Here is a 46,553-nt window from a genome sequence, read left to right on the forward strand (position 1 = left end):
CGGCGGCCCCGCCCCCCCCCCCCGCCCGCCCCCGCCCCCCCCCCCCCCCCCCCCCCCCGCCCGGGGGGCCCCCCGCCGAACTCGCCGCGGCCCTCGACGGCTGCGTGCGCCCGGCGTTCGTCGTCGGCCCGGCCGTCGACCACGAAGGGGCCGTGCCGGAACTGGTGGAGCTCGCCGAACGCACCAGGGCCGCGGTGTGGGTGGCCCCGCTGTCGGCGCGCTGCTCGTTCCCGGAGGACCACCCGCGGTTCGCCGGTTTCCTGCAACCGGAACGACGGCTGCTGGCCGCCGAGCTCGCCGCCCACGACCTGGTGGTGGTGTGGGGCGCTCCCGCGTTCACCTACCACGTGTACCGGGGCGAGGCCGTCGACGAGCTGCCCGAGATGTTCCTGGTGCACGACGACCCCGACGTGCTCGCCCGCGCCCGCCGCGGCCGGGGAGTGCTGGGTTCCGTCGCGCACGCGGTGCGCCGCGTCGCCGAACTCGCCGGGGCCGGGCAGTGGCGGCCCGAACCGGAGCCGTGCGCCCGGCCCGCGCGGCCGGAGCCCGCGACCCCGCTACCCCCGGCGTACGTGCTGTCCCGGCTGCGCGCCGCCTGGCCGGCGGACGCGGTGGTGGTGGAGGAGGCGCCGAGCCACCGCAACGACCTGCACGAGCACTTCCCGATCACCTCCCGCGACGGCGGCTTCTTCGCCTGCGCCTCCGGTTCGCTGGGCTACGCGATCGGCGCCGCGGTGGGGGCCGCGATCGCCGACCCGTCCCGGCCCGTGCTGGCGCTGCTCGGTGACGGGTCCAGCATGTACGGCATCCAGGCGGTGTGGTCGGCGGTGCGAGAGCAGGCGCCGGTCACCTTCGTGGTCCTGGACAACGCCCGCTACGCGGCGGTCGCCGTGCTCGGCGCGGCCGGTGGCGGGCGCAAGCTGCCCGGGGTGGAGCTGGGCGGCACCGACTTCGCGGCGCTGGCCCGCAGCCTCGGCTGCCCGGCCGAGACCATCCGCACCCCGCAGGAGCTGGACGCGGCGCTGGCCCGCACCGAGGACGGCCCGCGCCTGCTCCACGTCCACGTGGCCGCCGAGCAGCGCCACCTCTACTGAGGTCGTCGGCCGGGCCGCCGGGGTGGTCAGCCCGCGGCGCGAGCGGTGAAGAAGCCGCCGGGAGCCGCGGCCCGCTGCGCGAAGCGGTCCCCGATGCGCAGGTGCGCGGCGGTGTCCGGGTGCAGCTCGTCCGGCAGCGGCAGCTCCGCGTAGTCCGCGGGACCGTAGAGCTCCTCCCCGTCGAGGTACCGCAGGTTCGGGTCCGATGCCGAGCGCTGCCGCACGATCCGCGCCAGCTCGTCCCGCACCACCCGCAGCGTCAGCTTCCCCTGCGCCCGCTCCGCCGGATCCCCGGTGGCCCGGAACCTCAGCACCCCGGTGCTGAGATCCACCGCGCCCGGCCCCGGCGTGTCCTCGTGGATGGGGCAGTGCAGCGGCGAGATCACCAGCAGCGGCGCGTCCGGGTGCCCCTCCCGGATCGTGTCGAGGAACCCGTGCACCGCGGGGGTGAACGCGCGCAGCCGCATCAGGTCCCCGCCCACCAGGTTGATGCCGAACTTCACGCTGAGCAGGTCCGCCGGGGTGTCGCGCATGGTGCGCGCGGTGAACGGGTCGAGCAGCGCGCTGCCGCCGAACCCCAGGTTGATCAGCTCGACGCCGCCGAGCAGCGCGGCGCGCACCGGCCAGGTCGAGGTGGGTTCGGTGGCGTTGGACCCGTGGCTCAGCGAACTGCCGTGGTGCAGCCACACCGGTCGGCCGCGGTCGGCGGCGGGCGCGACGGGGGCGTCGGTGCGCAGGGCGACGAGCTCGGTCATCTCGTTGTGCGGCAACCAGATCTCGACGTCCTTGTCCCCGGCGGGCAGCCCGGTGAAGCGGGCGGTGCCGCTGGGCCCGGGCTGCACGTCGGCGGTGCCGGTCGCCGGGTCGAGGATCATCCGGTCGCCCTCCGGCACGGTGGTGCGGGCGAGCAGTTCGCCGTCGACGAGCAGGTCGTAGCAGCCGTCCGGGCGGGGCGGGGCGCCCGCCATGCCGCGCTTGGTGGGCGTGGTCTCCAGCTCGATCGCGGTGGCGGCGGTGCGGAAGACCAGCCGCACGCCCGCGGTCTCCGCTTCGACCATGGACAGCTGCGGGTCGGTGTACTGCTCGCGGGCCCAGCGGGGCAGCCGGTGCGGCCGCAGCCCGCGCTCGGTCGGTTCCAGCTCGAGGGCGCCGCGCAGCAGTTCGGCGGTGAGCGGGGTGGTGGTCCAGCCGGTGTTCATCGGGTGTGGTCGCCTGCCTGTGGATCGCTTCGGCGCGCCGGGCCCGCCCCGCGTCCATCTTCCAGTTCCGCGCAGCGCGGTGCCACGCCTTTTCCGGCGCGCCGGCGCCTCGGACCGGTCGGCGGTCAGGGGTGCGCGGCGATCATGGTCCCGGCGTCCAGCGGCCGGTCCAGGAACCCGAAGCGGTGCATCAGGTCGGCGACCCGCTGCACCTGCGCCCCGTCCGGCACGGTGTGGAAGTCGACCAGCTTCGTCTCGGCGGCGACCTCCGGCGAGATCCGGGCGATCTCCGGCAGCAGCGGCTCCACCACCCGCCGGTCCCGGGATTCCAGCGTGGCGCGGGTGAGGCCGCGCTGGAACGCGGCGAGCGTGCGCGGGTTGTCCCGCACGAACCGGGAGGTCGCCCCGTACCCGCTCAGCGGCAGCCGTTCGGCGGGGCCGACCGCGGCGTCGAACAGGGTGCGGGCGCTGCCCTCGCGGGTGGCGACGGTGATGAACGGTTCGGTGAGCAGCGCCGCGTCCAACCGGCCCTGCGCCAGCGCCGCGGGCATGTTCGGGAAGGACATCGGGACGAGCCGCACGTCCCGACCGGCGACACCGCGGGTGCTCAGCCCGGCCTTCACCAGCAGTTCGGAGACGGTGCCGATGGCGCTGACGCCGATGACCTTCCCGGCCAGTTCGGCGGGATCGCGCACCGGGGAGTCCGCCGGGACCACGACGACCGCCGTGCCCGGTGCGGCGGCCCCGGAGTCGGCGACGATCCGCAGGTCGGCGGCGCCGCGGGCGTGCGCGGCCAGCAGCGGGACGTAGCTGCTCAGCGCGACGTCGTAGTCGCCGCCGATGAGGCTGCTCAGCGCGGCGCTGCCGTCGGTGGCCGGGATGATCTGGACCTCGAGGCCCTCGTGCTGGAAGTAGCCGCGCCGCACGGCCAGCGCCAGCGGCGCGTACTCGGTGGTGGGCAGCGTCCCGACCCGGATGGTGGCCTGCTCGACCTTGTCGTTGGCGCCGCTGACCCGGCTGCCGCCGAGCAGTCCGCAGCCGCCGGTGGCGAGCAGCGCGGCCGATCCCGCGGCGGCGAGCAGTCCGCGCCGGGTCGTCGACCGTCCGAGTGGTCGAGCAGCGGACATGGCCGGGCCTCCTCGCCGGGGCGGGGGAACCGGGGCCGGACAGCGATTCGCCGGCGGCCCGCCCCGGCCGCCGGCGATCCGGCTTCAGCTGACTAGCGGCGCGCGATCACGCGCCACCGGTCGGATTTTCCTCGGACGGCGGCGGCTGGACCAGCATCTGCGCCACATCGATGTGCTTGTCGATCTGGCCGAAGCGCTGCATCAGGTCCGCCACGCGCTGCAGCCGGGCGGCGTCCATCGAGGTGGGGATCTTGCCGAGTTCCACGATCGGCGCGAGCTCCGGGCTGATCTTCGCGAACTGCGGCAGCAGCGGCGTGACCTCGGCCCGGTTCTGGCCGGTGACCTGCGCCTTGTGCACGGCCCGCTGGAAGGCCTGCAGCGTGTTCGGGTTCTCCTCGGCGAACTTCGCGGTGGTCATGGCACCGGCCACCGGGAAGTCGGCGGTCCCGCCCGAGAAGGCGTCCATGATGGACACGGCGCCCGCGTTCTTGGCGGCCTGGGTGATGAACGGTTCGGTCATCACCGCGGCGTCGATCTGGCCGTTCTGCAGCGCAGGCAGCATCTCCGGGAAGCCGAAGCGCACGAACTGGTCGTCGGAGACGTTGATGCCCCGGTCCTGCAGCGCGGCCTTGGTGCCGATGTCGGTGATGGCGCCCGGCGCGCTGTAGGCGATCTTGGCGCCGGCGAGGTCCTCCGGCTTCTTGATCTTGGAGCCGGGCAGCACCATGATGTTCATCGTGTTCGGCACCGAGATCATCATCTCGCTGATGATCTTCAGGTCGGCGGCGCCGGTGGCCTGGGCCTTGATCGGAGCCGTGTAGCTGCCGAGGCTCACGTCGTTCTGCCCGGAGATCAGCGAGGTCAGCGCGGCCGGGCCGTCGGACACCGGCTGCACCTTGACGGTCAGGCCCTCCTCGGCGAAGTAGCCCTTCGCCTGCGCCACCGCGACGGGGGCCTGGGACAGCGCGGGCAGCGAGCCCACCACGACGGTGGTCTTCTCCAGGGTGCCGTTGCCGCCGTCGCTCGCCCCGTCGGACCCGCTGAGCAGACCGCAGCCGCTCAGGGCGAACGTCGAGACGCCGATCGTGGCGATGGACAGCAGCGCGCGAACGACGCGCCGCCGGGTTCCACGTGGTGCGGATCCGGTCGGTCTGCTCGGCATGCGGGGGTGCCTCCTCGGGCGAGCGATGTGGAACGGTGAACGAAGCTAGCCGAGCGGGGTGGCGCCGGAAGCCCACGTCAGGCCTGCATAACAGGCTGCAATAGGATTGGAATCGCACTTACCCGAGCGTGTCAAGGTGATCTAGTGCCTGGTGACCAAACGTAATTGCATCGGGTCTCGGCGTAGTACCGTGCCGCTCGATGACGGCTTTTCTCGTATTTGAGGGAAATACGTGAATGTCCGGCCCGGCTGAGGAGAATGGTGATGGAGGCAGCAGACATGCCCACCGTGCGCGACGTCACGCGAGGCCTGATGCGCGAGCTCGGGCTGACGACCGTGTTCGGCAACCCGGGCACGACCGAGGTCCCGTTCCTGGACCGGTGGCCGGACGACTTCCACTACGTGCTGGGCCTGCAGGAGTCCGTCGTGACCTCGATGGCCGACGGCTACGCCCAGCAGACCGGCAACGCGGTGCTGGTGAACCTGCACTCGGCGGGCGGGCTCGGCCACGCGCTCGGCGCGGTGTTCGGCGCCTACCGCAACCGCACCCCGATGATCGTGCTCGCCGGCCAGCAGACCCGCAGGTTGCTGCCGCACGACCCGTTCCTCGGCGCCACCGACGCCGCGCAGTTCCCCAAGCCGTACGTGAAGTGGTCGCTGGAACCGGCCCGGGCCGCTGACGTGCCGTTGGCGCTGGTCCGGGCGTACCAGATGGCGATGCAGGCTCCCCGCGGCCCGGTGTTCCTGTCGGTGCCCGCCGACGACTGGGACGAGCCGGGCGAGCCGGTGGAGGCGCCGCAGCCGATCTCCCCGCCCGCCGCCGACCCGGCCGTCATCGCCGAGCTGGCGGCCGCGCTGCGCGACTGCGAGCGCCCCGCCTTCGTCGTCGGTCCCGCCGTGGTCGAGGCGGGAGCGGTCGCCGAGCTGGTGGAGCTGGCCGAGCGGACCGGGGCCGCGGTGTGGATCTCGCCGATGGTGTCCCGCTCCTCGTTCCCGGAGACCCACCCGCAGTTCGCCGGGTTCCTCCAGCCCGCCGAGCCCGCGGTGGCCGCGGCGCTGCGGGACCACGACCTGGTCACCGTGTTCGGGGCGCCCGCGTTCACCTACCACGTCTACCGCGGCGAACCGGAGCACCCGCACCCGCGCGGCTTCGTGATCAGCGACGACCCGGAGATCCTGGCGCGCGCCCGGCACCTGCGGGGCGTGCACGCGGGCCTGGCCCAGGCGCTGCGGCAGCTGCTGCCGGAGGTGGAGCGCTCGGACCGGCCGGTCGCGCGGGGTTGGTCCCGCCCGGAGCTGCCGCCGCTGAGCACCCCGCCCGCCGCCGACCACGTGATCAGCCTGGTGCGCGAGCTGCTGCCGGAGAACGCGGTGGTGGTCACGGAAGCCCCCACGCACAAGCAGACGATCCAGCGGCACCTGCCGTTCGACTCGCCGGACCAGGACTTCCACGCGGGCGCCAGCGGTGCGCTGGGTTACGGGATCTCCGCGCTGGTGGGCTCGGCGCTGGGCGCCCCGTCCCGGCCGGTGCTGGGCGTCATCGGCGACGGCGCCAGCATGTACGGCATCCAGGCGCTGTGGACCGCGGCGAAGGAGCACGCCTCGCTGACGCTGCTGGTGCTGGACAACGAGGAGTACGCGGCGGTGCGGGTGCTCGGCGAGACGGAGAACGGCGGGAAGCTGCCCGGCGTGGAGCTCGGCGGCATCGACTTCGTCGCCGTCGCCCGCGGCCTGGGCTGCGCGGCGCGCCGGGTCGCCGACCTCGACGAGCTGGAGCGCGAGCTGCCCGCGGCGATGGCGGAGCAGGGTCCGACGGTGCTGCACGTGCCGGTCGCGGCGAGCGCGCGGAAACTGTATTGATCGTTCCCGCTTGATTCGAGGGAAAACCCCCGTGGATATTGGTCGGCGCGAGGCGGAACGGGAAAGTCGGGGATTTTCCCCAGACTTTTCCCGAACCCCTCGCGGCGCCGTATTCGGAGAGTGACCGGCACTGCTGGGTAATTCTGGTTCCACGCATTCGGCCAATGCGGGAACGGGCATGGAATGGTGCCTGAAAGTCCCTCGTTCGAGTGTGGTTCGACCACGTTCCGCAATCAGGTGTGGACCAGAAAGCGCGCGGGGAGTCAACCCTCGTGGGCGGCGATCTCCGCGGTCTCCTGGGCGCCCGGGGAGTGCAGCAACCGGGCCACCTGGCTGCGCAGCCGCACGAACTCCGCCGAGGCGCGGGTGCCGATCTGGTCCCGTCGGGACCCCAGCGGCACGTCCAGCTCCGCCACCACCGTCGCGGGCGACTTGGACAGCACCAGCACCCGGTCGCCCAGGTAGATGCTCTCGTCGATGTCGTGCGTGACCAGCAGGATCGTGCTGCCGTGCTGCTCGCGCACCGACAGCAGCAGGTCCTCCAGCTCGAACCGGGTCTGCGCGTCGACGGAGGCGAACGGCTCGTCCATCAGCAGCAGCGCGGGGCGGGTGGCCAGCGCGCGGGCGATCGCGACGCGCTGCTGCATGCCGCCGGAGAGCTGCCACGGGTACTTCTTCGCCGCGTCGGCCAGCCCGACCTGGGCCAGCGCCTCCTCGGCCCGCTCGCGCCGGTTCACCGACCGGGTGCGCAGCGGGAACTCCACGTTGCCCCGGACGGTCAGCCATGGGAACAGGGAGCGGCCGTAGTCCTGGAACACCACGGCGAGATCGTCCGGGACCCCGTCGATCTCGGTGCCGTGCAGCTCGACCCGCCCCGAGGTGGGGCGCTGCAGCCCGCCGATCAGCCGCAGCAGCGTCGACTTGCCGCAGCCGGACGGGCCGACGATGCAGGCCAGCTCACCGGTGCGGACGGTGAAGCCCAGCTCCTCGATGGCGACGTGCCGCTGCTTGCCGGGGTAGGTGTGCCCGAGCCCGGTCACTTCCAGCATCGTGCTCACGGGTCATCCTTTCGCTTGGGCGGGCTGGTCGGAGCGTTGCTGCCAGCTCAGCGCGCGCCGCTGCACCGCGAGCAGGCCGGTGTTGAGCAGGTATCCCAGCAGCGCCAGCAGCACGATCCCCGCCCACAGGTCGGGGAACTCGAACTGCTGCTGGGCGTAGACCAGCTGGAAGCCGAGCCCGCTGCTGGCGCCCACCATCTCGGAGACGACCATCAGGATCAGCGCCTGCGAGAGGCTGACCCGCAGCCCGGCGAAGATCTTCGGCGCGGCGGCGGGCAGCACGATCCGGGTCCACCAGTCCCACCGGCTGATCCGGAACGCCAGCGCGGTCTGCTCCTTGACGGAGTCGACCGAGGCCGCGCCGTCGGCGGTGTTGAGCACGACGGTGAACACCGTGCCGAAGACGATCGTGGCCAGCTGCATCGGCGTGCCCAGGTTGAACAGCACCAGGAACAGCGGCACCAGGGCCGGGGTGGGCAGCGAGCGGAAGAAGTCCAGCAGCGGCCCGACGTACTCCGCGGCCTTGCGGGAGCGGCCGAGCGCGATGCCGAGGACGACGCCGATCGCCCCGGAGATCAGCCAGCCGCCGAACAGCCTGCCCAGGCTGGGCAGCACGTCGCGGAACACCGCGTCGGTGAGCCACAGCCGGGAGGCGGGGCCGGTCAGCCAGATCTGCCAGGCGTGCGCCACGATCTCGGTCGGCGGCAGGAAGTACACGTTGCCCGCGGCGCGGGTGGCGAGCTCCCACAGCACCAGCAGGACCAGCAGCAGGCCCCACTTGCCCAGGAAGTTCCGCACGCCGGCGACCGGCGCGGCGGTGGGGGCGGTCCGTTGTGCCGTCACAGTTCCTCCCGGCTCGCGGTCCAGCCGAACAGCCTGCGCTGCAGCTGCTGCAGCCCGGAGTTGATCAGATACCCGATGGCGCCGACGATCACGGTCCCGGCCAGCACCAGGTCCATCCGCCCGCCGCCGCTGCTGGCTTCGAGGATGAAGGTGCCGACGCCGCGCGCCCCGCCCGCGATGAGCTCGACGACGACCACCACGACCAGCGCGATCGACGCGGAGATGCGGATGCCGGTGGCGATGAACGGCGCGGCGTGCGGCAGCGCGACGGTGAACATGGTGCGGACCCGGCCGAACCCGAAGGACCGCGCGAGGTCGGTGTAGAGCGGGTCCATCTCGTCCAGCGCGTACATGGTGTTGAACAGGATCGGCCACAGCGCGGCGTACGTGGCCAGCGTGATCTTGGTTTCCGGTCCGGCGCCGAGCAGCAGCATGAACAGCGGCAGCAGCGCCACCGCGGGCAGCGGGCGCAGGAACTCGACCACCGTCAGCCCGGCGACCCGGGCGGGCCGCACGCTGCCGAGCAGCAGGCCCAGCGGGATCGCGATGACCGCGGCCAGCGCGAGCGCGATGAGGAAGGTCAGGACGGTCGCGATGGTGTCGAGGACGAAGTCGGCGTCACCGCCGAGCAGTTCCGCGATGCGCGGACCCACGACGGAGGGCGGCGGCACGAACCGGGCGTCGAGCAGGCCGAATGCGCAGCACAGCTCCCACAGCACCAGCAGGCCGGCCAGTCCGGCCAGGCCGCGAGCGAGTCGGGCCACCGGTCAGCTCCTCTCCGGTGGTGCGCCGGGATCCTGGCGGGGGCCGGTGTCGCGGTCGGCGGCGGTGCGCATCCTGACTGCTTCTCCTCGCGTGGGCGGCGTGCGGTGGCCGGGAGCGGTACGTGCCGGGGAGCCGGTCGGCAGGTGGCCGAACCGCGTGCTGCGAACGGTCCACACCGCCACCGTCGTCGCTGGTGGGAACGATGATGATCACCCAGGCGACGGTGGTGCCGAGCGCGGCTCTAAGGTGCTCCCAGTACTTGTCGGACGGTTGCTCGACGTGGTCGTCGTCGACCAGGACTCGCGGAGCCGCGAAGCCGGTCGTGAGCCTAGGTGATAGCCCGAACGGGTGGTAGGTCGGGCGTTTCGGATTTTCGGCGCGCCCGACGGACACGGTGAGTGACGGGCAAAATCAACAGTGCCGCCGCTCCTCTTTCGAGTGAAAGTGGCACCCGGTTCCGTTACCTTCCGTGTCCTTACCCACTTCCCCGTCGACGGTCGTCGCAAGTACCCTGTGCTGCGCTGGAACGCGAGGCGTCCCGGTACCGTCACAACGGGTGCCAGGCAGCGCCCAGCGTCCAGAATCGGCCCGCTGAACTGCGGGTTCGGTCCGGAGCACGGTGCAAGTGTAGATTTTTCGTGAGCGGTGCGAGCCTCCGCTGCTGTCGGAAGAGGAAGCCTGGAGTGGCCCGAGGAGACACAGGTCGCGAGCGCCTGAGCCGCACGGAGCAGGCGGACGCCGGTATCCACCACATGGGCGAGGCGCTCGGCACCGAAGGTCAGTCGCTCGGCACCGAAAGTCAAAGCGCTTCGCTGAGCATGGGTTCCGCCCAGCTGCGGAGCGGTCAGGACAGCGGTCCTGGCGACTGGCGGCTGAGCAACTGGCGACTGCGCACCAAGCTGTTGGCCGTCCTGCTGATCCCGCTGCTCAGCGCGATCGTGTTCGGCGGCCTGCACATCTACGACGGGGTGAGCGAGGCCCGTCGGCTCGACCAGACCCACCAGCAGGTGAACCTGCAGCGGGCGGCCGACGACCTGACCCACGAGCTGCAGCGCGAGCGGGACCTCTCGGTCTCCTACGTCGCCGGCGGCCGGTCCGGGGACGCGGCACCGCTGGCGGACGTCCGCACCAAGGTCGACGCCGAGCTGGACGAGTTCCGGGGCCTGATCGGTGGCTACGACGATTCGATCGCCTCCGAGTACCGGATCGCCGCCGACAACCTGAACAGCCGGCTCGCCAGCCTGCGCGACTCTGTGGACAACACCCAGTACCCGCCGGAAGGCGTGCTGCGCACCTACAGCCAGAGCATCGACTCGTTGCTCGACCTCGGCCAGCAGGGCGTCAGCAACATCTCCGACTCCAACCTGCTGCGGCTGACGCTGGCCACGAACGCGATCGCCGACGCGCAGGAAGCGGCCTCGCTCCGCGCCGCGCTGCTCAACGACGCGATCCGGGCCGGCCAGTTCCGCACCGACCAGAACCGGGAGCTGCTGGCCGCCGAAGCGCGGATCGAGACCGCGGTCAGCGACTTCAACGCGGTCGCCACCGAGGCCCAGCGGCAGCTCTACCAGGACAGCGTCACCGGCGCCGACGTCGACCGCGCGAACAGCATGTCGCAGAGCGCGCTCGCCTTCGACAGCGGCGGCCAGCCGCTGAACTCGCTGGACGCGCAGGAGTGGGACAAGGTCGCGAACACCAGCGTCGACCTGATCGACCAGGTCGGCGGCAAGCTGCACGACAGCCTCGACGCCGCGGCCGACGACGCTGCGGCGGGCGCCCAGCAGCGCACCATCGCGATCAGCGTGGCGACCCTGCTCGCCCTGGTCGTGGCCCTGGCGGTCGCCCTGGTCGTGGCCCGGTCCCTGCTGGGCTCGCTGCGGACCCTGCGCCGCTCGGCGCTGGACGTGGCCGACCGCGGGCTGCCGGAGGCGGTCCGGGCGATCCTGAACGAGTCCGGTTCGGGCGGCGGCGGCCTCGCGCAGATCGAGCCGATCCCGGTCTACAGCCGGGAGGAGATCGGCAAGGTCGCCCGCTCGTTCGACGCGGTCCACTCGCAGGCGCTGCGGCTGGCGTCCGAGCAGGCGCTGCTGCGGAACAACGTCAACGACCTGTTCGTGAACCTGGCCCGCCGGAGCCAGACCCTGGTGCAGCGGCAGCTGTCCCTGATCGACCGGCTGGAGCAGGACGAGCAGGACCCGGACCAGCTCTCCAGCCTGTTCGAGCTGGACCACCTGGCGACCCGCATGCGCCGGAACAACGAGAACCTCCTGATCCTCGGCGGCACCGACCTGACGCGCCGGATGATGCGCCCGGTCCCGCTGACCGAGGTCGTGGGCGCCGCGGTGTCCGAGGTGGAGCAGTACACCCGCGTCTCGGTCGCCGACTCCCCGGACCTGGCCATCCAGGGCCGCGTGGTCAACGACTTCGTGCACCTGGTGGCGGAGCTGCTGGAGAACGCCACGGTGTTCTCCAACCCGGACACCGAGGTCACCGTCCGCACCGCCTACCGCAGGCAGGAACTGGTGCTGGAGATCCGGGACCGCGGTGTCGGCATCGACGCCGCCGAGCTCGGCGAGATCAACGAGCGCCTCACCCGGCCGCCGGAGATCGACGTCGCGGTGTCCCGCCGGATGGGCCTGTACGTGGTCGGGCAGCTGGCCCGCCGCCACGACATCCGGGTGGACCTGCGCAACAACGGCGACCTGGAAGGCGGCGTGACCGCCAGCGTCCGCGTCTCCGGCGAGTTCGTGGTGCAGCTGACCCCGGACGGCCCGCGGCCGATGCCCGACGTGCAGCGGGTCGCCGCGGACGACCGGGACTCGGCCGACACCGGCACGAACCTGGGCCTGGCCGCCGCGTTCGGCGGTGCCGCCGCGAACGGGCGCGCCGCGGACTCCTCCTCGCAGCTGTCCCCGGTGGACCCGGCGGAGCTGGAGCAGCCCGCCGAGCAGTCCCGCACCTCGCAGGTGCCGGTCAGCGGCAACGGGCACGGCGGGATCGAGAAGACGCACGTCTCCCCGGTGTGGATCACCGAGGACGACGACCCGGTGCCGGACCTCGACTTCGCGGCCCCGGCCGAGGAACCGGAGCGGCCCGAACCGGCCGCGACCCGCGAGCCGGAGGTCGAGCAGCAGGACGTCGAATGGCAGGACGCCGACGAGGAGCAGCAGGCCGCCGAGGAATCGGCGCCCGGCGACTACTCGTTCCGCGTCGCCACCGGCGACTCGTTCGGCGTGACCGACGTGCCGCGCTGGCACACCGCCGAGCAGGCCGCCATCCGCGACGCCGAGCCGCAGGCTCCCCGTCCGGCCGAGCCGCAGGCTCCCCGCCCGGCCGAGCAGACCTCCGAGGTCTGGCCGAACGAGGAGACCCGCGACCCGGACTTCGACGGCCAGTGCGGCGTCCCGCCCGGCCTGGACGCGCCGCAGCTCGGTGAGGACGTGACGACGACGTCGGGCCGGGCCGAGAGCGGACCGCAGGACCTCTTCCACAGCCCGTACGAGGCGGAGAAGACCCAGCAGATCAGCCTTCCCCCGGACGACTTCGACTGGGGCGCAGGCGCCCCGGCGGAACCGGAGCAGGCCGCGGGCACCAACGGTGCCGGGACGACCCCGCCGCCGCTGGGCTACGCGCACCAGGCCCGCCGCGAAGGCGACGACGCTCCGACGGAGCGGCTGCCGATCTACGAGGCGGTGCTGTCGCAGTGGTTCCGGGAGGGCAGCGACGAACCGACCCCGGAGGCCACCGCCCCCAGCGCCGGTTCGATGCCGCTCGACGCCGAGACCGCCGCGGAAGCTCCCGAAGCCCCCGAGTCCCCGGAGGAACCGGCGCCGGCCACCGGCCGTCGCAAGGCCCGCCGGGAAGCGGAGGAGAAGCAGGCCGAGCCGCTGTCCGGTTCGGACCCGCTCGACACGACCGGCTCGTCCGGTGCCGGCGGCGAGAGCCGCGCGGACACCGGCGGGCACATCCTGGCCGGGCCGCACGACCCGGGCTGGGGTTCGGCGGATGTGGGCTGGCAGGCCGCCGAAGCACTGGTGGCGCAAACCCGCCAAACCCAGGAGACCACTGCCGCCGGGCTGCCCAAGCGGGTTCCCAAGTCGAACCTGGTGCCGGGCTCTGCCGCACCTCGTTCGCAGTCTCCAGCACCCGTGAAACCGGCCGCGCCGCGCTCGGCCGACGCCGTCCGCGGACGGATGTCGAACTTCCAGAGCGGCGTCCGGCGTGGTAGGCACGCAAAGGCAGAACCAGTCTCGACCGAACCGCCCCGCTCGACCCCGAGCCGTCCCGAGGAGCAGGAGTGACCGGGTCCGTCCAGCAACCCATGAGCCAGAACAGCTTCAGTTGGCTGATCACCGATTTCGTGCGCCGGGTTCCCGGCGTCGCGCACTCCGTCGTGGTCTCCGCGGACGGCCTGCTGCTGGCAGGTTCGCAGGGCCTGCCGCGGGATCGCGCCGAGCAGCTGTCCGCGGTCGCCTCCGGCCTGGTCAGCCTCACGCAGGGCGCCGCCCGCTGCTTCGAGGCGGGCGACGTCACGCAGACCGTGGTGGAGATGGAGCAGGGCTACCTGTTCCTGATGTCCATCAGCGACGGCTCCTGCCTCGCGGTGCTGGCGGCTCCGAACGCCGACATCGGCCTGGTGGCCTACGAGATGACCCTGCTCGTGGAGCGGGTCGGCAAGCAGCTGACGCCGGAGCTCCGCGCGCAGCTGCAGGGCATGGTCCGGCGATGACGCTCGCCGTGCCGTGTGGTTCGGCGACGTGTGAGGGGGGTTCGCCATGACGTCGGGTCCCGACTCGAACTGGGACGGCGACCCGTTCCGGTCGTACAACCGGCACGGCGGCGCCGATTCCTGGCAGGACGACTTCCTCGACGACCCGCGCGGTGGCCAACCGGACTCGTGGCCGGGCTCGTCGAGCGGGTCCGACTACAGCCGTGCGCTGTTCGGCGGGCCCGGTGCCGACCTGTTCGGTTCCGGCATGTCGTCCTCCTCGATGCCGTCGGTGTCGTCCGGCTCGGTGCCGAACCCGGACCAGGGTTCACCGCTGGACGTCCCGTACGGGCACAGCCGGCCGGGCGCCGGCCAGGGCCGGGACCGTTCCGGTTGGGACTCGCAGGCGGGCACCCGCGGCCAGGGCCGCTACGACGGCGGGCCGCCGTCCGGTTCGATGCCGTCCCTGTCGCAGTCCATGCCGCCGGTGTCGGGCTCGCTGCCGTCGATCTCCGGTTCGATGCCGGCCATTCCCGGTGGTCCGGTGGACCACGGGGAGATGCAGGAAACGGGCTCGCTGGTGCGACCCTATGCCCGCACGAGGGGCCGCACGCGCACCGATTATGATCTTGCCATCGAGACGCTGGTCTCCACCAGCGAGCGCGGCCGGGGGCAAAGCAACCCGGCGACGCCTGAGCACCGCTCGATCTGCGGGCTCTGCGTGGAGGCCCGGTCGGTCGCCGAGGTCGCCGCCCATCTGCGGCTGCCTCTCGGCGTGGTGCGGGTGTTGATCGGTGACATGGCCGGACTAGGCCTGGTCCTCATTCACGAGAACGGCATGGTCGTGGGAGACGGACCGTCGATGGAATTCTTGGAGAGGGTGCTCAGTGGCCTCCGGAAGCTCTGATCCCCGGGCGATCATGAACAATCAAAGCAGCGGCAAGACCTCGACCAAGATCGTCGTCGCCGGCGGCTTCGGCGTCGGCAAGACGACCTTCGTCGGTTCGGTCTCCGAGATCATGCCGCTGACCACCGAAGCGGTGATGACCGAGGCGAGCGTGGGGGTCGACGACCTCAGCTCGACGCCCGGGAAGGTCACCACCACGGTGGCGATGGACTTCGGCCGGGTGTCGCTCGACTCCGACCTGATCCTGTACCTGTTCGGCACCCCCGGGCAGCACCGGTTCTGGTTCATGTGGGACGACCTGGTGAAGGGCGCGATCGGTGCCATCGTGCTGGTGGACACCCGCCGCCTGGCGGACGCGTTCGCGTCGATCGACTTCTTCGACGACCGGCAGCTGCCGTACGTCGTCGCGGTGAACACGTTCGACGGCATGTTGCACCACAACATGGAGGACGTGCGGGAGGCGCTGACGATCGACAAGTCGGTGCCGATGATCTCCTGCGACGCCCGCAACCGGCAGTCCACCAAGCAGGCGTTGATCACCCTGGTCGAGCACGCGATGCGCCAGCGCCTCGCGATGCCCGCGTCCCAGTCCCAAGCCAAGGGCTGACGTCCCGGAGCAGCGGCCCTCTGGGGAGGGAGGCCGCGCTCCAGGAGGACGAACCGAGCGGCGCGCCGTGCGCGGGCGCGCTCGCCGGTCCGGCGCCGAGCGCGCCGGTTCTCCGCGGTAGCAGCGCGCGGGCGGCCGTTCCCGGCCGCGGGGACCCGCGCCGCACCGCCCCGCCGCTCACCGGAGCCGTCGACCGCGCATTCCCGCCTCGCCCCGACGTGTGATCGCGCTCGGCCCGCGGCTCAGTCCTCGACCACCGCCACCGACGTGATGCGGTGCAGCGGGAACCGGCCCGGCTCGCCGCTGCCGCGGTCCACCCCTTGCAGGACCCCGCCGCCGACGCTGACCGGGAGCACCACGACCTGGCTGGCGACGCCGTTCGAGTTCACGAAGCCGAGCCACACGCTGCGCTGCCGCGCCGCCGCGTCGCGCAGCAGCTGCAGGGTGGCCTCCGCGCTGGGCCTGCCGCGTTCCGGGCGCATCGCGCTGCCGCGGCGCACCGAGCCGGCCCGGTCCCCGGACCGCAGCTGCGCGACGATCTCCGCCAGCTGCTCCTCCCCGGGCGGCGCGGGCAGCGCCGGTTGCTGCGCGGTGCGGACCCGGCCGCGGACCCGGAGACCGTCGGAGCGCAGGTCCAGGATCTGCCCGTCGGGCCCTTCGGCGGCGGGCGCGAAACCGGCGGCGCGCAGGCCGTCCAGCACCTCCACCAGCGGCAGCGGGCTCACCAGCACCGTCGGTGCGATGCGGCGCAGCTCCAGCTCGCCGACTCCCGGGCTGGCCAGGACTTCGGCCAGCAGCACCGGATCGTCGCAGCGCAGGAAGGCCGAGGCGGTGCCGGCGCGGAGCCTGCCGTGCCGGCGCGCCACGTCGTCGATCAGGTAGGTGAGGCCCTGCGGGATCGGGGTGCGGGAGCGGTCCCGGAACAGGGCGTGCAGCTCGTCGGCGGTGCGGCCCGCGTCCAGCGCGCGGCGCACGCTGCTCTCGCCGACCCGGTACACGGTGGCGCTGCCCGCCGATTCGACGTCGGCCACGAGCTTCAGGTCCGCGGCCAGGTCCGGTTCCAGGCGGCCCGGCGCCACCACGGTCAGGTCGGCCTGCACCAGCACGTGGTCCAGCGGTTCCGGCAGCGCCGAGGTGAGCACCTGCGCGGCCGCGCCCGGCCCGTCGAACAGGACCGCGCGGCCCGCACCGGACAGCGCGCCGAGCGCGACGACGCCCAGCGCGGTCGCCTCCCGCAGCGTCCAGCGCACCAGGTCGTCCCGCATCCGCCCGCCGCGGCGGGGAGCTCGCCAGGCGAGCACCGCGGCCACGTCCTCCGCGCTGCGCACCCCGTGCCCGCCGGGGAGCTCGTCGAGCACGCCCAGCACGCGCAGCCGGTCGCGCGGTGCGGTCGGGCGGCGCAGCTCCTCGGACAGCGGACCGAGCAGCCGGTCCTTCTCGTCGCGCGCCCCGATCAGCCCGGGCAGCCGGGGCAGGTCCAGCCAGGCCTTCGCCAGCGGGGCCCACCGCTGCTCCGGGCCGGACGCCAGCCAGGTGTCGGCGCCGTAGGTGAGCGTCCAGCGGGGTTCCGCGCCTTCGGTGGCGGTGATCAGGTTCGCGGCCGCCGCGAGCTCCACCAGCAGCGACACCCGCGCCTCGTCGACCTCCAGCGCCTTCGCCGCGCGGCGCACGTCCCGCACCCCGATGCCGCCGGAGCGCAGCACGTCCGGCGGGTCCTCGCTCCACAGGTGCAGCAGCGATTCCAGGTGCCGCAGCAGTTCCAGCACCTCGCCGGCCGCCGTGGAGTCCACTGCGGACCGGTCGTGCTCGACGAGGTCCAGCAGCGGTTCCTCCGGTTCGACCGGCCCCATCGGGTGGTCGCCGCGGATCGCGAACGCCAGCTGCCGCGGCAGTTCCACCGTCTCGTCGTCGCGGCGCAGCAGCAGGCCCTTCGCGAGCAGCCGCTGCACCGGGGTGGCGTCGGCGTCGGTGGCCGCGCGCGCCGCGTCCTTGGTGCGCCCGATCGGCTTCGGCCCGGCGAGCTTGCCCACCAGCTCCCGCTCCGGTTCGTCCAGCTCGGCGAGCGCGGTGCGGGCGCCCTCGACGGTGAGCCCGTCGGCGGGGCGGCCCAGCCCGGCGGGGAACGTCGGCAGCGCCTCCCGCGCGGTCGGCACCACCGCGAGCTCGTCGTCCTCGCCCCAGGCCAGCGCGCGGCGGCGCAGCTCCGACACCGACCGGCGGGCCCGCTGCGGGGTGACGTCCGCGCCGAGCAGCTCGGCCACCGCGTCCAGCGGGACCGGTGCGGCGTCCGCGTCCAGCAGCACCAGGGCCTCCAAGGTGGACAGCGCGAACGCGTCCAGGTCCTCGCAGGCCCTGGCCACCGAGGAACGCACCCCGGCGCGGGTGGCCAGCACGGAGATGTCCGCGGGCGGGGGCGTGGCCAGATCAGGCCGCGTGCGCAGCAGATCCGTGAGTTCCTCGTCGCCGCGTGCGCGCAGGAAGTCCGCGAGAGAAGCCATCTCCGCCACGATACCGAGTCGGCCCTGCGCACCCGTCCGCATCGTGGTCGAACCGGCACGGCCCGACCTCGGGCGATGATCCGCGCCGCATCCGCCGGGCCGGGGTTCGCCCGCCGCGCCGGATCGGGCAAACTGGTGGTCGTACGCCCACGACGACTTTCCCGGAGGATGACCGTGGCCGGTGGCAACGCGAAGAAGGACCGCATCGACCCGACGTGGCCGCACGTCGGCGACGGCGAGCACCCGGTCAGCGAGCTGGTCGCCGACAAGCAGGGCGCGCTGTCCCCGTTCGGCGACGTCACCTTCCCCTACGACGAGGGCACGTTCCCGTACGAGCACCCCGTCACGGAGATCAACAAGTGACTTCCGGCGAGTAGCGGCCCAGCCGCGCCGCCCCGGCCCCGGTGTCCCCAGCGGACCCGGGGCCGTCGTGCGTTCCGGTCCGGTTGTCAAGACCGACTCGTCGGTAACGGTGCCGGATATCGATCACATCGGAGAAAGTTCTAGGCTTTTTCTCAGCCGGGTGAAGTTCAATGGCTTTGGTGGGTGTCGGATCTTGCCGGAGACCTGAGTTCTGTGCATAGGCCCGGCGCTCGAAGCGAAACTTCACGCGCGACAGGGGTGTGGCCATGCCGGTTCCAGGTCCGGGTTACTCGATCACGGTTCGAGTGGAGGCGCCGCCGTCGGCCAGCGCCGCGGGGGACCTCGCCAGCGCGGTCGGGCGTTCCGGTGGCGTCATCACCGCCTTCGACGTCGTCGAATCGCACACCGACCGCATCGTCGTGGACATCACCTGCAACGCGCTGTCCGCCGACCACGCCAGCGACATCACCGACCGGCTCGGCGAGCTGCCCGGGGTGAAGGTCCGCAAGATCTCCGACCGGACGTTCCTGGTGCACCTCGGCGGGAAGATCGAGGTGAGCTCGCGGGTCGCGCTCGCCAACCGCGACGACCTCTCCCGCGCCTACACGCCCGGCGTGGCCCGGGTGTGCACTGCGATCGCCGAGAACCCGGAGGACGCGCGCCGCCTCACCATCAAGCGGAACTCGGTCGCCGTGGTCACCGACGGCTCCGCCGTCCTCGGCCTCGGCAACATCGGCCCGGAGGCCGCGCTGCCCGTGATGGAGGGCAAGGCGGCGCTGTTCAAGAAGTTCGCCGGCGTCAACGCCTGGCCGGTGTGCCTGGACACCCAGGACACCGAGGAGATCATCCGCGCGGTCGAGCTCATCGCGCCCGTCTACGGCGGCATCAACCTGGAGGACATCGCCGCGCCCCGCTGCTTCGAGATCGAGGCGCGGCTGCGGGACAAGCTGAACATCCCGGTGTTCCACGACGACCAGCACGGCACCGCCATCGTGGTGCTCGGCGCGCTGCGCAACGCGCTGCGGGTCGTCGGCAAGAACATCGAGGACGTGCGGATCGTCGTCTGCGGCGTCGGTGCCGCGGGCTCCGCGATCATCCGGCTGCTGCAGCACAAGTCGCCCGCGGACATCATCGCCGTGGACATCGACGGGATCGTGCACGGCGGCCGTGGTGACGAGGACGAGAACCTCCGCTCCATCGCCGCGGGCACCAACGCCGAGGGCCGCACCGGCACGCTGTCCGACGCGGTGAACGGGGCCGACGTGTTCATCGGCGTCTCGGCGCCGAACCTGCTCAGCGCGGCCGACGTGGCCACCATGAACGAGGACGCGATCGTGTTCGCGCTCGCCAACCCGGACCCGGAGATCGACCCGCTGGAAGCCCAGCAGCACGCCAAGGTCGTCGCCACCGGGCGCAGCGACTACCCGAACCAGATCAACAACGTGCTCGCGTTCCCCGGTTTCTTCCGCGGGCTGCTCGACGCGCACGCGCACGAGATCACCGACGAGATGATGATCGCCGCCTCCAACGCCATCGCCGACGTGGTGGACGGCGAGGAGCGGGTCAACCCGTCGTTCATCGTGCCGAGCGTCTTCGACACCAACGTCGCGCCCGCCGTGGCCGAAGCCGTGCGCAAGGCCGCGATCGCGAGCCGCACCGAGCAGCCCTCCGCGGGCGGCTCCTCCATGCCGTGGTCCATGGCCGAGGACCTCGACTTCTGATCCGCCCGCACCTCGGGTGAACGGCCCGTCCGGCCCGGTCGCGGCGGCCGGGCGGGCCGTCGGCCCGGGAGGAGGCTCGCGCGTCCGCGGTGCGGGCGCGGGGCCTAGAGTTCGCGGTATGGCGCAGGACGAGTTGACGCACGTGGACGAATCGGGCGCGGCCCGCATGGTCGACGTCTCGGAGAAGCAGGTCACCGCCCGCACCGCCGTCGCCACCGGCGTCGTGCGCACCACCCCGGAGGTCCTCGCGCTGGTCCGCCGCGACGGGCTGCCCAAGGGCGACGCGCTCGCCACCGCGCGCATCGCCGGGATCATGGCCGCCAAGCGCACCCCGGATCTCGTCCCGCTGTGCCACCCCATCGCGCTGTCCGGGGTGGCGGTGCAGCTCGACCTCGGTGACGCGGAGGTCCGGATCACCGCGACCGTGCGCACCACCGACCGCACCGGCGTCGAGATGGAGGCGCTCACCGCCGTCACCGGCGCCGGGCTCGCCCTGCACGACATGATCAAGGCGGTCGATCCGGCGGCCGTGCTCGACGCCGTCCGCGTCGAGCGCAAGGAGGGCGGCAAGACGGGCACCTGGGTTCGCGAGGACTGATCGGCCGCGGCCCGGCGGCTGCTCGTACGCTGGACGCAGCGACGCGGATCCGCCGTCGCGCCCCCGAACTCGACCGGTTCGCGATCCGTCCGCGGCCGCTCAGCACGCGAGGAGTTCCGCCCATGCCAGCCCGCACCGCTCGTGTCGTGGCCGCGTCGAACCGTGCCGCGGCAGGCGTGTACGCCGACCGCACCGGCCCGGTCATCGTCGAGTGGCTGCGCGAACGCGGGTTCCAGGTCGCCGAGCCGCTGGTCGTCCCGGACGGCGAGCCGGTGGGCGACGCGCTGCGGGAGGCCGTGTCCGCCGAGGTCGCCGTCGTGATCACCACCGGCGGCACCGGGATCAACCCGACGGACCGCACGCCCGAGGTCACCGCTGAAGTCCTCGACCATCCGGTGCCGGGCCTGGCCGACGCGATCCGCGCCGCCGGGCTGCCCGAGGTGCCGACCGCGGTGCTCTCCCGCGGACTCGCCGGGGTCGCCGGGCGGACGTTGATCGTGAACCTGCCCGGTTCCCGCGGCGGGGTGGCCGACGGGCTGGGCGTGCTCGACGGCGTGCTGGACCACGCGCTGGACCAGCTCGGCGGCGGGGACCACGCGCCGGGCGGCGGGGTCCCGCACGCCCACGCGGAGCCGGCGCACCCCGGCCCGGCCGAGGTGCTGCGCGCCGAGGTCGTCGACCGGCCGCTGGAGGTCGCCGAACTGGAGCGGCTGGTGCAGGACCGGGCCGCGGGCGCGGTCGTCACCTTCGGCGGCGTGGTCCGTGACCACGACGGCGGCCGCGGCGTCACCGAGCTCGAATACGTCGGGCATCCCAGCGCGGACGAGGTGATCCGCGAGGTCGCGGCCGAGCTCGCCGCCCGCTACCAGGGCGTGCGCGGCCTGGCCGTGGCGCACCGGATCGGGCACCTGGGCATCGGCGACGTGGCCCTGGCCTGCGCGGTCGCGGCCGAGCACCGCAAGGAGGCGTTCGCGGTGTGCGCGGAGCTGGTGGACGAGGTGAAGCGCAGGCTGCCGATCTGGAAGCGCCAGGTCTTCACCGACGCCACCGAGGAATGGGTCAACTGCCCCTGATCCGCTCGTCCGGCCCGGCGGTGGGCCGGTGCGGTGGCGGCCGGCGGACGACAATGCCCTGAGATCGTCTCTGCGACGGTGGACGACCGGGATCTCGGGGAAGGCGCGGGGGCGCCCGCTGATCTCGCTGACGGCCTTCTCAGCCCGCCGCGGACGCGTTCAGGTCTCGGCCAGGTGACGATCGGATCTCGCGGCGGCCTCGGGCGGTCGACGGGACCGGGAAGAAGAACGGGCCCCTGCCGCTGGGGGAGGCGGCAGGGGCCCGAGGGGGAGTCGCGCCGGCCCGCACGGGGGAACGGGCCGGGCGGCCGACTCCGAGCCAGGTCGACGACCTGGCCGGTCGATCACTTGATGTCGAGCTGCTGACCCGGGAAGATCAGGTTCGGGTCGCTGAGCACGCCGCTGTTGCGCTCGAAGATGTCCTGGTAGTCGACGCCGTACTGGCTGGCGATCTTGCCCAGGGTGTCACCGGCCTGCACCGTGTAGTCGGCACCGTTGGACTTCACGGTCGACTTCTTCTTGGTGCTGGTGGTGCTCTTCGAGCTCTTCTTCGAGGAGGAGCTCTTCTCGGAGGACGAGCTCTTCTCGGAGGACGAGCTGGAGCCACCGCTGGTGCTGCCGCTGGTCCAGCTGGTCTTCGAGGTGCAGCCCGGCCAGGCGCCGGGGCCCTGCGAGGCGAGGACCTTCTCGGCGACCGCGATCTGCTCCTCGCGGCTGGCGTCCTTGGCGTTCGACGCGTACTGCGTGCCGCCGTAGGCCGCCCAGGTCGACGGGGTGAACTGGAGGCCGCCGGAGAACCCGTTGCCGGTGTTCGCGCTCCAGTTGCCGCTGCTCTCGCACTGCGCGAGCTGGTCCCAGTCCGCGGCGTTCGCGGGGGCCGCGACCGCGATCGGGGCGGCGACCACGGCACCTGCGATGGCGAGCCGGGCGGCGTTGCGGGCGATGCCGGCGGTGGAAGGTTTCCGGTGCTTGCCTTCGTAGCGAGTCATTTCCCTCTCCTGCCGCGCTTGCGAGGTGAGCTGTCGGGTTCGAGCTGAGAGGCAGCCCGGCCGGCTCGGGAGCCGGCTTCACCCCTAGGGCGTTCGGGACGCCCAGTGGTGGTTCCCCCGCCCCTGTCCGGTGTGTTCGTTCGGGGGTGGGAAGCCCGCCGGACAGGGTTCGGCGCTGCGGGCTTCCGTGGTCCTTGCTGATCGGTTCGGGGCCGACCGGAGAGCGACACTACGTAACCGATCGCCGAAGCGGAAATCTGAGCATATGTGACGCTAGTCACAGTAACGATGGCTCAGGGGTGTCCGATCTCGATCGTTTTCGCTGATCAGGACGTCGTTATCAAGTCGTTTCCGGGCTGAGATCGATCACCGTCAGTGAGGCGTGGCTCACCTCTTTGGCGGCCTCGAAACCTCGTCGTCGCCGGGATGTCATCCCTCGGTCGGTCTGAATCGAGTCCGGTGCACGCGTGGAATCGGGCCTTTTCGCGATCACTGCGCGATCAAGGGGCGTGACTCTCGGTGAGGTCGGGCCTCTCTCGGGTGAGGGATCCGAGGAGACGGCTCGAGATCGTCCAGGAGCCGTTCGAAGATCAGGAGACCGTCCCGGCGGCGCCCCCGGGGAGGCGGTGCGGAGCCACTCGATCGCACACCGAGAAGTCACCCGGGGGAGTGTGTCAGACACGCCGAGGAATGTTGTATTCGCGCACGCGCGCCTGCGCGGGCGGAGTAATGAGGAGAGAACTCGATCGCCGCAGGCGTTCAGCCACCCGCGAACGGCGGCAGCACGTCCAGCTCGTCACCGGCGCCGACCTCGATCGACCGGTCCCGCAGCGCGACCCCGTTGAGCAGGAAGCTGCAGGCGGGCACCACGGCGGCCAGCCGCTCGTCGTGCGCCGCGAGCACCGCGTCGACCACGTCCGACGCCCGCACCGGCCCCGGCGCGGCCGGCGCGATGCTCAGGACCTCCTCGGCCACGCCCGCCGCCGCCCTGGCGCCGGCGAAGTACCGCACCCGCACGGCCGTCGTGGCGGGTGCACCTTCGAACTGCACAGTCACGGCGGTCAGCCTCCGATCGCGCTCATCGGCCGGGACGGCTGCGCGAACCCGTCGTCGTCCATCCCGTGCCCGGCCTTCTTGGCCCACATCGTCCCCTGCCACAGCCGAGCCAGTTCGTCGTCCCCCGCGCCCTCGCGCAGCGGGCCGCGCAGGTCGGTCTCGGTGGTGGAGAACAGGCAGGACCGCAGCTGTCCGTCGGCGGTGAGCCGGGTCCGGTCGCAGTCGGCGCAGAACGGTCGCGTCACCGAGCCGATCACGCCGACCGTGCCGGGCCCGCCGTCCACCAGCCAGCGCTCCGCGGGCGCCGAACCGCGCTCGGCCACGTGCGGGGCGAGGTCGTACTCGGCGCCCAGCCGCTCCAGGATCTCGTCCGCGGTGATCATCTGCTCGCGGTCCCAACCGTGCTGCGGGTCCAGCGGCATCTGCTCGATGAACCGCAGCTGGTAGCCGTGCTCCAGGCAGAAGCGCAGCAGGTCACCGGCCTCGTCGTCGTTCACGCCGCGCAGCAGCACCGCGTTCACCTTCACCGGTTCCAGCCCGGTCGCCTTGGCCGCGGCGAGCCCGTCGAGCACGTCGTGGAACCGGTCCCGGCGGGTCAGCCGGTGGAAGGTCTCGGCGCGCAGCGTGTCCAGCGAGACGTTGACCCGGTCCAGCCCGGCCTCGACCAGCGCGTCCGCGTAGCGGTGCAGGTTGATGCCGTTGGTGGTCAACGAGGTCTTCGGGTGCGACGGCAGCGCGCTGGTGGCGGCGACGACGTCCACCAGGTCCTGGCGCAGCAGCGGTTCGCCGCCGGTGAACCGCACGTTGGTGACCCCGAGGGTCTCCACGGCGATCCGGATCAGCCGGTTCATCTCGCCGGTGTCGAGCATCTCCTGCTTCTTCAGCCACGGCAGCCCCTCGGCGGGCATGCAGTAGGTGCAGCGCAGGTTGCACTTGTCGATCAGGGATACGCGGAGGTCGGTGGCCACGCGGCCGAACCGGTCGACCAGTGCCGGGGTGTCCGGACGCGTCGAGGTGTCGGTCGTGGGGCGCACGGCCGGGATGCCCAGGTCCACTGCGGTCACACCATCGACCCTAACCCCGTCCGAGGGGGTATTTCGATCGACGGGAGCGGCTTTCTCGCAGCGGTGCGGGGCTTTCTCCACCTGCGGAGATCCGCAGTGGACGGTCCGGACGCCGCGAGTGCGGCCGATGGGGCGCTGTCCTACCCGCAGTCGCGGCAGTAATCTGCACGACTGTGCCGCACTACCGGATTTCCGAAGCCGCCGGACTGCTCGGCGTCAGCGACGACACCGTGCGCCGCTGGGCCGACGGCGGGCAGCTGACCACCGAGCGGGACGGCTCCGGCCGCCTCGTGGTGGACGGTGCCGTCCTGGCCGGGTTCGCCCGCGACCAGGCGCGGGCCGTGCCGGACCCGTCGGGGGTGGGTCGTTCGGCCCGCAACCGGCTCGTCGGGCTCGTCACCGAGGTCGTCTCGGACCGGGTGATGTCGCAGGTGGAGCTGCAGTGCGGCCCGCACCGGGTGGTGTCGCTGATGAGCACCGAGGCCGTGCGGGAACTGGGCCTGGAGCCGGGAGTGCTGGCGGTGGCGGTGGTCAAATCGACCAACGTCGTGGTGGAGACGCCGGGAGGCTGACGTGGTGGGACCCAGAGTTGTCGCAGCCCTGGCCGGGCTGGCGCTGTTAGCGGCCGGGTGTTCGACCGGCGGCGGCGAGCAGGCGCAGGGCGAGCGCACCGTCACGGTGCTCGCCGCGGCCTCGCTGACCGAATCGTTCGACCAGCTCGCCGAGCGGTTCGAGGCGGAGAACCCGGGGGTGGAGGTGCAGGTGGACTACGCGGGGTCGTCCACGCTGGTCGAGCAGCTCACCCAGGGCCGCCGGGCCGACGTGTTCGCCTCCGCGGACACCAAGAACATGGACAAGGCGACGAAGGCGGGCGTCACCGGCGGCGAGCCGCAGGTGTTCGCCACCAACAAGCTGACCATCGCGGTCCCGAAGGGCAACCCGGACCACATCGGTTCGCTGGCCGACCTGACCGCGCCCGGCCGGCTCGTCGTGCAGTGCGCGCCGCAGGTGCCCTGCGGTTCGGCCTCGGCGACCGTCGAGCGGGCCGCGGGCCTGGACGTCGAGCCGGCCAGCGAGGAGAACGACGTCAAGTCGGTGCTGCGCAAGGTCGCGGCCGGTGAGGCGGACGCCGGTCTGGTGTACGTGACGGACGCGCGCTCCGCCGCCGACCAGGTGCAGGCGGTGGACTTCCCGGAGGCGGACCAGGCGGTGAACGACTACCCGATCGTCGCGCTCAAGGACGCTCCGGAACCGGAGCTGGCCCAGAGGTTCCTGGACTACGTGCGCGGCCCGGTGGGCGAGCAGGTGCTCACCGAGCACGGCTTCGGCTCGGAGTGAGCCCGCGTCGCGCGCGCGGCGGAGGAGCGCGCCCGGTGGCCGTGCCGGGGGTGCTGTGGGTTCCCGCCGCGCTGGCGCTGGCGCTGATCGTGCTGCCGGTGCTGGGGCTGCTCACCAGGGTGGACCCGGCCCGGCTGCCCGAGCTGCTGACCAGCGAGGCCGCGCTGGACGCGCTGGAGCTGTCGGTGCGCACCTCGCTGGTGGCGACGGTGCTGTCGCTGGTGTTCGGCGGCCCGCTGGCGGTGGTGCTGGCGCGGGCGCGGTTGCGCGGCTTGCGGGTGCTGCGCGCGGTGGTGCTGCTGCCGCTGGTGTTGCCGCCGGTGGTCGGCGGGCTGGCGCTGCTGTACCTGCTGGGGCGCACCGGTCCGCTGGGCGGGCTGCTCGACGACGCCGGGCTGCGGCTGCCGTACACGACGGCGGCGGTGGTGCTGGCGCAGACGTTCGTGGCGATGCCGTTCCTGGTGGTGGGCCTGGAGGGCGCGCTGCGCTCGGCGGACGCCCGCTACGAGCAGGTGGCGGCGACGCTGGGCGCGGGCCCGTGGACGACGTTCCGGCGGGTGACGGTGCCGATGCTGCTGCCCGCGCTGGGATCGAGCGTGGTGCTCACGTTCGCGCGGGCGCTGGGCGAGTTCGGCGCGACGATCACGTTCGCGGGCAGCCTGCAGGGCACCACCCGCACCCTGCCGCTGGCCATCTACACCACCGCGCAGTCCGACGTGGACGCCGCGGTGGCCATGTCGTTGTTGCTGGTGGTGCTGGCGCTGCTGGTGATCGGAGTGGCGGGCACGAGAGCGGTGGAGGGACGGACGTGACCGGTCTGCACGCCGAGGTCGCGTTCGCGCGGCCCGAGTTCGCGCTGGACGTGGAGCTGTCGGTGGCCCCGGGCGAGGTGCTGGCGGTGCTCGGCCCGAACGGCGCCGGGAAGTCGACGCTGCTGTCGGTGCTGTCCGGCCTGCTGGTGCCGGAGCGCGGCCGGGTGGCGCTGGACGAGCACGTCTGGTGCGACGCGGCGACCGGCGCGCACGTGCCCACGCACCGGCGCGGGGTGGGCCTGCTGGCGCAGAACGCGCTGCTGTTCCCGCGGATGTCGGTGCTGGAGAACGTCGCGTTCGGCCCGCGCTCGGCCGGGACGCCCAAGGCCGAGGCGCGGGAGACCGCCCGCCGGTGGTTGTCCGAGGTGGACGCGGCCGAGTACGCCGCCCGGCGCCCGGCGCAGGTGTCCGGTGGTCAGGCGCAGCGGATCGCGCTGGCCCGCGCGCTGGCGGCCGCGCCGCGGTTGCTGCTGCTGGACGAGCCGCTGGCGGCGCTGGACGTCGACTCGGCCCCGGCGGTGCGCGGCCTGCTGCACCGGGTGCTGCGGGAGCAGCGGCAGCCGACGGTGCTGGTCACGCATGACGTGCTGGACGCGGTGGTCCTGGCGGACCGGGTGGCGGTGCTGGTGGACGGGGAGATCATCGAGGAGGGCCCGACGCGGGAGGTGCTGACCCGTCCGCAAGCCGCGTTCACCGCGCGCATCGCCGGGCTGAACCTGCTGACCGGCGTCGCCACCGACGGCGGGCTGGACTTCGGCGGCACCGCGATCGCGGGGCGGTCGGTGGAGGTGGCGCGGGGCGAGCCGGCGGCGGCGGTGTTCTCGCCGTCGGCGGTCGCGGTGCACCGGGAACGGCCGGACGGCAGCCCGCGCAACGCGGTGCCGGTGCGGATCGACGCGCTGGAACCGCGTGGTGACGTGGTGCGGTTGCGGGCCGCGACGCGGACGCCGGACCCGGTGGTGCTGTCCGCCGACGTGACGCCCGCGGCGGTCGCCGACCTGCGGTTGGGCGTCGGCGACCTGGTGTTCTTCGTGGTTAAGGCGACCGAAGTAGCCATGCACCCGGTATCCGATGGATCATCTGGGGTGTGACTGAGGAAGCGCCCTGGACGTACTTGATGGACATGGACGGCGTGCTGGTGCACGAGGAGCACATGGTGCCCGGAGCCGATCGGTTCCTGGCCGAGCTCCGCGAGCAGGGCTTGCCGTTCATGGTGTTCACGAACAACTCGATCTTCACCCCGCGCGACCTGCGCGCGCGGCTGCACCGCACCGGCCTGGACATCCCGGAGTCGGCGATCTGGACCTCCGCGCTGGCCACGGCCCAGTTCCTGGAGAAGCAGCGCCCGGGAGGCAGCGCGCACGTCGTCGGCGAGTCCGGCCTGACCACGGCGCTGCACAACATCGGCTACGTGCTCACCGACCGGGATCCGGACTACGTGATCCTGGGCGAGACCCGCACCTACAGCTTCGAGGCGATCACGAAGGCGATCCGCCTGGTGGAGAACGGTGCCCGGTTCATCGCCACCAACCCCGACGAGAAGGGGCCGAGCCGGGAGGGCACGTTGCCCGCGACCGGCGCGGTGGCGGCGCTGATCGAGCGGGTGACGGGGCGGGCGCCGTACTACGTGGGCAAGCCGAACCCGCTGATGATGCGGTCGGCGCTGCGGGCGCTGGGTTCGCACTCGGAGAACACGCTGATGATCGGTGACCGGATGGACACCGACGTGCGCTCCGGGCTGGAGTCGGGCATGCAGACGATCCTGGTGCTGACCGGGATCTCGGACGAGAACACCGCGGAGCTGTTCCCGTACCGCCCCACCAAGGTGATCAACTCGGTGGCCGACCTGGTCGGGCACACCGCGAACCCGTTCGGGGTCTGAGGAGTTCCGGGTGAGTGGACCGTCCGCCCGCTCCGGCGGAACGACCGGCCCACTCACCTCGGTACCTGGTCAGCCCCGGGTGGGCAGCCGGTCGTCGGAGTCGACGATCCGCTTGCCCATCGGGAACAGCGACACCGGCAGCAGCTTGAAGTTCGCGATGCCCAGCGGGATCCCGATGATGGTGATGCACTGCGCGATGCCGGTGACGATGTGCCCGATGGCCAGCCACCAGCCGGCCAGCAGCAGCCACAGCACGTTCCCGATCGTGGAGAACGCGCCGGCGCCGGGTTCGTCGACGAGCCGCCGCCCGAACGGCCACAGCGCGAAGTTGGCCATCCGGAACGAGGCGATGGCGAACGGGATCCCGATGATCGTGATGCCCAGGACGATGCCGGCCACGGCGTAGCCCAGGGCCAGCCACAGCCCACCGAAGATCAACCAGATCACGTTCAGCAGCAATTGCATGCCCTCAGCGTGTCATGTGCGCTCGGACGAGTGGCCAGGTGGTGACCCTGAGTTCTCCCCGGGTCAGACCCGCAGTTCCCCGTCGAGGACCGTGACGGCCCGCCCGCGCAGCGCCACCCGGTCGCCCAGCGGGGTGGCGCGGACGAACCCGCCGCGCGGCGAGGCCTGTTCGCCGACCAGCTCCACCCCGGAGCGTCCCAGCTCGGCGGCCCAGTAGGGGGCGAGCTGGCAGTGCGCCGATCCGGTCACCGGGTCCTCCGGGATACCGGACGCGGGCGCGAAGAACCGGCTCACGAAGTCCACCCCGTCCCGGTCGCCCGCCGCGGTGACGACGACGCCCCGGTAGGGCCAGGTGGCGATGCGCGCCAGGTCCGGTTCGAGCCCGCGCACCTCGGCGGCCGCGCCGACCCGGACGAGCAGCCGCCCCGGGGCCGCGCGCACGTCCTCGACGGTGGCGCCGGGCAGCGCCGCCGCCAGGTCGCTCGGCGGCTCCACCGGGTCGGCGGCGCTCGCCGGGAAGTCCATGCCGATCCAGCCGGCACCGGAGTCCGTGCAGATCAGCTCGCCGCTGCGGGTGGCGAACCGCTGGTCGCCGCCGAGGGCGTGCGCGGCGGCGAGGGTGGCGTGCCCGCACAGGTCGACCTCGGTGGTGGGGGTGAACCAGCGCAGCGGTTTCGGTTCGGTGCCGTCGAGCACGACGAACGCGGTCTCGGCGTGCCGCATCTCGGCGGCGACCGACTGCATCCAGGGTTCGGCGGCGGGCGCGTCGAGCAGCACCACCCCGGCCGGGTTGCCGCTGAACGGGTGCTCGGTGAAGGAGTCCACGACGTAGGTGCGCACCCCCGGAGAGTACGGCCGTGGGAATCGATCACCAGCGGAACGGCCGGGTTCCGAAGGGCTGGGCCCGACCCCTCGACTTTTGCCCGACGCGGGCGCAATCATGAGTGTTCTGCGTCACGACAGCGTCGGGGAGGGCACTGTGGACACCGCCGGAACACCAGAACCCAGCTACGACTCCGGGATCTCCGAGGTGCCGCTGCTCGGCGACACCATCGGCGGCGACCTGGACCGGACCGCCGCCCGCGTCCCGGACTCGGACGCGCTGGTCGAGCACGCCGGCGGCCGCCGCTGGACCTACCGGGAGTTCGTGGCCGACGTGGACGCGCTCGCCCTGGGCCTGCTGGACGCGGGCATCGACAAGGGCGACCGGGTGGGCGTGTGGTCGCCGAACCGCGCCGAGTGGACGCTCACCCAGTACGCCACCGCGAAGATCGGCGCGATCCTGGTCAACATCAACCCGTCGTACCGGCTGCACGAGCTGGAGTTCGTGCTCGGCCAGGCCGGGGTGCGGATGCTGATCTCGGCGCAGCGGTTCAAGACCTCCGACTACACCGCGATGATCGAGCAGGTGCGGCCGAGCTGTCCCGGTCTGGAGCAGGTCGTGCTGTTCGACGACCCGAGCTGGGACGAGCTGGTGGCGCGCGGCCGGGCGGGCGATCCGGCGCGGCTCGCGGCGGCGCAGGCGCGGCTCGGCGCCGACGACCCGATCAACATCCAGTACACCTCGGGCACCACCGGTTTCCCGAAGGGCGCGACGCTGTCGCACCACAACATCCTCAACAACGGGTTCTTCGTCGGTGAGCTGTGCGGCTACTCCGAGGTGGACCGGGTCGCGATCGTGCCGCCGTTCTACCACTGCTTCGGGATGGTGATGGGCAACCTGGCCTGCACCAGCCACGGCGCGGCCATGGTCATCCCGTCCGAGGGCTTCGACCCGGGGACCGCGCTGGCCGCGCTGTCCGCGGAGCGCTGCACCTCGCTGTACGGGGTGCCGACGATGTTCATCGCCGAGCTGGACCACCCGGACTTCGAGAGCTTCGACCTGGGCTCGCTGCGCACCGGCATCATGGCCGGATCCCCGTGCCCGGCGGAGGTGATGAAGCAGGTCATCGACCGGATGGGCATGACCGAGGTCGCCATCTGCTACGGCATGACCGAGACCAGTCCCGTCTCCACCCAGACCCGCGCGGACGATTCGCTGGAGCGCCGGGTGTCCACGGTGGGCCGCGTCGGGCCGCACCTGGAGGTGAAGGTCGTCGACCCGGCGACCGGGCTGACCATGCCGCGCGGCGAGGCGGGGGAGCTGTGCACCCGCGGCTACTCGGTGATGCTCGGCTACTGGGACCAGCCGGAGAAGACCGCCGAGGTCATCGACCGCGCCCGCTGGATGCACACCGGCGACCTCGCCGTGATGGACGAGTCCGGGTACGTGAGCATCACCGGCCGGATCAAGGACATGGTGATCCGCGGCGGCGAGAACGTGTACCCCCGGGAGATCGAGGAGTTCCTGTACACCCACCCGGACATCGTGGACGCGCAGGTCATCGGGGTCCCGGACGCGCGCTACGGCGAGGAGCTGATGGTGTGGGTGCGGCTGCGCGCCGGCGCCGCCGAGCTCTCGGCGGAGGCGCTGCGCGAGTTCTGTACCGGGAAGCTCGCGCACTACAAGATCCCCCGCTACGTGCACGTCGTGGACGACTTCCCGATGACGGTCACCGGCAAGATCCGCAAGGTCGAGATGCGCCGCCAGGCCAAGGAACTCCTCGACCTGGGCGACTGAACGTCACCGGGCGGTATCGGCGAGGTGGTCGCGCAGGCGGGCGTGGCGGAACTGGTGGACCGCGCCCGCTCGGCGCAGCACGCCGCGGGCGTAGGCGTCGTCGAGGAACCGCGTCGGCCGCCACGGCAGCCGCCCCGTCAGCGGTAGCCACAGGCGCGCGAACAGCAGCCAGCCGCCCCACGACGACAGCGCCACCCGCGTCGCCGCGAGCATGCTCCCGGCGATGGCTCCGAAGACCAGCCCGTAGCCGAGTTCACCGGTCACCCAGCCCGCGACCACGGCCGTGAGCCCGGTCGCGAGCACGAGCACTGCCGCGCGCCCGAGGGCGACCGCGCGGTCGGCGCGCAGCAAGTGCCACGGGTCCGTCGCGTCGTCCGCCTGGTCCTCGCCGAGCGCGGACACCGACCCGTTCGCGAGCGCGCCCGCGAGCGTTCCGGCCAGCGCCACGACCGAATCCGCGGCGATTCCGGGAGCGAACGCCGCCACAGCCGCCGCCACCACGCCCGCCGCGAGCACCGACTCCAGTACCGCCACCAGCACGACGACCAGCACGCCGAGCATCGGATGCGTCCGCAGCGGGGTCGTTCGTCGCGCCCGATCGTCGAAGATCATCCGCATCGTGCCCGCCAGCCCGAACGCGACTGCGAACGCGGTTGCGGCCACGAGCCCGTTCGTGAAGCCGCCCGCGAACGCCACCGCACCCCCGAACAGCAGCGCGATCACGAAGACGAAAGCGAACCACCGCACCAGCCCGAGGCCCTGCGGTCGCCGCTTGGAGCCCGGCCGCCGCAGGTGCAGCCGAACCCGTTCCGGTTCGTGCTCGCCCGAGTACCAGGTCCGCAGCTCCGCGCTGAGGCCGGTGAGAAGCCCGACCCCGAACCACGTCGCCGTGAACTGGCCCCAGAGCCCGAGTAGCAGTCCCGGCGCCCCGAAGCAGAGCGCGAAGGCGACGGCGGTGACCAGCACGCGGGTGCGGCGGTGCAGCGCCGCGGGCATTCGCCACCAGGCGAGGTCGTGGGAGCCGCGCCGGACCAGATCGGTGGCGAGCCGGCCGAGCCAGCGATGGGCCTGGTCCGGGCGCCACGGCCCGGGGCGGCGGACCGGGTCGTACCGGGTGTTCAGGTAGACGCTCAGCAGGTGTTCTTCGAGCTGCTCCGGGGACCGGAAGCGATCGGCGTCGAGCAGTTCGGCCGGGTCGCGGTCGGCGTCGTCGTGATCGAGTCGGGCCAACGTCACCAGCAACGGGGTGGTCAGGGCGGCGGCCAGGTTCCGGCTTTCGGCCGCGTCCGGTTCGGTCCGCACGTGCTCGAACACGGCCGCCCATTCGGCGGCGCGGGCCTGTCCGCTGCTGCGGCGCAGGTGCCGGGCGACTTCGTTCGGGCGGAGGTCGTCGAGCTCGATCACAGCGGCCCCGCGCACCCAGTCCTGGCGTACCGCGTCGGCGTACTCGTCCCGCCTGCTGGTCACGACGACGGGCGACACGAGCCTGCTGATCTCGCGGACGGCTCCGCGCCGGTAGCGCTCGGGGATCTCGTCGAAGCCGTCGAGCACGGGCAACACCCACTCGTCAGCGACGAGGGCGGCGGCTTTCCCGCCCACCAGAAAAGGGTGGTCACGTTCGAGCAGGTCGGCGAGCCGGGACCGCAAGGCGGTGGTGGTGGGATTCCAGTCGCCGAGGCCGAACAGCACCGGGACGCGACTCGTGCGACCGCGTTCCGCGATCAGGTCGAGGACGAGCCGGTGGACCAGCGCGGTCTTGCCCGCACCGGCCCGGCCCAGGATCACCAGGCGTTGCGAGTCGATATCCCGGTAGGTCCGCCGAATATCGGCGAAGGACCCGGTCAACGACGGCGGCCGAGCTTCGTCGTGCTGGATGTTGTCCCAGTGGTCGACCAGTTCGTCCGCCGCCGGATGCCAGCGCACCGGCAGCGCCTCCGGATCACCCAGGCCCCACCGCTCACCCTCCTGGCGGCTGAGCGCGGCCACCCTGCGGGCGAGCTCCCGCGCCGACGCTTCCGGCGACCCGGTGGGGGCGGGCGGTTCCGGGTGCACGACGAGATCACCGTGCACGTCACCACCGACCTGCACGAGGTCACCGCCGACGGTGCCGCGATTGGTGTTGCGAGCCCGGTCGTGCTCTGTCACCTCGCCAGTGTGCCGCGAAGATCGCAGCCCCGGGGCCGGATCGAACCATCCACGAGCGGTCGTCCAGCACTCCCGGCGGCCGACCACCTCCGCAACGGCCGCCCCACATCCACACCCCGTTCAGCTGTGGAGTACTCGCGAAACTCACGGGGAATCGAACGGACCGACTCGCCGCCGAGTCGACGTACCCGCAGCGCAACAAAGGTTTTGCGGTCTGTGAACAAGGCGGGGCCCTGCAACTCGTAGTGAGATCGCAGGGGTTCCGGGGGCGTTCGGGTGAGTGGGCGCCGTCAAGCCTTGGCGAGTTCTGCTGCGTCCTCCTCGCCGAACTGGTCTTCCAGGCGTTCGGGGGAGGCGTCGACGTCGATCTGCTCCAGCGGGGTGCCGCGGGCCGAGGAGATCGCGCCGAGGCGGCGTCCGGCGCGGTCGTTCGCGTAGCTCAGCAGCTCGTCGGTGTCCAATTCGAACGGTCGCACCTCGGGCGCGTCGGCGGGCTGCCACTGGATGAGCTGCATGGCGTGCGGCAGCAGCTCCTGCATCATCTCCTCGACGTGGCCCCAGTTCGCCTCGTCGGCGGCCACGTGCCTGCGGCAGGTGAAGGTGCCCCACGCCATGTGCCTGCGCTCGTCGTCGCCGATGTGGCCGATGATCCGCTGCATGCCGGGGAACAGCCCGCGGCTGCGGCAGATCTTGTTCCACGCGTAGTAGCCGGTGAGCGCGAGCGAGCCCTCCACGACGTGGTTGTAGGTCACCGACGCCCGGATCTGGTTGCGCGGCCCCGGATCGGTGTCCAGCGCGTGCAGCACGGTGGGCAGCACGTCGTAGAAGATCGTGCGGTAGCCGGGGTTGTCCTCGACGAACTCGTTGAGGTTCTCGGTGAGGCCGACGGCGTCCATCCACAGCCGGAACGCCTGGGTGTGCTTGGCCTCTTCGTACATGAACTGGGTCAGGTACATCTCGTCGCCGAAGCGGCCTTCGGCGGCCGTGGCGGACAGGAACGGGCGCAGGTCCTGGGTGACGGCTTCCTCGCCGGCGATGAACTCGGCGCACAGCCCCGCCACGCTGCGCCGTTCTTCGCCGGTGAGCCCGGCCATGTCGCGGGCGTCCTGCTCGAAGTCGATGTCGGCGGGGTTCCAGAACTTCGCGTTGCCCTTGGTGAACAGCCGCAGCGGCAGCGAGTCCCAGTTGAGGCCGCCGGGGCGCAGGGAGTGGAAGTCGTCGCGGTGCTTGCTGCTGTCCGTGGTGGTCGTCATCGGCCTGCTCCAGCTCGCCCGGGTAGTGTGATTCGCGTTACACCGCCGATTTTCGATACTAGAAAGTTCCGCGTCAAGGGCGGTCACTCGCCCGCGTGCGGCGGTTAGCCTCCAGGTCGTGAACCCCGCGACCGTCGGCTTCGACCTGGACCTCACGCTCATCGACCCCCGGCCCGGCATGGTCGACGTGTTCGAGCGGCTGCGCGCGGAGTTCGGCGTGCCCCTCGACGGCGAGCACTTCGCCGCCAACCTCGGCCCGCCGCTGCCCGACGTGCTGCGCACCTACGGGTTCGACGAACCGCTCGTGGCGAGTCTCGTGCACCGGTTCCGGGAGCTCTACCCCGAACTCGTCGTGCCCGGCACGAAGGCCATGCCCGGCGCGGCCGAATCGCTCGCCGCGGTGCGCGAGCTCGGCGGCCGGGCGCTCGTCGTCACCGGGAAGTTCGAGCGCAACGCGCGGCTGCACCTCGACGCCCTCGGCTGGGAGGTCGACCGGCTCGCCGGCGACGTGTTCGCCGCCGCCAAGGGCGACGTGCTGCTCGCCGAAGGCGCCGCCATCTACGTCGGGGACCACCTCGGCGACGTGGTCGGCGCCAAGACGGCCGGCGCGCTCGCCGTCGGCGTCGCCACCGGCCCCTACCGGGCCGAAGAACTCCTGGAAGCCGGGGCCGACGTCGCGCTCGGCGACCTCGCCGAGTTCCCCGCCTGGCTCGCCGGCCGCGCGGGCTGACTCAACCGCGGCGGGTGCGCAGCACCGCGCCCACCACACCGACGACCAACCCGGCCGGGGCCAGCAGCGTCGCCAGGTTCAGCCACAGCGGCAGGTCCTCCAGGCCCGCGGCGTACGACCCGAACACCGCGAGCACCGCGAGCACGCCCGCGGCGAACAGGCCCACCGCGAGGGGGAGCACGACGGAACGAGGGGAAGCGGCGCTCATGCGAGCAGGGTAGGCGCCGCGGCGGCAGGTCCGGCCCGGGTGTGGCCGGAACCTCCGGCTCGGTCGAAGACTTCGCAGGTCAGCGAGGCCTCGTCGGCCGCTCCGCGCAAGGGGCGACGATGTTGCGCTCCGGGCGGGTACTCTGGAACGGACGCGTCCTGGGAACGCTCTGACAGCGTGGCGTTCCGGGGCGTTTTTGTTGTGCCAGGGCCGGTGCGTCGCGCCCCGGCACGACGCACGATGACGACAAGGAGGACCCGCTCGCTCCCGGACCGCCCGACCTGGGCCACGTGGAGGAGTGCGGGCCGGGCATCGACAGGGAACGGTGAGGACAGTGCCGACCGGCAGGGTCAAGTGGTACGACGCGGACAAGGGCTTCGGCTTCGTGACCCAGGACGGTGGGGAGGACGTGTACGTGCGCTCCTCCGCGCTGCCGTCCGACGTCGACTCGCTCAAGACCGGCCAGCGCGTCGACTTCGACATGGCCCAGGGCCGCCGCGGCCCGCAGGCCCTGCGGATCCAGCTGCTGGACCCGCCGCCCTCCGTCGTCGAAGCGCGCCGCCGCCCCGCGGACGAACTGCACGGCATGGTCGACGACATGATCAAGCTGCTGGAGCTGAAGGTGCAGCCCGACCTGCGCCGCGGCAAGTACCCGGACCGCAAGGTGTCCAAGCGGATCGGCGAGGTCGTCCGCGCGGTCGCCCGCGAACTCGACCCCGGCGCCTGACCCCGGCGCCGAACGAGAGCGAACGCCAACCGCACCGCCCGTCTTCGAACCTGCCAGGTCGTTTTCCTGTCAGCGGCGAAGCCGATGAGCGGCGACCACCAGAGCAGCAGGACCACCCGCGGGTCCTCAGCGGTTCCCTCGCGAGGACAGCTTTTTCCCATGTGGCGGAGCCACCTGCGAAAAAGATCCCGCAGCGGGGGAACCGCTGAGGTTCCGCCACCCGAGCCACCACGCAGCAGGAGTTCGACAGGCAGAAACCGTCAGGTCGGGTCGATGACCCAGGTGGCGGCGATGGGGAAGTCCACGCCGCCGTCCTCGCCGAGCACGAGGAGACCGGAGTACTGCTGCACCTCGACGTGCTCCAGGCGGGTGCCGTCCGGGGGGATGCGCAGGGTGTAGGAGTGGCGCTCGTCCGGCCGGATCACGCCGGTGCGCCCCTCGACCTCTTGGCCGTCGACGCCCCGGTAGATGTAGGACACCTGCCACGGCGTGGCGGACACCTCGCCGGGCACCGAGATCTGCAGCGGCGACTTCTCCGGCACCCGCAGCTTGCCCACCGGGTCCTCGGCGGGCGGCGCGCAGTTCTCCCCGGTCGCGTCGCAGAACCGCGCGGGGGCGACCTCGATCGCCTCGCCGTGCGAGTAGAACGTGACCTGCGGGGCGGAGGGTGCCGAGCACCCGGCCAGGGCGACGACGCCCAGCGGAGCCGCGAGCAGCAGCGACTTCAGTCCACGATGCACGACCGCGAGCCTACGGCCCGGTGTCGTCCGCCAAGTCCACGGCCCGGTGTCGCCGGACGGGCTCGCGGTCCGGGGCGGTCCGCCTGGTCCGCGCTCCGGCCGGAACGCCCTCGGTGCCCGGTTCGGCCCGGCGGCCCCGGCGCGGGAGCCGGACCAGCCCGCCGCCGCGCCCGACGAGGACGGTCTGCACCAGCACCAGGGCCAGCAGCGCGGCCGTCGTGGTGAAGCCGATCCACCACACCGGCGGCAGCAGCACCCCCAGCGCGCCGCCGAACACCCAGCTCAGCTGCAGCACCGTCTCGGAGCGGCCGAACGCGGAGGCCCGCGACTCCTCGGCCACGTCCCGCTGCACCACCGCGTCCAGGCACACCTTCGCCAGCGCGCTCGCGGTCGCCGCCACGAGCCCGACCGCGACCGCCGCGGGCACCCCGGCCAGCACCGCCGCGCACACCGCGATCGCCAGTGCGCTGCCCAGGCAGCTCACGATCAGCCGGTCCGGGGCGCCGAACCGCATCCGGGCGCCCGCCGCGTTCCCGAGGAAGCTGCCGAGCCCGGCCGCCCCGCCGACCGCGCCGAGCAGCACGACCTGCATCGCCGGGTCCTGCCGGGTGCTCTCCTTGATCACGAAGGCGGCGAACAGCGTCAGGAACCCGGTCAGCACCCGGATGCCCGCGTTGCCCCACAGCGCGACGACCACGTGCGGGCCCAGCGGCGCCCGCCGCCGCTTCCCGGCCACGGCCCGCGCCTCGCCCGCCGAGCTCTCCACCCGCCGCGTGATCCGCAGGCACAGCCACACCCCGGCCGCCGCGAGCGCCGCCATGAACCACAGCGCCCCCGGCGATCCCAGCAACCACGCGAACCCGGACGCCACCGCTCCGAACACGCCCCCGGCGGCCAGGCCGAACGTGGTCAGCCGCGAGTTGGCCGTGGTCAGGTCGATCGCCGCGGGCAGCACCCGCGGGGTCATCGCGGCCTTGAGCACGCCGAACGACTTGGACAGCACCATGCAGCCCAGCGCCGCCGGGTACAGCAGCCAGCCGTCGAAGTTCACCGCCATCACCGCCGCCAGCAGCACGCGGACGCCGAAGGACACCGCGAGCGCGGTGCGCCTGCCCTGCCGCAGCCGGTCCAGCGCGGGGCCGATCACCGGCGCGATCACCGCGAACGGGGCGACGGTGATCAGCAGGTACAGCGCCACCTTGTCCCGGCTCTCGCCGGTGGCAGCGGAGAAGAACAGCGTGTTCGCGAGCGCCACGGCCATCGCCGCGTCCACCGCGTAGTTGAGCATCACCGCGTAGCTGAAGCGGGCGAGCCCGGATTCGGCGGCGCCGTCGGCGTGCGCGGCGGAGAAGAACAGCCGCATCGCGGCGCGGGTCAGCTGGCGGCCGCGCCAGGCCGCGACCCGGGTGACGGTGAGCTTGCGCGGGGGAGCGGTGGCGTCCCAGCGGCCGCCCGCGGAGTTCTCGGGAGCCTCGCCGGGTGATCGGCCGCCGTCCGGGCCGGTGCGCCCGCGGTGCTCGCGTGCGTCGTCGGGCGCGGGGTGGGGTTCGCGTTCGCCGTCCGGGCCGGAACCGCGGTGCGTTCCGGCGGTGCGCGGTGGTGCGGTGGCGGCGGGGTGCTCGGATCCCCGGGCCCCGGGGCCCGCCTGCTCGCGTCCGGCCTGCGCGGTGCCCGACGGTTCGCCTCGGCCAGGCGCGGGTCCCGCCGGTTCGCGTCCCGCCGGTTCGCGTCCCGCCGAGTCGCCTCCCGCGGTGCTCGCGTGCTCGCGTCCCGCCTGCGCGGCATCGGCTGCGCGGACGCGTTCCTGACCGCCGTCGCGTTCCTGACCGCCGTCGCGTTCCCGACCGCCGTCGCGTTCCCGGTCGTCCCGCTGCTCCCGGTCGTCCCGCCGTCCGCCGAAGCCCTGCGGGATCCGCCCGCGCCTGCCGCGCCGCCCGGCTCCCCCGCGGGGGCGGCCGGTCGGTTCCTCGTCGGTGCGTTGGTCGCGTCGGGGCCCCATGACTTCATCCTGCCCCAGCCGCGGGGTCGATCGCGTCCGCTGCTCCGCTGCTCAACCCGGCGTGCGGCGGAGTTGTCCACAGCCGAGAGCTACCTGTGGACAACCTGTGGAAATTTGCGAGATCACGCGTGAGTTCTCCACAGCTCGGTCGCGGCAACCGGTCAGCGGGGCTCGAACCGCACCCGGTACGCGTGCGGCCACAGCTTCCCGGTGAGCAGGAATTCGTCGGTCCCGGGCACCGCGGCGATCCCGTTCAGCACGTCCGCCCCCGCCTTCTCCCCGGCGGGCAGCAGCCCGGACGCGTCGACGACCGCGCCGACCACGCCGGTCGCCGGGTCGATGCGCACGATCTGGTCGCTGCCCCACACGTTCGCCCACACCTGCCCGCCGGCGCATTCGAGCTCGTTGAGCTCCGGTACCGGCCTGCCCTCCAAGGTGACCTGGACGGAGCCGGTGGCCGCGAACGTCGCCGGGTCGCGGAAGGTGAGCCGCGCGCTGCCGTCGCTCATGACCAGCCGGGAACCGTCGTGGCAGAGCCCCCAGCCCTCGCCGTCGTAGTCCACCCGGCGCAGTTCCCGCAGGCTCGTCCGATCACGTTCCAGCGCAACCCCTTCCTGCCAGGTGAGCTGCCAGATACGGTCTCCGGCGACGGTGATGCCTTCGCCGAAGAGGTCGGCGGGGAGACGTTCCTCCCCGAGCACGCGGCCGGTGTCCGGGTCCAGCGCCCGCAGCAGCGAGCGCCCGTACCGCCCGGTGCCTTCGTAGAGGGTTCCGCCGGACAGTTCGAAGCCCTGGGTGAACGAGGAGCGGTCGTGCGGGAGCACGCGGGTCACCATCGCTCGAAGGTGTGGCACGCTGCCCGCGTGCCCAATGCTCTGATCGGTGTGCTCGCGATCCTCTTGGCCTTCGTGCTGAGCTGGTACGTGCGCCGAGCACGCGCCCAACGCCAGTCCGGACAGCAGGCTCGTGATGATCACACCTGCGGACAGACGGTTGCCCAGCGCAGTTCGCCTGGGAAGATCTCCGGTTCGCACCCCGAAAGCCTGACACGGGCGGCGACCGCATCGAACGCGTACGGCACAATCGAGCACGTGACGCCTATGCCTGCTCCGACCACCGACCCGGACGCTCCGCTCGGAGTTCCCGGGGAGCCGAGCGGCGAGTCCACGGGGACCCAGCCGGAACCGGCCCAGCCCGAACCGGCCCGGCTCGACCCGACGCTGGCCGCGGCCGTGGAGACGGCCCGCGCCGCCGCCGAGGGCGAAGCGGGCCCCGCGGCCGATCCGATCGGTTCGCCGGTGCTCACGGTCGACGCGGCGGAGGCCCCCGTCGGCGCGCACGTCGGCGTGGAGGCCGAGGGGCCGGACGCGGCGACGCACTACTTCGAATCGAACTACCCGGGGTACGTGGGCTGGCGCTGGGCGGTGACCGTCGCGATCGCCGGTCCGGGTGAGCCGGTCACGGTCAGCGAGGTCGTGCTGCTGCCGGGCCAGGACGCGCTGACGGCGCCGGCCTGGGTGCCGTGGAGCGAGCGGGTGCGGCCGGGCGATCTCGGCGCCGGTGATCTGCTGCCGAGCGCTCCGGGCGATCCGCGGCTGGCCGAGGGCTACCTGTCCGGTGCGGACCAGGGCGTGGAGTCGCTGGCGCACGAGGTCGGCCTGGGCCGCAAGCGGGTGCTCAGCCACGAGGGCAGGCTGGCGGCCGCGGAGCGCTGGCACCAGGGCGAGTTCGGCCCGGGCAGCGACATCGCGAAGCTCGCGCCCGGCGCGTGCGGCACCTGCGGTTTCTTCCTGCCGCTGGCGGGTTCGATGCAGGCCGCGTTCGGCGTGTGCGGCAACGAGATTGCGCCGGCGGACGGCCGCGTGGTGCACGTGGAGTTCGGGTGCGGCGCGCACTCGGAGGCCGAGGTGGACACGTCGTCGACGGTGCCGGTCGCCGAGGTCGTCTACGACGACACCACGCTGGACTTCGAGTCGCGCGGGTGACCGCGCAGGACGTGTTCGGCACGGCCGAGCTCCGGCGGGCCGTGCTGGAGTCCTGGGACTCCTCGCCGACGAGGTTCCGCGAGGACGCCAACGCCGAGGAGGACCTGCGCCTCGGCGGCTACCGGGACCGGCTGCTGGTGGAGCTGGCGCAGAACGCCGCGGACGCGGCGGGCGCGGACGGCGTGCTGCGGGTCCGGTTCGAGGACGGTGAGCTGCGGCTGGCGAACACCGGCGCGCCGCTGACCTCGGACGGCGTGGCCGCGTTGGGTTCGCTGCGGGCGTCGGCGAAGCGCGAGGGTGCGACGGTCGGCCGGTTCGGCGTGGGTTTCGCCGCGGTGCTGGCGGTGTCGGACGCGCCGCGCGTGGTGTCGACCTCGGGCGCGGTGGAGTTCTCCGCGGAGCGCACCCGGGCCGAGGCGGCGGCGCTGCCGGGCCCGGCGAAGGAGCTCGAATCCCGCGATGGCGGTGTGCCGGTGCTGCGGCTCGCGTGGCCGTCGCAGGAGCGGCCGCCGGAGGGCTTCAGCACCGAGGTGCGGCTGCCCGTCCGGTCCGATGTGGACGGTGATGCGCTGCTGGCGGAGTTCGCCGAGCGCGCCCCTGATCTGCTGCTGGCGCTGCCCGCGCTGCGCGAGGTCCACGTCGGTTCCCGCTCGTGGCGCCGCGAGGACCAGGGTTCCTCGCGCGCGGTGGTGCACGGCCCGCAGCGCAGCGACCGCTGGCTGCTGCACCGGGTGTCCGGTGAACTGGGCGAGTCGGCGCTGGAAGGTCTGGGTTCGGAGGCGAAGCGCGGCGCGAGCTGGTGGGCGTGCTGGGCGGTGCCGCTGGGGCCCGACGACGTGCCGATCCCGCTCGCCGAGGACGTGCTGCACGCCCCGACGCCCACCGAGGAGCGGCTGTCGCTGCCCGCCCGGCTGCTGGCCGGGTTGCCGGTGGAGGCGGACCGGCGGCGGGTCGCGGCCTCGCCCGCGGTGGATTCGGTGCTGACGTTCGCCGCGGAGAGCTACCCGGACCTGGTCGCGAAGATCGCGCCGGAGCACCGCACCGCGCTGGTGCCGCTGCCCGGCTTCCCGCTGTCCGATGTGGACGGGAAGCTGCGGCAGGACGTGCTAGACCGGTTGCGGATCAGCGCGTGGCTGCCCGGTGGCGCCGGTGGGTCGGTGGCTCCGAGCAGCGCCGCGGTGCTGGAGCACTACTCGCCGGAACTGGTGTCGCTGCTGGCGGACGTGGTGCCGGGCCTGCTGGCCGCGGAACTCTCGGACGCCCGGCAGCGGCGCGCGCTGAGCACCTTGGAGGTGCGGCGGCTCGGCGCGGCCGAGCTGGTGGCCGCGGTCGGCGGGCTGGAGCGCCCGCCGTCCTGGTGGCACCGGCTTTACGAGGCGCTGGCCCCGATCCAGCGCACCGATCTGCGCGCCCGCGAGGAGTTCGCGGCGCTGCCGGTGCCGCTGGCCGACGGCCGCACCGTCACCGGCGCGCGGGACGTGCTGCTCACCGACGGCGATGCCGATTCGGGCCCCGCCGCAGTGCTGTCCACATTGGACATCAGCGGGCTGCGCATCGCGCACCCGGACGCGGCGCACCCGCTGCTGGAGCAGCTCGGTGCGCACCGCGCTGGACCCGCGGAACTGCTCGACGCCCCGCCGCTGGCGGAGGCGGTGCGCGGCAGCGTGGCCGAAGCCCGGGTGGGCGCGGACGTGCTGCCGCTGACCGAATCGGTGCTCGGCCTGGTCCGCGACTCGCGCCCGCACGACTGGCTGGCCGCGCTGGCCATGCCGGACCGCGACGGCGAGATCCGCCGCGCCGACGAGCTGCTGCTGCCGGACGCGGCGCTGCTGGCCGTGCTCGACCCGGACGAGGTCGGGCCGGACGGTTCGCTGGGCGTGCTGGACGGCGCGTTCGCGGCGCGCTGGCCGCGGGACCTGCTGCGGTCCGTGGGCGTGCTGGACTCGTTCGCGCTGCACGTCGAGGACGACCCGATCGACCCGGACGAGCAGTTCGCCGACAGCGTCCGCTGGTGGCACGAGCAGGAGCGCCTGGCGGGCGGGGCGTGGCCGCCCGCGCGGTTCACCTCGGTGCGGGACCTGGACCTCGTCGCCGACGACGCGTGGCCGCGGGCGATCCGGCTGCTCACCGACTCCCCGGACATCGCGCACGTCCTCGGGGACCCGCACAGCCATCCCGCGTGGTGGCTGGCCCGCTTCGCCGTCCTCGACGGCCGCGAACCCCGTTCGTGGCGGTTGCCGGAGGCCGAGGACATCGCGGGGATCTACGACCCGGTGCCGGACCTCGGCCTCAGCTCGCGGCGGCTGCGGCTGGCCGGGGTGCGCGGCGAGCTGCGCGTCGACGACCCGGACGACGCGGCCGACCTGGTGGCGCGGCTCGGCGACCCGGACCGCGGCATCCGCGCGGGCACGGCGCTGCGGGCGCACCGCGTGCTCGCCGACGCCGTGGTCGACGGCGTCGTCAGCCCCGGTTTCGCCGGTCCGCCCGAATCGGTGCGGTCCCTGTCCGGGGCCGTGGTCAGCGCGGAGCGGGCCGTGGTGCTGGACGAGCCGTGGATGCTCGGCGTGCTGGAGGCCCCGCTCGTCGTCGCCGGCGGCGGCCCCGACCAGTTCGACGCCGAAGCGCTCGCCGAACTCCTGGACCTCCCGCTGGCCTCCGAGGAGAGCACCATGCGGGTGCTCTCCGACGGCCGCGTGCAGCGCTGGGCCGAGGTCGGCCGGGTGCCGAGCTCCTGCGAACTGCTCGGCATCGCGGTGCCCGGCGGCGAGGTCGCCCTGCACGACGGGCTGCGCGTGAGCACCCGCGACGGGGAGCGGCGCGTGCACTGGTGGGTCGACGCGACCGGTGCGGTGCACGCCGAGCGGACACCGGACGGGCTGGCCCGCGCCCTCGCCTGGGCGGCCGGTGCCTGGGACAGCCGCTTCGCCCTGGCCGCGCTGCTCGCCGACCCGGAAGCGGTCACCCTGCTGCGCTGAGGTCTCGGTCAGCGGCGCAGCGAGTCGAGGAAGCTGCGCCAGGCGCGCCGGTCGAACAGCAAGGTGCCGCCGTCGCGGTCCTTCGTGTCCCGGACGCCGACCGCATCCGAGGCGAGGCCGACCTCCACGCAACTGCCGGATTGCCCGCTGTGGCTGGATTTCCGCCATTTCGCCGCGTCGCTCAGCATCAGGCTTCCTCCATCTCGGTGGCTATCGTTGCAATCAGACCCGCTGAGGCCTCAACAGACAAGATCGAAGTGTGGATGTCCACTACGGCTTGCTTGTAGGCAGCGACGTCCTTTGCCTCGAAGAGGAAGGCTGGAGATCGGTAGTGCTCCAGCTGGACGATCGGCGGCGCCTTCGCGAACTCGTACAAGACGAATGCGCCTTCGTGTGCGGGAGTCCAGTGAGTCAAGCCGTTGGGGAGGACGGCAACCGTGATGTTGCTCTGCTCGCTGATCCTCAAGATGTACCTGAGCTGTTCTGCCATGACCGCTCGACCGCCGAGGGGCTGGCGCAGCGCGTGCTCGGCGATGATCGCGGTGAGCGGTTTCGCTGCTCTTCCCGCTAGTACGTCTCGCCGAGCCATCCGTAGGCCGACTCGGATTTCCCTTTCAGGGTTGGGCAATCCGCGCATGATGGAGCGCGCGTAGTCGGCAGTCTGGAGGAGGCCCGGGATCACGGTGGGCGCCACATCGGTGATCGAGCTGGCCGAGCGTTCGAACTCGGCTAGCTCGACCAGATGCTTGTGCGGACCGGATGAGCTGCGAGCGAACGTGTTCTTGTCTCCGGCATTCCTAGCGAACTCGATCAGCTCGTCATATCTGGTACCGGTAACTCTTAGTGTTCCCAGTATGCGTGCAACATCCTCCGGTCGGGGTGTGCGGGTGCCGGTTTCGTAGCGAGAGATGGTGACATGACTGGTACCAAGCCGATGTGCCAGCTCGCGGGTCGTGATGTTCGCCTGCTTGCGTAGCTCGCGAAGCTCGGCACCGAGCAGGCGCGCCTTGGGTGTGTGTTCACTGGTACCGGCCATGAAAACAGCTTAGCCAATCCGTGTCGGCTGCATGATCCAACGATGGGGGACTAGCAAAGTTGGAGCCGGTAACAACATACTTAAACCGGAAACACGCTAGAGAGGAGCGAACATGCTGGCCGATGGGGCGAAGGTGGGGCGGTGGCAGCCGGTGAGCAGTGGACGGCACGCCTTCGGCCTGGACGCGCGCAGCTCCGAGCCGGGCGAGCTGACCCGCGCGCTGTGCGGCGTCGTGGTGCGCACCGACGAGTTGCAGCGGGTCGCCGACGAGATCGACTGGATCCGCGAACCGACCTGCATGGACTGCTGGCGCGAGCTGGCGGACCGAGCGCGCTGAGCGCGCCCCCGAACGCGGCCCGGTCGTGGTGACCCCCGACCCCACACCGGTCCGCACGGGTGGCCGGGCGGCGGCCACACCTCCCCGACGCCCGCCCGGTCACCCTCCACCCGAGGAGATCCGCATGGACCCGCACGACATGCCCGCCCGCTGCTGGGTGGCGTTCGGCTACCAGAACCACCTCGTCCCGGTCGCCGGTGCCGGCGAGATCGCCGGGAGCTGCGGGGTGCTCACCGACCCGGCCGACGTCGTGCCGTGCGACGAGCGGCCGACCTGCTCAGTCTGCGCCACCGCCGCTCGGGCTGGTGATCACCGCATCGTCCCGTTCACCGGAACGATCGACTGTTAATAGCGAGATGGCGATTTCTGCCGCGCACCTGCGGTTTCCGGCATTTCCGCCCCGGCGATCGCGGGTGTCGTGCTGAGCTGATCACCGATCACCCCCGCGAGATTCGGACTCGACATGACGCCGCCGCACCCACCGCACGGGAACCCGCCGCCCCCGCCGAGCTGGCCGCTACCCCGGCTACGCTCGCCGCGCGGCGCTGCGGGCGTGCCATCGACCAGGGCATCGCCGACCGGCTCGACGAGGCCGCCGAAGGGCTGGAG

At 72.7% G+C, this 46,553-nt stretch carries 43 protein-coding genes and 1 riboswitch; of the genes, 22 read left to right on the forward strand and 21 right to left on the reverse strand.

Annotated elements, in window-relative coordinates:
* The first annotated feature begins 104 nt into the window (after positions 1 to 104).
* Positions 105 to 1,094, forward strand: a complete 990-nt coding sequence (locus LCD35_RS15360; protein ID WP_374108081.1) for a thiamine pyrophosphate-dependent enzyme — start codon at positions 105 to 107, stop codon at positions 1,092 to 1,094.
* Positions 1,095 to 1,120: 26 nt separating this feature from the next.
* Here the strand turns inward: LCD35_RS15360 and LCD35_RS15365 are convergent, their stop codons facing one another.
* From LCD35_RS15365 to LCD35_RS15375, 3 genes are all read right to left on the reverse strand, one after another.
* The gene (locus tag LCD35_RS15365; RefSeq protein ID WP_224959045.1) at positions 1,121 to 2,293 is read right to left on the reverse strand and encodes a GDSL-type esterase/lipase family protein; all 1,173 of its coding nucleotides are present in this window, start codon (positions 2,291 to 2,293) and stop codon (positions 1,121 to 1,123) included.
* 125 nt (positions 2,294 to 2,418) lie between these two features.
* Positions 2,419 to 3,420, reverse strand: coding sequence for an ABC transporter substrate-binding protein (locus tag LCD35_RS15370; protein WP_225044371.1), 1,002 nt, complete (start codon positions 3,418 to 3,420; stop codon positions 2,419 to 2,421).
* A 106-nt stretch (positions 3,421 to 3,526) separates the two neighbouring features.
* Positions 3,527 to 4,582, reverse strand: a complete 1,056-nt coding sequence (locus LCD35_RS15375; protein WP_225044372.1) for an ABC transporter substrate-binding protein — start codon at positions 4,580 to 4,582, stop codon at positions 3,527 to 3,529.
* Positions 4,583 to 4,846: 264 nt separating this feature from the next.
* On the opposite strand from LCD35_RS15375, the gene mdlC reads away from it, so the two are divergent.
* Entirely contained in the window at positions 4,847 to 6,442 is a 1,596-nt protein-coding gene (gene mdlC / locus LCD35_RS15380) for a benzoylformate decarboxylase (RefSeq protein ID WP_224966596.1), read from the forward strand.
* A 263-nt stretch (positions 6,443 to 6,705) separates the two neighbouring features.
* Here the strand turns inward: mdlC and LCD35_RS15385 are convergent, their stop codons facing one another.
* From LCD35_RS15385 to LCD35_RS15395, 3 genes are read right to left on the reverse strand one after another with little or no spacing between them, the layout of a single operon-like run.
* On the reverse strand, positions 6,706 to 7,491 hold the full coding sequence (locus LCD35_RS15385) for an ABC transporter ATP-binding protein (protein WP_255615004.1): 786 nt from the start codon (positions 7,489 to 7,491) through the stop codon (positions 6,706 to 6,708).
* A 12-nt stretch (positions 7,492 to 7,503) separates the two neighbouring features.
* Positions 7,504 to 8,343 (reverse strand): ABC transporter permease, encoded by an 840-nt coding sequence (locus LCD35_RS15390; protein ID WP_224977762.1) that lies wholly within the window; start codon positions 8,341 to 8,343, stop codon positions 7,504 to 7,506.
* Positions 8,340 to 9,107, reverse strand: coding sequence for an ABC transporter permease (locus LCD35_RS15395; protein ID WP_224959052.1), 768 nt, complete (start codon positions 9,105 to 9,107; stop codon positions 8,340 to 8,342). Before LCD35_RS15395 ends, LCD35_RS15390 begins: the two co-directional genes overlap by 4 nt.
* A 684-nt stretch (positions 9,108 to 9,791) precedes the next feature.
* On the opposite strand from LCD35_RS15395, the gene LCD35_RS15400 reads away from it, so the two are divergent.
* From LCD35_RS15400 to LCD35_RS15415, 4 genes are read left to right on the forward strand one after another with little or no spacing between them, the layout of a single operon-like run.
* Positions 9,792 to 13,409: a nitrate- and nitrite sensing domain-containing protein gene (locus LCD35_RS15400; protein WP_225044373.1), complete on the forward strand. Its 3,618-nt coding sequence runs from the start codon at positions 9,792 to 9,794 to the stop codon at positions 13,407 to 13,409.
* Positions 13,410 to 13,429: 20 nt separating this feature from the next.
* A complete protein-coding gene (locus LCD35_RS15405; protein ID WP_184485825.1) occupies positions 13,430 to 13,837 on the forward strand; it encodes a roadblock/LC7 domain-containing protein in 408 nt (135 codons plus the stop codon).
* 46 nt (positions 13,838 to 13,883) lie between these two features.
* Positions 13,884 to 14,723, forward strand: a complete 840-nt coding sequence (locus tag LCD35_RS15410) for a DUF742 domain-containing protein (RefSeq protein WP_224959056.1) — start codon at positions 13,884 to 13,886, stop codon at positions 14,721 to 14,723.
* A 13-nt stretch (positions 14,724 to 14,736) separates the two neighbouring features.
* Positions 14,737 to 15,330 (forward strand): ATP/GTP-binding protein, encoded by a 594-nt coding sequence (locus tag LCD35_RS15415; protein ID WP_224966597.1) that lies wholly within the window; start codon positions 14,737 to 14,739, stop codon positions 15,328 to 15,330.
* A gap of 242 nt (positions 15,331 to 15,572) precedes the next feature.
* Here LCD35_RS15415 and LCD35_RS15420 read toward each other — a convergent pair whose 3' ends face one another.
* The gene (locus LCD35_RS15420; RefSeq protein WP_225044374.1) at positions 15,573 to 17,828 is read right to left on the reverse strand and encodes a helicase-associated domain-containing protein; all 2,256 of its coding nucleotides are present in this window, start codon (positions 17,826 to 17,828) and stop codon (positions 15,573 to 15,575) included.
* A 168-nt stretch (positions 17,829 to 17,996) separates the two neighbouring features.
* On the opposite strand from LCD35_RS15420, the gene LCD35_RS15425 reads away from it, so the two are divergent.
* The 4 genes from LCD35_RS15425 to LCD35_RS15440 all read left to right on the forward strand — a co-directional run bounded on the left by LCD35_RS15425 (position 17,997) and on the right by LCD35_RS15440 (position 21,583).
* Positions 17,997 to 18,191: a hypothetical protein gene (locus LCD35_RS15425; protein ID WP_224959059.1), complete on the forward strand. Its 195-nt coding sequence runs from the start codon at positions 17,997 to 17,999 to the stop codon at positions 18,189 to 18,191.
* Positions 18,192 to 18,457: 266 nt separating this feature from the next.
* Positions 18,458 to 19,912, forward strand: a complete 1,455-nt coding sequence (locus LCD35_RS15430; RefSeq protein ID WP_225044375.1) for an NAD-dependent malic enzyme — start codon at positions 18,458 to 18,460, stop codon at positions 19,910 to 19,912.
* A gap of 118 nt (positions 19,913 to 20,030) precedes the next feature.
* Positions 20,031 to 20,510, forward strand: coding sequence for a cyclic pyranopterin monophosphate synthase MoaC (gene moaC / locus LCD35_RS15435; protein ID WP_224959061.1), 480 nt, complete (start codon positions 20,031 to 20,033; stop codon positions 20,508 to 20,510).
* Between the two features lie 122 nt (positions 20,511 to 20,632).
* Positions 20,633 to 21,583 (forward strand): molybdenum cofactor biosynthesis protein MoaE, encoded by a 951-nt coding sequence (locus tag LCD35_RS15440; protein ID WP_224959062.1) that lies wholly within the window; start codon positions 20,633 to 20,635, stop codon positions 21,581 to 21,583.
* A 344-nt stretch (positions 21,584 to 21,927) separates the two neighbouring features.
* Here LCD35_RS15440 and LCD35_RS15445 read toward each other — a convergent pair whose 3' ends face one another.
* From LCD35_RS15445 to moaA, 3 genes are all read right to left on the reverse strand, one after another.
* Positions 21,928 to 22,572, reverse strand: a complete 645-nt coding sequence (locus LCD35_RS15445) for a transglycosylase family protein (protein ID WP_224959063.1) — start codon at positions 22,570 to 22,572, stop codon at positions 21,928 to 21,930.
* A riboswitch (cyclic di-AMP (ydaO/yuaA leader) is annotated at positions 22,572 to 22,738 on the reverse strand. (Overlaps the previous gene by 1 nt.)
* Before the next feature lie 593 nt (positions 22,739 to 23,331).
* Positions 23,332 to 23,628, reverse strand: a complete 297-nt coding sequence (locus LCD35_RS15450; RefSeq protein WP_224959064.1) for a MoaD/ThiS family protein — start codon at positions 23,626 to 23,628, stop codon at positions 23,332 to 23,334.
* 5 nt (positions 23,629 to 23,633) lie between these two features.
* Positions 23,634 to 24,692, reverse strand: coding sequence for a GTP 3',8-cyclase MoaA (moaA, locus tag LCD35_RS15455; RefSeq protein WP_225044376.1), 1,059 nt, complete (start codon positions 24,690 to 24,692; stop codon positions 23,634 to 23,636).
* A 173-nt stretch (positions 24,693 to 24,865) separates the two neighbouring features.
* Here moaA and LCD35_RS15460 point away from each other — a divergent pair, with 173 nt between their 5' ends.
* The 5 genes from LCD35_RS15460 to LCD35_RS15480 are packed head-to-tail and all read left to right on the forward strand — an operon-like array spanning position 24,866 to position 28,724.
* Positions 24,866 to 25,264: a molybdopterin-binding protein gene (locus LCD35_RS15460; RefSeq protein WP_224959066.1), complete on the forward strand. Its 399-nt coding sequence runs from the start codon at positions 24,866 to 24,868 to the stop codon at positions 25,262 to 25,264.
* Position 25,265: 1 nt separating this feature from the next.
* Positions 25,266 to 26,030 (forward strand): molybdate ABC transporter substrate-binding protein, encoded by a 765-nt coding sequence (gene modA / locus LCD35_RS15465; RefSeq protein WP_374108082.1) that lies wholly within the window; start codon positions 25,266 to 25,268, stop codon positions 26,028 to 26,030.
* 41 nt (positions 26,031 to 26,071) lie between these two features.
* Positions 26,072 to 26,842, forward strand: a complete 771-nt coding sequence (locus LCD35_RS15470; RefSeq protein WP_224977765.1) for an ABC transporter permease — start codon at positions 26,072 to 26,074, stop codon at positions 26,840 to 26,842.
* Positions 26,839 to 27,933, forward strand: a complete 1,095-nt coding sequence (locus tag LCD35_RS15475) for a sulfate/molybdate ABC transporter ATP-binding protein (RefSeq protein WP_225044377.1) — start codon at positions 26,839 to 26,841, stop codon at positions 27,931 to 27,933. Before LCD35_RS15470 ends, LCD35_RS15475 begins: the two co-directional genes overlap by 4 nt.
* 26 nt (positions 27,934 to 27,959) lie before the next feature.
* The gene (locus LCD35_RS15480; RefSeq protein ID WP_224959092.1) at positions 27,960 to 28,724 is read left to right on the forward strand and encodes an HAD-IIA family hydrolase; all 765 of its coding nucleotides are present in this window, start codon (positions 27,960 to 27,962) and stop codon (positions 28,722 to 28,724) included.
* Positions 28,725 to 28,793: 69 nt separating this feature from the next.
* Here the strand turns inward: LCD35_RS15480 and LCD35_RS15485 are convergent, their stop codons facing one another.
* Together LCD35_RS15485 and LCD35_RS15490 are read right to left on the reverse strand one after the other, a co-directional pair.
* Positions 28,794 to 29,189: a YccF domain-containing protein gene (locus LCD35_RS15485; protein ID WP_224959070.1), complete on the reverse strand. Its 396-nt coding sequence runs from the start codon at positions 29,187 to 29,189 to the stop codon at positions 28,794 to 28,796.
* A gap of 63 nt (positions 29,190 to 29,252) precedes the next feature.
* Positions 29,253 to 30,029: a PhzF family phenazine biosynthesis protein gene (locus LCD35_RS15490; protein ID WP_224959071.1), complete on the reverse strand. Its 777-nt coding sequence runs from the start codon at positions 30,027 to 30,029 to the stop codon at positions 29,253 to 29,255.
* Positions 30,030 to 30,129: 100 nt separating this feature from the next.
* On the opposite strand from LCD35_RS15490, the gene LCD35_RS15495 reads away from it, so the two are divergent.
* On the forward strand, positions 30,130 to 31,809 hold the full coding sequence (locus LCD35_RS15495; protein ID WP_225044378.1) for an AMP-binding protein: 1,680 nt from the start codon (positions 30,130 to 30,132) through the stop codon (positions 31,807 to 31,809).
* Between the two features lie 3 nt (positions 31,810 to 31,812).
* On the opposite strand, the gene LCD35_RS15500 is transcribed toward LCD35_RS15495, so the two are convergent.
* On the reverse strand, positions 31,813 to 33,954 hold the full coding sequence (locus LCD35_RS15500; RefSeq protein ID WP_224966601.1) for an NACHT domain-containing NTPase: 2,142 nt from the start codon (positions 33,952 to 33,954) through the stop codon (positions 31,813 to 31,815).
* Between the two features lie 290 nt (positions 33,955 to 34,244).
* A complete protein-coding gene (locus tag LCD35_RS15505) occupies positions 34,245 to 35,207 on the reverse strand; it encodes a R2-like ligand-binding oxidase (RefSeq protein ID WP_224959073.1) in 963 nt (320 codons plus the stop codon).
* 178 nt (positions 35,208 to 35,385) lie between these two features.
* Between LCD35_RS15505 and LCD35_RS15510 the strand changes: the two genes are divergently transcribed.
* Entirely contained in the window at positions 35,386 to 35,937 is a 552-nt protein-coding gene (locus LCD35_RS15510) for an HAD family hydrolase (protein WP_374108083.1), read from the forward strand.
* A gap of 1 nt (position 35,938) precedes the next feature.
* Here LCD35_RS15510 and LCD35_RS15515 read toward each other — a convergent pair whose 3' ends face one another.
* A complete protein-coding gene (locus tag LCD35_RS15515) occupies positions 35,939 to 36,145 on the reverse strand; it encodes a hypothetical protein (RefSeq protein WP_224959075.1) in 207 nt (68 codons plus the stop codon).
* Between the two features lie 334 nt (positions 36,146 to 36,479).
* Here LCD35_RS15515 and LCD35_RS30315 point away from each other — a divergent pair, with 334 nt between their 5' ends.
* Complete coding sequence (locus LCD35_RS30315; protein ID WP_224959076.1) at positions 36,480 to 36,872, forward strand: cold-shock protein; 393 nt, start codon at positions 36,480 to 36,482, stop codon at positions 36,870 to 36,872.
* 260 nt (positions 36,873 to 37,132) lie between these two features.
* On the opposite strand, the gene LCD35_RS15525 is transcribed toward LCD35_RS30315, so the two are convergent.
* The 3 genes from LCD35_RS15525 to LCD35_RS15535 form a co-directional block, all read right to left on the reverse strand.
* A complete protein-coding gene (locus LCD35_RS15525) occupies positions 37,133 to 37,612 on the reverse strand; it encodes a DUF2771 family protein (protein ID WP_224966602.1) in 480 nt (159 codons plus the stop codon).
* 10 nt (positions 37,613 to 37,622) lie between these two features.
* A complete protein-coding gene (locus LCD35_RS15530) occupies positions 37,623 to 39,611 on the reverse strand; it encodes an MFS transporter (protein WP_225044379.1) in 1,989 nt (662 codons plus the stop codon).
* A gap of 161 nt (positions 39,612 to 39,772) precedes the next feature.
* Complete coding sequence (locus tag LCD35_RS15535) at positions 39,773 to 40,483, reverse strand: glutaminyl-peptide cyclotransferase (RefSeq protein WP_374108084.1); 711 nt, start codon at positions 40,481 to 40,483, stop codon at positions 39,773 to 39,775.
* A 228-nt stretch (positions 40,484 to 40,711) separates the two neighbouring features.
* Between LCD35_RS15535 and LCD35_RS15540 the strand changes: the two genes are divergently transcribed.
* Both LCD35_RS15540 and LCD35_RS15545 read left to right on the forward strand, forming a co-directional pair.
* Positions 40,712 to 41,596 carry a DUF3027 domain-containing protein gene (locus LCD35_RS15540; protein WP_224959081.1) on the forward strand — a complete coding sequence of 295 codons (885 nt, stop codon included), beginning with the start codon at positions 40,712 to 40,714 and terminating at the stop codon, positions 41,594 to 41,596.
* Positions 41,593 to 44,571 carry a sacsin N-terminal ATP-binding-like domain-containing protein gene (locus LCD35_RS15545; RefSeq protein ID WP_225044381.1) on the forward strand — a complete coding sequence of 993 codons (2,979 nt, stop codon included), beginning with the start codon at positions 41,593 to 41,595 and terminating at the stop codon, positions 44,569 to 44,571. The genes LCD35_RS15540 and LCD35_RS15545 overlap by 4 nt, the downstream gene beginning before the upstream one ends.
* An 8-nt stretch (positions 44,572 to 44,579) precedes the next feature.
* Here the strand turns inward: LCD35_RS15545 and LCD35_RS15550 are convergent, their stop codons facing one another.
* Entirely contained in the window at positions 44,580 to 44,759 is a 180-nt protein-coding gene (locus LCD35_RS15550) for a DUF397 domain-containing protein (RefSeq protein WP_224959085.1), read from the reverse strand.
* On the reverse strand, positions 44,759 to 45,607 hold the full coding sequence (locus tag LCD35_RS15555) for a helix-turn-helix transcriptional regulator (RefSeq protein WP_224959087.1): 849 nt from the start codon (positions 45,605 to 45,607) through the stop codon (positions 44,759 to 44,761). The genes LCD35_RS15550 and LCD35_RS15555 overlap by 1 nt, the downstream gene beginning before the upstream one ends.
* A 112-nt stretch (positions 45,608 to 45,719) precedes the next feature.
* Between LCD35_RS15555 and LCD35_RS15560 the strand changes: the two genes are divergently transcribed.
* Complete coding sequence (locus tag LCD35_RS15560; protein ID WP_225044382.1) at positions 45,720 to 45,944, forward strand: zinc finger protein; 225 nt, start codon at positions 45,720 to 45,722, stop codon at positions 45,942 to 45,944.
* A 124-nt stretch (positions 45,945 to 46,068) separates the two neighbouring features.
* Positions 46,069 to 46,293: a hypothetical protein gene (locus tag LCD35_RS15565; RefSeq protein WP_225044383.1), complete on the forward strand. Its 225-nt coding sequence runs from the start codon at positions 46,069 to 46,071 to the stop codon at positions 46,291 to 46,293.
* Here the strand turns inward: LCD35_RS15565 and LCD35_RS15570 are convergent.
* Positions 46,290 to 46,553 (reverse strand): hypothetical protein (locus tag LCD35_RS15570; protein WP_225044384.1); only part of this gene is annotated, 264 nt, incomplete at its 5' end. The two genes, LCD35_RS15565 and LCD35_RS15570, sit on opposite strands and share 4 nt — an antisense overlap.

Source organism: Saccharopolyspora sp. 6V (genome assembly GCF_020176785.1).
GTDB classification, from domain to species: Bacteria; Actinomycetota; Actinomycetes; order Mycobacteriales; family Pseudonocardiaceae; genus Saccharopolyspora_C; species Saccharopolyspora_C gregorii.

Bases quoted from the DNA above. Each gene is read 5' to 3' on its own strand.
- LCD35_RS15365 (WP_224959045.1), bottom strand. From the start codon at position 2,293: ATGAACACCGGCTGGACCACCACCCCGCTCACCGCCGAACTGCTGCGC.
- LCD35_RS15370 (WP_225044371.1), bottom strand. From the start codon at position 3,420: ATGTCCGCTGCTCGACCACTCGGACGGTCGACGACCCGGCGCGGACTG.
- LCD35_RS15375 (WP_225044372.1), bottom strand. From the start codon at position 4,582: ATGCCGAGCAGACCGACCGGATCCGCACCACGTGGAACCCGGCGGCGC.
- mdlC (WP_224966596.1), top strand. From the start codon at position 4,847: ATGGAGGCAGCAGACATGCCCACCGTGCGCGACGTCACGCGAGGCCTG.
- LCD35_RS15385 (WP_255615004.1), bottom strand. From the start codon at position 7,491: ATGCTGGAAGTGACCGGGCTCGGGCACACCTACCCCGGCAAGCAGCGG.
- LCD35_RS15405 (WP_184485825.1), top strand. From the start codon at position 13,430: ATGAGCCAGAACAGCTTCAGTTGGCTGATCACCGATTTCGTGCGCCGG.
- LCD35_RS15410 (WP_224959056.1), top strand. From the start codon at position 13,884: ATGACGTCGGGTCCCGACTCGAACTGGGACGGCGACCCGTTCCGGTCG.
- LCD35_RS15415 (WP_224966597.1), top strand. From the start codon at position 14,737: ATGAACAATCAAAGCAGCGGCAAGACCTCGACCAAGATCGTCGTCGCC.
- LCD35_RS15420 (WP_225044374.1), bottom strand. From the start codon at position 17,828: ATGGCTTCTCTCGCGGACTTCCTGCGCGCACGCGGCGACGAGGAACTC.
- LCD35_RS15425 (WP_224959059.1), top strand. From the start codon at position 17,997: ATGACCGTGGCCGGTGGCAACGCGAAGAAGGACCGCATCGACCCGACG.
- LCD35_RS15430 (WP_225044375.1), top strand. From the start codon at position 18,458: ATGCCGGTTCCAGGTCCGGGTTACTCGATCACGGTTCGAGTGGAGGCG.
- moaC (WP_224959061.1), top strand. From the start codon at position 20,031: ATGGCGCAGGACGAGTTGACGCACGTGGACGAATCGGGCGCGGCCCGC.
- LCD35_RS15440 (WP_224959062.1), top strand. From the start codon at position 20,633: ATGCCAGCCCGCACCGCTCGTGTCGTGGCCGCGTCGAACCGTGCCGCG.
- LCD35_RS15445 (WP_224959063.1), bottom strand. From the start codon at position 22,572: ATGACTCGCTACGAAGGCAAGCACCGGAAACCTTCCACCGCCGGCATC.
- LCD35_RS15480 (WP_224959092.1), top strand. From the start codon at position 27,960: ATGGACATGGACGGCGTGCTGGTGCACGAGGAGCACATGGTGCCCGGA.
- LCD35_RS15485 (WP_224959070.1), bottom strand. From the start codon at position 29,189: ATGCAATTGCTGCTGAACGTGATCTGGTTGATCTTCGGTGGGCTGTGG.
- LCD35_RS15495 (WP_225044378.1), top strand. From the start codon at position 30,130: ATGAGTGTTCTGCGTCACGACAGCGTCGGGGAGGGCACTGTGGACACC.
- LCD35_RS15505 (WP_224959073.1), bottom strand. From the start codon at position 35,207: ATGACGACCACCACGGACAGCAGCAAGCACCGCGACGACTTCCACTCC.
- LCD35_RS15510 (WP_374108083.1), top strand. From the start codon at position 35,386: ATGGTCGACGTGTTCGAGCGGCTGCGCGCGGAGTTCGGCGTGCCCCTC.
- LCD35_RS15515 (WP_224959075.1), bottom strand. From the start codon at position 36,145: ATGAGCGCCGCTTCCCCTCGTTCCGTCGTGCTCCCCCTCGCGGTGGGC.
- LCD35_RS15530 (WP_225044379.1), bottom strand. From the start codon at position 39,611: ATGGGGCCCCGACGCGACCAACGCACCGACGAGGAACCGACCGGCCGC.
- LCD35_RS15540 (WP_224959081.1), top strand. From the start codon at position 40,712: ATGCCTGCTCCGACCACCGACCCGGACGCTCCGCTCGGAGTTCCCGGG.
- LCD35_RS15550 (WP_224959085.1), bottom strand. From the start codon at position 44,759: ATGCTGAGCGACGCGGCGAAATGGCGGAAATCCAGCCACAGCGGGCAA.
- LCD35_RS15555 (WP_224959087.1), bottom strand. From the start codon at position 45,607: ATGGCCGGTACCAGTGAACACACACCCAAGGCGCGCCTGCTCGGTGCC.
- LCD35_RS15560 (WP_225044382.1), top strand. From the start codon at position 45,720: ATGCTGGCCGATGGGGCGAAGGTGGGGCGGTGGCAGCCGGTGAGCAGT.
- LCD35_RS15565 (WP_225044383.1), top strand. From the start codon at position 46,069: ATGGACCCGCACGACATGCCCGCCCGCTGCTGGGTGGCGTTCGGCTAC.